The sequence below is a fragment of the Thermoplasmatales archaeon genome (assembly GCA_014361245.1).
Lineage (GTDB): Archaea > Thermoplasmatota > E2 > UBA202 > JdFR-43 > JACIWB01.
The window spans coordinates 1-47,564 of the sequence record JACIWB010000005.1 but is presented as its reverse complement, the minus strand read 5'-3'; the positions used below and the strand labels follow the sequence as shown (position 1 = coordinate 47,564).

The following is a 47,564-nucleotide window of genomic DNA, read 5'->3' as shown; positions in this document are numbered from 1 at the left end:
GAAGAAATAAAAACAAACTTGTTCTTCATTCCAAATGGTAACAAATATAAAGAAAATTGGAAAAATTTCGATGTTTTCTGCACAAACATTGAAATTGATGAATCAAATATTCTTAGTCTTGCAGATCTATATAGGAGAAGATGGAACATAGAAAATTTTTATAGAGATGCTCAAGAGAATTTTATGATAAAAACGAAGACAGAGAATCCTATTATAAGGTTTTTCTTTTTCATATTTTCTGCTATCCTTTATAATCTGTGGTACTTTATAAGAGAATTTATTTCTATAATAGCTGAAAAGTGGAAAGATTCTATTCTTGATTTAATAAAGCAAAGAAAAGTTCTATGTAATATTAATTGTGCTAAAAGAATCGATGAAAAAATCATCAAAATTTTTTAATAATTTATCTCGAAAGTTATAGGACTATCTTTCGCTAATATTTTTATAGAGAAGAAATTATTTTTTGATTTTTTGTTTTCAGAACAATTAAATTAAATTGATAAAAAATTTTTTATTTTTTTGCAAAAAATTTGATTGCAAAAATCAAAATCTAACACAACATTCGGAAATACTGGACATGACCAAAAACTTTATATATTAGAATGTTTTTATTTTGCCGAAAAATTTAAAAAGGGATGAAAATGGTTAAGAAAAAAGCTGAAATAGAGGAAATTGAAAAGTGTCCCGAATGTGGTTCAACCCATCTTGTTCAAGATTATGAGAGAGGAGAGCTTGTTTGCCAAGATTGTGGGCTGGTTGTTGATGATGCATACATTGACCAAGGGCCTGAATGGCGCGCTTTTGACCCAGAACAAAGAGAAAAGAGAGCAAGAACAGGAGCACCTCTTGATTATACAGCAGCGGATAAGGGGCTAAGCACGGTAATCGGATGGAAAAACAAGGATAGCTACGGAAAATCAATTCCAACAAGAAACAGGGCACAGCTATACAGGCTCAGGAAGTGGCAGAGAAGAATAAGAGTAGGAGGCTCTTCAGAAAGAAGTCTTGCAGCAGCTTTACAGGAACTGGATAGAATAGCAACTGATATGAACTTATCGAGAAATGTAAGAGAGGCTTCCGCAATGGTTTATAGGAGGGCTGTGGAAAAGAACCTTATAAGAGGGAGAAGCATCGAGGGGGTGACGGCGGCAGCAATATACGCCGCCTGCAGGCAGTGCGGGGTGCCGCGCACACTTGATGAGGTGGCAATGTCATCCAAAGTCGATAGGAAGGAGATAGGACGCACATATCGCTTTTTGGCGAGGGAGCTTTATCTAAAACTTATGCCAACATTTCCGCAGGATTATGTCGAGAGGTTTTGCTCTGAACTAAATCTTAGCGAGGAAGTGAAGACAAAAGCGCTTGAAATACTTCAGCAAGCTGAAGACAAGGAGCTTACTTCTGGAAGAGGGCCAACAGGTGTGGCTGCAGCAGCAATTTATATTGCATCAATACTCTGTGGGGAAAGAAGAACACAGCGGGAGGTTGCGGATGTTGCTGGTGTTACAGAAGTTACAATAAGGAATAGATATAAGGAACTTGCTGAAGAACTTGACCTTGATGTTGTTCTTTAATGAAATGGATTTCCGAAAGAAAAAAGGACCATTACTACAAAGAGGCGAAAAAGCAGGGATATAGAGCGAGAAGTGCTTTTAAACTTATTCAGATAAACAACAGATATCATATTTTAAGGAAAGGAAGCATTATAATTGATCTCGGGGCGTCACCAGGGGGATGGAGCCAGGTTGCTTCCAGATATGGAAGGGTTATAGCGATTGATATAAAAAAAATGATGCCTATTGAGGGTGTCGAATTTATTGAAGGAGATATCACCGATGAAAATACTGTTTCAAGAATAAAAGATATTGCAAGCGAGGTTGATGCAGTTATAAGTGATGCATCCCCCAACTTATCTGGAAAGTATGAAATGGACCAGGCAAGGAGTGTATGGCTATGCGAGCATGCCTTTAAAATTGCAAAAGAATTTCTAAAAGAAGGTGGAAATTTTGTTTGTAAAATCTTCGAAGGCAGTGACTTTAAAGAATTTTTAGAAGATGTTAAAAAATCCTTCAGGATGGTAAAACTTCATCGCCCGCAGGCGAGCAGAAAAGCAAGCAGTGAAGTATATATCATTGCAAAAGGGTATAGAAAATATGAAAGAGATTGAAAAAATAGCCAGTTATGGGCTCTGCAATTCATGCCTTGGAAGACAATTTGCAAAATTAAAAGACGGACTAAAAAATTATGAAAGAGGAAAAAAATTTTGCTCGCTACTTAAAATTGATGAAACTCCTCCAAAAAAATGCTGGCTTTGTTCAGGTATATCTGGGGAAATAGAAAATTATGCAAAAATTTTGATGGAAGAAATGAAAAAATATGAATTCGATAGTTTTCTGGTCGGGTGCATGATTGATGAGGAAATAATAATGAAGGAAAAAGAAATAGAAACAGATTATAGTGAAAGCATAAAAAGGGAAATAGACAGGGAGGTAGGAAAAATAATTGAAAAAATTACTGGAAAAACAGTTGATTTTGAATCTCCAGATATTGTTGGTATAATAGACACCTCATTTGATAGAGTTAAATTGGATGTAAAACCAGTTTTTATATATGGAAGATACAAAAAGCTAATCAGGGGCATTCCTCAGACAAAATGGTATTGCAGGAAATGCAGAGGAATAGGATGTAAATATTGCAATTATAAGGGGAAAATGTATGAGGAAAGTGTGGAAGAACTGATTGCTCACGAAGCATTGCATCAGTTTGAAGCAGAAGACGAAAGTTTTCATGGAGCGGGAAGAGAGGATATAGATGTATTGATGCTTGGAAATGGCAGACCCTTCATACTTGAATTAAGGAATCCAAAAAAAAGAAAAATAGATTTAAAAATTCTTGAGAAAAAAATAAATGAATATGCAAAAGGAAAAGTGGAGGTAAGCAATTTAAGATATGCCAGCAGGAACGAGATAGAAAAATTGAAAAGTGCTAAATACGAGAAAGTATATAGGGTAAAGATAAAATTCACTGGCGATGGAAAAATTAATGAAGCGGTAAATGCATTAAGGGGTAGAAAAATAGCTCAACGCACTCCAAGCAGGGTTTCCCATAGACGGGCAGAAAAAATAAGGGAAAGAAAAATAATAGATATAAAAATAATGGAAATTAAAATGAATGAAGCAGTAATTGAAGTCGTTGCAGAAGCCGGGACTTACATAAAGGAACTCATAACAGGAGATAATGGAAGGACAATACCTTCGCTTAGCGAGTTATATGGCTCAGAAATAGAAGTAGAAGAGTTGGATGTAATATACGTGGGTGATGAAAATGAGAAGATCTAGAGGATTTAGGAGCAAAACAAGAAAAAAATTGGGAAAAAAATTTAGAGAAGGAAAAATGAATGTTATAACAAGAGCAATGCAAAAATTTGAGGAGGGAGAAAAGGTTGCAATAGTGATAGATCCCTCTGTCCATTATGGAATGCCCCATCCCCGCTACCAGGGAAAAACGGGTAGCATCGCAGGGAGGCAGGGGAAGGCATATATACTAAAGATAAGAGATGGTAACAAAATAAAGCATATAATCGCTTATCCTGAACATTTGAGAAGGGTATCAGGATGAAAATTCTCCTTATTTCTGAAATAAAAGATATATTGAGCAAGATTAGCAGTAAAAGAGAACTAAATAGGGAGCAAAAAATAGCTCTTGAACACAGCGAAAAAGTATCTTCGATAAGCATTAAGGAAGGGAGGGAGCTTGTAGAAGAGCTAATGAAAATAGGAAGAATTAATGAAAAACAGGCGTGCAAAATAGCGGATTTATTGCCAGTAGAAAAAGACGAAGTAGTTGCAATATTTGCAAAAGAAACATACATGCCATCTGACGAGGAAATAAATAAAATTATTGAACTGGTTAAAAAATATAAATAGGAGGCAGAATGGAAGATTTTGTTTATATTTTGGATTATTTACCCTCAGGAAGAACTGGTTATAGGAGGATACCTGTTGCCTATGGAATAGGTGAAAAAGAATTTACATTACTTGAACTCACTCCAAAACCAGATGTCACACTCAATATAGGAGAAAGGGTCTATGTTGGAAAAGAGCTTGAGAAAAGAGATAAAATAATGAAGGTAAAAGGAAGGGTTAATTATGAAGATTTAACACCAACAGCTCAGGGAGAACTTTTTTATGTTCTTATAGATATAGTAAAGAAAAATGAAGATAGATTTGTTAAATTTTTTAATGAATCTCCTCCGATAACAACCAGATTTCATGCCCTCGAACTTATCCCGGGACTGGGTAAAAAAACAATGCTCGAAATTTTACAGGAAAGAAAGAAGGCTCCTTTCAAAAATTTTGAAGATTTATCTGCAAGGATAAAAAATCTTCATCATCCAGATAAACTAATTGCTAAAAGGGTTCTTGAAGAATTGCAGAACCCAGATGAAAAATACCGCTTATTTACCCGCCCGCCTCTAAGAAAATGAAATTCAGCCAGAATTTTTTGATAGATGAAAGTATAGCTGAAAGACAGGTAAATTATGCAAATTTGAATAAAAATGATTTTGTACTTGAAATAGGAGCGGGAAATGGAATTTTAACAAAAAAAATTGCTAAAATTGCCAAAGTTATTGCAGTTGAAATAGACGAAAGGTTTATACCAAAACTGAAAAATATAAAAAATGTTGAAGTGATAAATGAGGATGTAACAAAAATTGATTTAAATGATATATATTTCAATAAGGTAATTTCAAATATTCCATATCATATTTCTTCCGAAATAACATTTAAATTACTTGAAAAAAAATTTGAACTCGGCATACTTATGTATCAAAAGGAATTTGCTGAAAGGCTTGTTGCAAGAGAAGGAAAAAATTATTCCCGCCTCTCAGTAATGGCTTATTCAAAAGCAGACATTGAGATTCTTGAGATTGTTCCGAGAAGAGCATTCCGCCCTATCCCAAAAGTTGATTCCTGCATTGTAAAAGTTGTGCCGATTGGAAAAAGATTTGATTTGAATTATGAAATATTTGATAGGGTTGTAAGGGTTCTTTTTGCCCATAGAAGAAAAAAAATAAAGAATTCTGTTGCTGCGCTGGGCCCGCTTGCAAGGGAGGCGGCGGAAAAAACTGGTGTGGCTGACAGGAGGGTGGAGGAAATAAGCCCGGAGAAAATAGCGGAATTATGCAAATATCTGGAGGATAAAAATGAGATGGAAAAAAATATTTGATTTGACTGATGTTGATGCGATATTTATAAAAAATAATGATGAGAATTTTTTTTATTTTACAAAAGCAAAAGGGTTGCATGAGGACAGCGTTGCAATTGTTACAAAGGAAGGAGCAAAAATTATTTCCACTCCCCTTGAAAGAGAGGGAATCTTTTATCATAGCAAGGAGGAGCTTAAAAAAATTTTGAAGGATTTTTTAGATGGAAAAAAAATTGGTTTCAATGGAGAAGCTCTTAAATACAATGATTTTATCTATTTGAAGAAAAATTTTAAGGCAAATTTTATTGATATAAGCAGAAAAATTAAGGAGGTTAGGGTAATAAAGGATAAAGAAGAAATAAAAAAAATAAGAAGGGCATGCCTGCTAACCTTGAAATCTATTGAGAAGCTAAATTTTTATGGAAAAAGAGAAAAAGATGTTGCTTTTGAAATAGATTGCAAAATAAATAGAGAAGCAAAAAATGCCTTCCCAACAATAGTTGCTTTTGGAAAAAATACATCAATTCCCCATCATGTTCCTTCAAATAAATTATTTTCAAATCCAGTTATAATTGATTGTGGGGCAAAGTATGATGGCTACTGCTCGGATATTACAAGGTCTTTTTACAGCCAGAGAGAAAAAAGAGTATATGAAATAGTAAATGAAGCATTAAATATTGCAATTGATGAATTAAAGGAAGGAGTAAAAGCAAGTGAGGTATATAAAAAAGTAGAAAAATTTTTTTCAAGGTATAAATTTAAAATGATTCATGGACTGGGTCATTCCATTGGCTTAAATGTGCATGATGGCTATTCCATAAGCAAAAAATCCAATTTTTTATTTAAAGAAAACATGGTTTTTGCAATTGAGCCGGCAGTTTATACTAAAAACTTCGGAATAAGAATTGAGGAAGATGTTTTAATAAAAAAGAGGAAGGCGGAAATAATTACAGTTTATCCGAATGAAAAATAAATTCTTTTTTACTTTTTCTTTCCAAATTCATAGTAAATATGCCAGATTTGCCAATTTTTTATACCATCCCATTGGTGCAATTTCACTTTCGGAAAAACTGAATTAGCAGATAAATTTAATATTCTTTCGTATTTTTCTTTTATGAAAAATCTTGAAGAGATAACAGGTTTTATAGAAAAAAAACTGAATGAAAAGGATGATTTGCGAGAAAAGACGTTGAAGTTTTGCAGGGATATAATAAGGAACAGCAGGAAAAGCATTAAAAAGATACACTATGGAGAAATTGATGAGGCAAAAAAATATATTGAGGAAGCGAAAAAAATATTAAAGGAAATAAAAGATTCAGCAAAGGAGCATCCGGATATAATATCCTCCGGCTACACGGAAGGCGCAATGCAGGAGCTTGCGGAGGCGGAAATTTTTCTCTCAATAATTGAGGATAAAGATTTTCCTTACCCAGATGAAATAAATGTGAGCTGCTCTGCCTACCTGATGGGGCTTGCTGACGCTGTAGGAGAGCTAAAGAGAAAGGAATTTTATATGCTGAGGGAGAAAAATATAAAAGAAGTAGAGAAGTTGCTTGAAATAATAGAGGAAATAAGTGATAAAATATTTGAATTTGACTATCCTTCTGGCCTAATACCCATAAAAAAGAAGCAGGATGCAATAAGGAGGATGGTTGAAAGGATGAGAGAAGATGTAATATTATTTACGAAAAGCAGGGAACTGGAGGATAAAATTGAAGAAATATTGAAGAAATTAGATTAGTTGCTCTCGTATATTATTTCACCATTTTTTATTACTTTATTAACGAAATTCACTCCAATCTTATAGGCAATGAATGAATGGGAAGGAATATTTGTAATTATTAAATCTGCTTTTTTATCCTTTTCTATGCTTCCAATCTCCCTATCCATTTTTAATGCTTTTGCAGAATTTATTGTGGCATATTTTAAAGCGTCAATAACCTTAATTCCCATCTTATAGCAGGCAATCTGAAGGGCGAGCTGCATATTCATAACATAGCAATTTGGATTCAAATCGGTTGCAATTGCAATATCAACTCCAGATTTTTTCATATTTTCATATGAGGGAAAATGCTCATCAAGTAAAAATGGCACAAAAGGAAGCAAAACAGCCACTACTCCATTTTTTGCCATCAGTTTCAGATCATTCAACCTTGCCTTCAGCAAATGGTCTGCTGAAGATGCTTTAATTTCCCCTGCAAGCCTCCCGCATCCAATGCATGAAAACTCATCTGCATGAATTTTTGGAATCATTCCATATTTTTTTCCAGCTTGCAATATTTTTCTTGATGAATCAATGCTGAAATATCCTTTTTCGCAAAAAACATCGCAGAATTTTGCCATTTTTCTTTCTCCTATATAAGGAATTACTTCATTTAAAATATAATCAACATAATCTTTTTCATTTTCTCCCTCAGGAATTGCATGTGCAAGAAATGTTGGAATTGCATCGATTCTATCTATTCCGTTTATCACTTTAAGCAATTTTACTTCATTTTTCAAATCAAGTCCATAACCGCTTTTAATTTCCACTGTTGTTGTTCCATGCTTTATCATCTCCTCTATTCTTTTTTCTGTTTCCCTCTTTATTTTTTCCTTGCTTGCCTTTCTTGTTTCTCTCACAGTAAATAATATTCCTCCCCCTCTCTCCGCAATCTCTCTATAGCTTGCTCCTTCTAATTTCCATTCAACTTCAAAATCTCTATACCCAGCAAAAACAGCATGAGTATGACAATCCACAAAGCCCGGCATAACAAAATTATTGCAAGCATCTATAACTTCATCTGCCCTCTTTTTTTCTCCTATGCTTTTTATTTTTCCCTCCTCCATATAGATATATTTCTCCTTCCTTATGCCATATCCATCAAAAATTTCTCCTATATTCTTTATCAGCAAGCTCATAAAAGTAATTCCATCATCATAAATAAATATGTGTAATTTATTTCATATAAAATGCATGAAGAAAAACTTGTAAAAGAAATAAAAAGAACTGCTTTACAGATAAGAAAATGGGTTATAGAATCAATTTATAGGGCTGGCTCTGGGCATCCAGGCGGGAGTTTATCAATTGCTGATATAATTGCCTGCCTTTACTTTCATGAAATGAGACACAACCCAAAAAATCCTAAATGGGAGGATAGAGACAGGCTTGTTCTTTCGAAAGGGCATGCATGCCCCGCACTATATGCCGCTCTTGCTTTGTCTGGCTATTTCCCTGTCGATGAACTAAAAAATCTTCGAAAAACTGGACATTTCCTTCAGGGACATCCTTGCATGAGGAAGGTGCCAGGCGTGGATATGTCAACTGGCTCGCTCGGGCATGGATTGAGTGTTGCTGTTGGAATGGCTCTCGCCGGAAAAATTGATAAAAAGGATTACAGAGTTTTTGTTATACTTGGAGACGGGGAATTGCAGGAGGGGGAGGTATGGGAAGCAGCAAATTCTGCCTCTCATTTCAAGCTCGATAATTTAATTGCTATTCTTGATAGAAATGGCTTGCAGATAGATGGGCCAACTGAAGAAATAATGCATATTGAACCAATTGCCTGGAGATGGCGTGCTTTTGGATGGAATGTGATTGAAATAGATGGGCATAATATTGAAGAAATTTTGGATACATTTCACAATATAAAGAAAAATGGAAAGCCAACAATAATAGTAGCAAACACAATAAAAGGAAAAGGTGTGTCATTTATGGAAGGAACTCTATCATTCCATGGAAAAGCACCTTCACATGAACAATACATGAAAGCGATAAGTGAGCTTGAACAAGAGGAGCGTGAGTTAGATGTTTAAAGAAAAGAGGAATTTAAGAGATGCATACAGCTCCGCATTGATTGAATTGGGAAATAAAAATAAGGATGTAGTTGTGCTCGATGCAGATTTAGCCCTTTCAACAAAAACAAAAAGATTTGGAACAGTTTTTCCAGACCGCTTTTTTGATGTTGGAATTGCGGAAGCAAATATGATGGGAATAGCAGCTGGCCTTGCAACATGTGGAAAGATAGTTTTTGCCTCCACATTCGCGGTTTTTGCAACAGGAAGATGTTATGATGCAATCCGCCAGTCAATAGCATATCCCTGCCTAAATGTAAAAATTGTTGCGACGCATGCGGGCGTATCTGTTGGAGGAGACGGGGCAAGCCACCAAATGCTTGAGGATATTGCTTTGATGAGAGCTTTGCCAAACATGACGGTTATTGCTCCAGCTGATGCCACTGAAATGGAAGATGTTGTTCCCGAGATTGCAAACTATTATGGGCCTTGCTATGTTCGCATTGGAAGGGCTGATGCTCCTGTTATATTTGAAAAGCATGGAGAATTTAAGATAGGAAAGGGATATATTTTAAAAGACGGAGACGATGTTGCAATAATAGCAACAGGAACAATGACAGCAGAAGCAATAAAGGCGGGAGAAATTTTGAAGAAAGAAGGAATAGATGCAATGGTTGTTCATATGCCCACAATAAAGCCAATTGATAAGAAAGTTGTTGAAAAGGCAAGCAAAACAGGAAGAATAATAACCTGCGAGGAGCATACAGTAATAGGTGGGCTTGGAGATGCGATTGCGATGGCAATTCAAAGGAAGCCAACCCAGATGCATAGAATAGGAATAAATGATGTTTTTGGAGAAAGCGGAGAAGCAGAAGAATTGCTCGAAAAATACGGGCTCACTGCTGAGAATATTGCAAAAGTTGCTAGGGAAATGATTTAATCAATCCATTTTATTATGTCCGCCATCGGATTTCTTAAAGGTGTTTGCGGGATTTTATCTGGATAACCAAATGTAAGACAGGCAGAAATATGATAGCCATCTGGCACACCAATTTTTTTCATAATATCCCTGTTCATCTCAAGAAATTTTGCAAAGCCTATCCAGCAACTTCCAATACCAACGCTCCATGCATAAAGCATCATATTCTGGGCGCAGCATGCACATGATTCATCATTAAAAATCCTATCATCTGTAACTATAAATACTACTACTGGTGCATCAAAAAATATTGAGGTTTTTGATTTTGTAATTGCGAAAAGAAAAAATATCGTTGTCTCATCTTCCAGCTCCTTATATCTTTTTCTCAATTTTCTCCTATTTTTAATTATATTCCCTATTTCCCTTTTCACTTCTTCTGAAAGTTTTTTTATAAAATCTTTATTTGTAATAACTATGAATCTCCAAGGTTGCCTATTTTCTGCAGAGGGAGCATATCTTCCAGCATCTATAATTTCCTCTATTATTTCTTTCGGCAAATCCTTATTAGAATAATTCCTTACGCTTCTCCTTCCTTTTATACACGAAATTACTTCATTTTCCATAAATAGTAAAACAAAGGCAGTATTTTTCAGTTATTGCTATTTAAAACAATCTTTTCTGCTTTATCCTTTCCAATGTTTTCCAGCTTTTTCTTGTATGTGGTGGAAATTCATTGAACTTTTCAAACCATTCTCTTATGAACTCTATTGTTTTTTCATCGCTTGGATAACCGCTTCCAAGAGGTTTATTAATTATTTTTTCAAGTTCTTCAGAAATTTTCTTAATTTGCCTGTCTCTCTCAACCTTTGCAATTATTGAAGCGGCACTTACAACCGCATAATTTTCATCTGCCTTATGCTCGCAAATAACTTCACCATATTTCAAATTCTTTTTTATCATTTCCCCAAATTCTTTGCTGTCATTTCCTGCAGAATCTATAAAATAAATTCTTGCAAAATTTTTATTGGCAACACTTGCAAAAATATATGCCTCAAGCTCATTAATTGTCATTGTTTTCCTCAAATCATCTATATCACTTGCTTCTATAACCACAATTTCATGAACAAAATTATTTTTTATATAAGATGCAATTTCCTCCCTCCTTCCAGGCGTGAGTTTTTTCGAATCCTTAACCCCTGCCCTTAAAAGCTTCTCTTCATCGCTTTCCTCAATCCAAACACCCGCAACAACCATCGGCCCTATAACAGGCCCGCGCCCCGCCTCGTCTATACCACATATCATATTATCAGCTCCCCATATTTCCCCCCGCCGCCAGGAATTATTTTTATTTTTCCTTCTCTAAAAGAGGCAATTGCATCAATAATTGCTTGAGGAGATTTTTTCCTTAATTCGCTTAAATTTGCATCCAGAAGCAAATTTATTTCGCTTCCAAAGCTCAAAAGTTCTTCCCATCTTTTAATGGCAAGAGATGAATAGGGGCTTATGCGAAGTGAGGATGCTATTATCTCTACAAGAGGTATAAGATGAACATATCTCGCCCTATTTTCAGGATGAACTGGCTCATCGTAATCAGCAAGCTCATCAATTCTATCCTTTACTCCTTTTTTTATTTTTCCGCCACACCTGCACTTCCATCCCATCTTTTCTGCCTCATTTTTTTCATAAATTCTATAGCAAAAACAACAAGCGGTGCGATTATATTTACCTTTTTCAGGAGGGTAACCAGCATTTATAGCTATTTTTCCTTTAGCAATTGCATTTTTTATTTCATCCCAGCTGAACTCATTTATTTCAATTCTATTAAATTCCCTTCCCAAGCGGTGAGGTGAGGAAGAATGAGCATCTGAATTTGTTAAAAAAGGCAATGAATTTAATTCTTTTATTCTATCTGCATAGTTTGAATCAGCACTTAGCCCAAGTTCAACGAAAGATGGTTTTTTTCCATAATATTCTAATACTGAGTTAAAATAAGCATATAGAGAAGTATAGGGCGTGAAGGCATGCGCCGGCCCAACCAAAGCATTTGCTTCAAAGGAAATTTCAATAAGCTCATTTCCACCAGCAAAAATTTTTGGCCTTCCGCTGAATTCATCCTTTATATAATTTTTTACACTTTCTTTGAATTGCTCAACTGAGTCAAAGTCTGGAAAGAGCAAAAGATGATGAACCCTGTTTTTGTCTTCTACTTCGCAAGTGAGTACAAAATTTATTCCTTCCACCTCTATTTTCCCTTTTGAATAATATTTCTTTATTTCTTTCTGCCATTTTTCATGCAGGCAATCGCCGGTGCCCAAAATATTCAATCCCTTCTTTTTAGCCCCAATTGCAAGATTTTTTAAATCAATTTTTTCCGAAGACCCGCCAGAAAATGAGGAATGAATATGGAAATCAGCATTTACAAGCATATTTACTCCATCCTTCCAACTATTTTTTCAACTTCTCTTACAATTTCCCCACTATTAACAGCTTTTTCAATTTTTTCTATATCCTCATACATTGCTCTATCCTCTTTTAGCTCTTTAACATATTTTCTCACAATTTCTTTCGCCTTCATGCTTGCTGGAGATGCCTTGAGCTTGAAAAAATCCAAAGCCTGGGATGCAACTATGTATTCAATGGCTATTATTTTCCTTGTGTTTTTAATTATTTGCATGCATTTTCTTGCCCCTATGCTCCCCATTGATTGATAATCCTCCTGATTTGCTGAAGTTGGAATGTTATCAACGCTTGCTGGATAAGCCAAGCTTTTGTTTTCACTTGCAAGAGAGGCAGCTACATATTGCAATAGCATCATTCCTGAGTTTATTCCCGGCTCTTTTATAAGAAAAGGTGGTAATCCAGATAGCTTTGCATCTAAAAGGCGAAATATTCTTCTTTCAGAAAAATTTCCCATTTTTGTGAGTAAAATATTGAGTAAATCAAGTGAGATTGCTAATGCATCGCCATGAAAATTTCCTCCCGATAATGCAAAATTTTCGAATATAAGAGGGTTATCTGTAACAGAATTTATTTCTGTCCCAACAATTTTTTTCAGAAAGTTCAAGTATTCATGAAAAGCTCCAAATACTTGGGGCATGCATCTTAGCGTATAAGCATCCTGAACTTTTTCACAATTTTTATGAGAAGCAATTATTTCGCTTCCTCTTGTAAGCTTCCAGAGATTTCTGGCAACCGCCATCTGTCCTTCATATGGGCGCAGTTTGCTTATTTCCTCTCTAAAAGCTTGATCGGTGCCTTTCAAAGCTTCCAAGCTCATTACTCCTGCAATCTGGGCATTTTTTAACAAATTCTCAGCATCATGCAGGGCTAAGCAAGCAATACCAGCCATAAACTGCGTTCCATTTATCATAGCAATTCCTTCCTTAGCATCAAACTCAATTTTTTTAATTCCTAACTTTTTGAATACATTGCCTGTGCTTTCTATCTTTCCATTAAAAAAAGCAAATCCCTCACCCATCATCGCCAGCCCAAGATGAGCCAATGGCACCAAATCACCACTCGCCCCTACAGAGCCCTGCGATGGAATATATGGATAAAAATTTTTATTTAGCATTTCAGCAAGCTTCTTAACTATTTCATATCTTACACCTGAATAACCCTTTGCAAGCGAGACCAATCGCAAAAAAATTATTGCCCTTACAATTTCTTCATCAAGGGCTTCTCCAACCCCACATGAATGACTTCTTATCAAATTTTTTTGCAATTCCTTAATTTTTTCCTTACTTATTTTTATATTTTCTAATTCTCCAAAGCCAGTATTTATTCCATAAACAGCTTTATCTTTTGAAATTATATTCAATAAATTTTTTCTTCCTTTTTCCACCCTTCTCTTTGCTTCTTTACCTATCTCAACCTTATATCTTTTTCTTGCAACATTAAAAACATCTTCTATTCCAATATTTTTACCATCAATGCGAACTTTCATGCTATTAATATAATATGGATAAAATAATTTTTCTAAATAGCCAAGAAAAATAAAACAAAAACAATGAAAACAACCAACGAAAATATTAAAAGAAATAATGCATTTTTTATATTATCTGAGATAATTACTGGAAAAGGACCTATTAAAATAACTCCTCCTTTACTTTCTTTATATTCAACCTCTCCTTCAATTCTTTTAAGAGAGGAAATAAAAAACAGGAGGAAAGACAAAAACAATAAAATTATTCCGATAAAGGTGAAAATTCCATTTCCATAAACAAATGGAAATATTAAAAATAATCCAGCTTTAAGCTCACCTTCAATAAATGCAAATATAAATGCAATAATTGCAAATATAAAAAATATTAAAGGAATTTTATTTTCCATATCTTCTCTGCCTCCTCTGATAAGACTGAATTGCTTTTAAAAAATCTGTTTTTTTCAAAGCGGGCCAATAAACATCTGTAAAATATAATTCTGAATAAGCAAGCTGCCATAGCAAAAAATTTGATATTCTTTCCTCTCCAGATGTGCGCATTACCAAATCTGGGTCTGGAAAAGGAAGATGAGAGGTGTAGAGGTAGGAATAAACTGTTTCCTTATCTATTTTATCTGGTTCAATTTTTCCATTTTCAATATCTTTTGCTATTCTCTTTATTGCTTCAACAATTTCCTCCCTTCCACCATAACCAATTGCTATATTTAGATAATATTCGTTATAATTTTCAGTTTTTTTCATAATATCTATTGCAGCTTCCCTCACCTCTTTTGGCAACAAATCAACACTTCCAATAATTTTTATCCTTACCCTTTTCTCGTGTATTTTTTCATCTTGAGATAACTTCTTTAAATCTTCTTCAAAAAGTTTCATTAAATGCTCCACTTCTTCCTTTGATCTTTTAAAATTATCTGTTGAAAATGCAAAAACAGTCAATATTTTTGTTCCTATTTCATAGCACCATTCTATCACTTCTTTAAGCTTATCTTCGCCAATTTCATGCCCCTTATACGGTGGTAATCCCTCCCTCATCGCATATCTCCTGTTACCATCCATTATTATTGCTATATGTCTCGGCGTATTTTCCTTTTTTATCTCCTCAAGCATCTTTTTTTCAATTATCCTTTCCATTTCTCTATAAATTATCCTAAAAATCTTGTTGTTTTTTATTTTTCCTATAACCTGCTGAGCAAAATTTGTTTTTATTATTCTTTCTCCAATCTCATCCGCCTTATTCCTTATATCAATCATGTCTATTAATCTAATAGGAGGAAGTATAAATAAATTTTTAAATCCCTATTATGTTGCCCCTATCATCCACATCTATATTCTCTGCGGATGGCTTCAATGGCAAGCCCGGCATCGTTGTAATTTTCCCGGTAACAGGCACAAGGAAGCCCGCGCCCGCCGAGAGCCTGACCTCCTTCACCGTTATCTTGAAGTTTTTAGGCCTGCCGCGCAAAGAAGCATCATCTGACAGGCTATATGGTGTTTTTGCAATGCATACCTGCATTTCATTCAGCCCTATTTTATTTATTTTTCTGATATCATCTTCTGCTGGCAATGTATAAACAACCCTCTCTGCACCGTATATTTTTTCAGCAATTACCTCTATTTTCTCCTTTACTGACAAATCATTTTCATAAAGAAATTTGAATTTTGGCTTATTGTTATAAATTGTATCAATAACTTTCCCAGCGAGTTCAATTCCTCCCTCCCCGCCCTCTTCATACACCTCAGCTATTGCAAAGGGAATTTCTCTTTCCTCGCAAAATTTTTCAACAATTTTAATTTCTTCATCGCTGTCTCCTTTAAATTTGTTTAGAGCGACGATCATTGGCAGGCCAAAAATTTGAATATTTTCAACATGCTTCTCTAAGTTTTCAAGTCCTCTCCTAACCGCTTTAGTGCTTTTTTTCATTTTTGCATCTTCAATGCTCATTCCCCCATGCCATTTAAGAGATTTCAGCGAAACCACAATTATTGCAATATCTGGCTTTAGATTATGCCTGCAAACTATATCAAAAAATTTTTCAGCCCCCAAATCTGTTCCAAAGCCAGCTTCCGTTATGAAATAATCAGCGAGCTTCAGCCCAATTTTTGCCGAAATTAAGCTACTCGAGCCATGAGCAATATTTGCAAAAGGACCTCCATGAACAAATGCTGGCACATTTTCCGTGGTTTGAACCAAGTTTGGCATTATCGCTTCTTTAAGCAACGCCGCCATAGCTCCAACCGCTTTAAATTTTTCAGCTCTTATCGGCTCACCATCTCTGGAATAAGCAACTATTATTCTGCCTATTTTTTCCTTCATTTCCTCTATGCTCTCGCTAAGGCAAAGGATTGCCATTATTTCGGAAGCTGCTGTAATCGAAAATCTTTCCTCGCGGGGCACGCCATCCTTTGCTCCTCCTAATCCAACAACAACATTCCTCAAATTTCTATCCCCAATATCAATAACCCTCGGCCAAAGAATATATCTTGAATCTATATCCAGTGAATTTCCGTAAAAAATATGGTTGTCAATCAATGCCGAAAGAAGATTATGGGCTATGCTCACAGCATATTTATCTCCTGTAAAATGCATATTTATATCCTGCGATGGTTCTACCTTGCTCCGCCCGCCGCCAGTCCCGCCGCCCTTTGCACCCATCAGAGGGGCGATGCTTGGTTCCCTTATCGCAAGGCATACTTTTTTCCCCAGTTTTGCCAAAGCCTGGGCCAAGCCAATTGTCACTGTTGTTTTCCCTTCTCCTTCAAATGTTGGATTTATTGTTGTTACAAGAATTAGCTTTCCATTTTTTCTCCCCTTTATCCTTTTTAAAATATCCAGACTTACTTTTGCTTTGTATTTGCCGTAGAGAATTAATTCGCTTTCTCTTATTCCTATCTTTTTTGCAATTTCTTCAATTGGCTGAAGCATTGGCATAATAGCTGCACATGTTTTAAGTTTTATGAAATTTAAATTTTTATATGATTTTGTATTTACAAGCATGATGTGGGATGAAAAAATTGAGGCAATGCCACTGGAAGAATTAAAGAAGCTTCAATTAAGGAGGCTTAAAAAAGTAATAAAGTTTGTATACGAAAGGAATGAAATATATCATCGCAAGTTTGATGAGCATGGAATAAAGCCAAGTGATATAAAAAGCTTGGAAGATTTATCTAAAATACCTTTCCTCACAAAAGATGAAATGAGAAATTATTATCCTTTTGGATTGCTTTGTGTTCAGCTTGATGACTGCATTGAAGTCCATGCTTCATCTGGAACAACTGGAAAGCCAGTTGTAGATGTATATACGAAGAAAGATATTGAAATATGGGCTGATGTTATGGCACGCTCATTATGGGCTAATGGAATGAGGAGAAATGATATAATGCAGAATTCCTATGGATACGGATTATTTACAGGGGCGCATGGATTTGAAAGAGGGGCCCAGAGAATTGGGGCTCTTGTAATCCCAGTTAGCTCTGGAAATACAAAAAGGCAGATAAATATAATGAAAGATTTTGGAGTAACCTGCATTGCATGCACACCGAGCTATGCTCTCTACATGGCAGAAGTAGCAGAGGAAATGGGTCTTTGTAGCGATGACTTCAAACTTCGCCTTGGCTTTTTTGGAGCGGAGGCATGGAGCGATGAAATGAGGAGAAAAATTGAAGAGAAATGGAATATAGGGGCTTGCGAGCATTATGGATTGACTGAAATAATAGGGCCTGGAGTTGTAAGCGAGTGTGAGGAAAAGAGATTGCATATAAATGCTGACCATTTTCTGCCAGAGTTGATTGATCCAAAAACAGGCGAGAGAATAGAAGAAGGAGAAGGTGAGCTCGTTTTTACAACCCTTACTAAAGAAGCATTTCCAGCAATAAGGTTCAGGACAAGAGATATAGCAAGTTATAGCGAAGAAGCCTGCGAGTGCGGGCGCACCCTGCCAATTCAATCACGCATTAAAGGAAGGAGCGATGATATGATGAAGGTTAAAGGAGTAATAGTATTTCCATCGCAAATAGAAGAAGCAATAATAAGGGCTGGAGGAAGTGAAAATTATCAGATAGTAAAGAAGAAGGAGAAGGAGATGACAACTCTTATAGTTAGAGTTGAGGCGGAAGATGAAGGAATTGCAAAAAGAATTGAGGATGAAATTTATACAATGCTTAACCTGCATATTCCAGTTGAAATTGTAAAGCCATTTTCGCTTCCAAGAAGCGAAGGAAAAGCAAAAAGAATTGTGGAGGAATGATTTTTAAATCATCAAAACAAAATTGAATAGAATAATGAAAATAGGAATTGAGAATACTGTTGACCATGTTACAGATAAGGCTGTTGCTCTTCTATCTATTCCATAAGGAACTAGGAAGATATTGGTGCTTGTAATTGGAAGGATTGTATTTATAAGCAAAACAATAAACCATTCCAGAGGAATTATCTTGAAAGCAAGCAAGGGAGCGAGCAGAATGAATGAAACAAGAGGGGTTAATAGCAAAGTTATTACAAGAATTTCTTTAACAACTTTAAATTCATCATTTCCTGTAAAAATCTTCTTCAACTCGCCTAATTTTAAATCCTTTAACTTTATGCTCGCTCCAACATAGTATAAGCCAGAAATTATCGTGAGCGATGATAGAAAATCAATTATTGAGCCATATTGCATTGTTTTTGTTGTTAATCCGGTATAGGAATGTATCAAAACCGCTGAAATTGGAAAAACAAGCAAATACCACGGATAAATTTTTAAATAGGATGGCAGAGGATTTTTTCCCTTTCCCCTTGATAAAAAATATGGAATTATTGCAAATAGATAAATCCCTAATAAGCTCATATATATAGCAGCATAAATTGCTATTTTTTCTATCGATAGCAATGCTCCTCCAATAAATGCAGAACTGCGCCCCTGATTTACAACAATTGTTTTTAAATCATTTTTTGCCTTGCGCAGAGAAAAAAGATAAGCAATAAGATAAAGAAAAAACATGAAAATGATTGATACAAAGATGAAATCAATTTCTTCTTTGCCAAAATTTACATTAAAGAAATTTTTGAAAACAAGAATTGGAACAAAAATAAAAAGAAGAAACAATCCAAATTTTTTCATTTTTTTCTCCACTTTTTCCTCACCAAATTTTCTGGAAAGTAAAATATTTATGATTAAGCCAATAGGTATCCATATCAATGTGTAAAGTCCGCCCATATAAGGAAGAATTTTCTCAATAATTTTTTCACCTGAATGGAAAAACCTATAGTTTTAAAAACTTTTTGAGTTCATCAGCAATCCTTAGAAAAGTTAAATATGTTCTATCATCATAAAGAACAATCCTTACTTCCATTTCAACTTCATGCCCTCTAAGAAAGGATATAATTGTTTCAAGAGAAATTCTTGCCGCTTCCTCAACTGGATAGCCATATATGCCAGTGCTTATTGATGGAAATGCAATGCTCTTTATTCCATGCTCCATCGCCAGCTTTAAGCTGTTCCTGTAGCAATTGGCAAGAGTAATCTCATCCTCTGGCTTCCCTGTATAAATCGGCCCGACCGTATGAATCACATATTTTGCAAGTTTATAGCCACTTGTAATCTTTGCCTCTCCTGGCCTGCATCCCCCAAGCTTCTTGCATTCCTCCCAGAGCTCCCTGCCAGCCGCCCTGTGGATTGCGCCGCTCACCCCTCCGCCTGGAGTGAGTTGGGGGTTTGCTGCATTAACTACCGCCTCCGCCTGCTGGGCTGTTATGTCCCCTTTTACGATCTCGATGCTCGATTTTCCGATTGATATTATCATCTTTATCCAAATATTATTTTATTTGAATACTTTTCTACCTCCCTTCTATACTCCTCGGGACAGCATACCATTATAGCCCAATCTGTTATTCCCCTTGCTTGAAGTGCATTTGCCAGAGGAGTTAGTTCTCCAAGATTTTTTACTTTCCCATCGTCAATAACTTTTATATCAACTTTTCTTATCCTTGGTTCTGAAAGCAGTATATCCTTTCCAGGAATATCAACAATTATGTAGCCATCATCTATGCCAACTTTCTTTGCAATTTCTTCTTCAACATCGCTTATATTTACTTCTGCAAGAATTCCTCTTTCCTTTTCATTCAGCTCATCAAAACTTTTTGCAAAAGCTTTCTTAAATAGTTTTCTATATTTCAGCCTGCTTACAATATCTTTTTGATATTCTCCTGAATTTTTAAGCTTTTCAATTAACTCGCAATCATTAAGCAATGAAAAATCAAAATCAATTTTTTTTATTGCCTTTACAAGCATTAATTCAGCTATCCTTACAGTTTTATGAAGATAAACGGAAGAATACATCAACGCCCTTGCAACAAGCAGGCTTTCAAGAGCGCTAATGCCTTTCTTTTCAAAAACAATTTTCCCATCATATAATTTCATTGTCTGAATTAACCTATCGCTATCTATAACACCATAAGCTACACCAGTATAATAAGCATCTCTCATTAAATAATCTATTTGATCCGCATCAAGAGAACCATGAATTATTTCTGAGCTATATTCTTTTTCGCCGTTTAAAATTTCAACAATTTCTTTATTATCTATCCCATATTTTTCAAGAACTTCTGCAACATTTTTATGCTCGCTTAAAATTTTTCTGCCAAGAATAATATCTTTTCCTATATCAACATGATTTTTTCCCGTCCTTTCATGTAATATATTTTCAAGAGTATGAGAAAAAGGACCATGCCCAACATCATGCAAAAGAGATGCAATAACAATTTCTTCTTTCTCAATTCCTAATGCCTCACATATCTTCCCTGCTATAAATGCTGTTCCAAGAGAGTGTTCAAATCTCGTATGATTTGCTCCAGGATAAACAAGATATGTAAATCCAAGTTGCTTTATTCCATGCAATCTCTGCAGTTCAGCGGTTTCAAGCAATTCAAGAATAATTCCCTCTACCTTTATATTTCCGTACAGCGAATCTCTTATAAATTTTATATTCTCCATATTCCTAATCTATACTTCCTCATAAATATAAGGATTGCTGAAGCAGCTATTATTATCACAAGCTCAAATCCAGGTATTTTTTCCTTTTCCCTTATATTTATAAAGCCATAAAAAGTGCTGTTTGCCCCATCATTATCAAAAACAATCAATTTTACTGTATACGCCCCCCTGCGCTCATATCTATACTTTACTACCTTGCCCTGAGCATCTATAACACCATCCCCATCCAAATCCCAAGAATAGCTAACAATTTCACCATCCGTGTCATGGCTCATTGATGCATCAAAAGTAACTTCCTCCTTTTCTCTTGCCTCCTCCGGCGCATAGAAGGCGGCATAGGGCGGAATATTTGCAACCTCTATGCTCTTTTCTTTTGTTGCAATTTTGCCATCGTTATCTGTTATAGTGAGGATTACAAGATAACTCCCGTTGTCTGCATATTTATGAGTTATGTTTATTCCGTAACCAATATTTCCATCTCCAAATTGCCATGTAAAATTAACTATGGAACCATCCAAATCATAGCTTTTGTTTGCATTGAAAAATATCTGGTCCAAATCTGTTGGGCTTGCTGGCTCAAATTCAAAATCTGCATAAGGAGGCAAGTTTATTACCATGATTGACTTTGAAATATTTGATTTTGCTCCATCATCATCTGTAACAGTTAGGGTTATTTTATAAACACCCTTGTTCCTATACTGATGTGAAGGATTCTTTTCATGGCTGATATTTCCGTCTCCAAAACTCCAGGTATAATTTACTATTTTTCCATCAGGATCAAATGAAGCATAGTTTGGCTTGTCTGAATAGAAATAAACTTTATCGAGGATTGTAACATTATCTATTGAAAAGAAGTTTGCAACTGGAGGCACATTCAAAACAACTATTGATTTTGTTATATTATTTTCCCCTCCATCATCATCTATTATGCTTAGAGTAACATTATATGTTCCATTATCTGTGTATCTATGCTGGACAATTTCTCCATAAGCAATGCTTCCATCTCCAAATTGCCATGTATAATTGACTATGCTTCCATCTAAATCATAGCTTGAAGAGGCATTGAAAATAATATTATCTAAATCTGTTGGGTTAGGTGGCTGCCAAGTAAAGTTTGCAACAGGAGGCAAATTCAAAACTTCTATTGATTTTGTTATATTATTTTCTCCCCCATCATCATCTGTTATGCTTAGAGTAACATTATATGTTCCAGAGGAATTATAAGAATGCTCAGCAATTATGCCATAGCCGAAGCTTCCGTCTCCAAATTGCCATGTATAATTAACTATGTAGCCATCTAAATCATAGCTTGAAGAAGCATTGAAAGTAATGGTTGTTAGAGAAAATGGCTGCAATGGCTCATATGTGAAATTTGCAACTGGAGGCAAATTTAAAACTTCTATTGATTTTGTTATATTATTTTCTCCTCCATCATCATCTATTATGCTTAGAGTAACATTATATGTTCCATTATCTGTGTATCTATGCTGGACAATTTCTCCATAAGCAATGCTTCCATCTCCAAATTGCCATGTATAATTTACAATGTAGCCATCTAAATCATAGCTTGAAGAAGCATTGAAAGTGATATTATCTAAATCTGTTGGGCTAAGTGGCTCCCATGTAAAGTTTGCAACTGGAGGCAAATTTAAAACTTCTATATATTTTTCCATTGTGTCATTTTTCCCTTCATCGTCAAATACTGTTAATTTTATTTTATAAATTCCTCTTTTAGCATATGCATGTTTTGGATTCCTCTCATTGCTATAATTTTCATCCCCAAAACTCCAAAACCAAGAAACAATATCTCCGTCAAAATCAAAGGAAGCATCGATAAAGCTCACTTCTTCCAAAGAATAGGGAATTGTAGGGGAAAAATTAAATTTGCATATTGGCTTACCAGCTTCTTTTATCAACGGTAAATAATCAATGCTATTCTCATCTATTATATATGGTTCATCTCCTATCCCATCTACATTTTCATCACTGCCAGCGTAGTTGCTCCAGTAGTTGCCAACGCTTTTATTCCATATGTTTGCCCCATCATCAAATGCATTTATTCCATTTTCAATGAAGTTGTTGAAATATATAGCATTTCCAGAAGAATTTGTAAGATATACGCCATACATACTTTTTCTGAAAATATTTTTATACATCTCATTTCCTGAAGAATTTATTATTTTAATGCATATAACACAGTTATTGAAACTGCTATTTTCTATTCTATTTGAATTGCTTTCAATGTAAATTCCATTATTGTTGTTATATATGGAGCAATTTGCTATTCTTGAAACATTTTTTCCAACATATATCCCATTAAATGAATTATCATGAATTGAGCAGTTTTCCAATGTCGCATTTCTCCCATATATTTTTATTCCATAATGGCTACTGTATATCTCGCATCCCCTTATAGAAACATTCTCTCCAAAAATTTTTATTCCCGCATCTCCCCAGCAATTTCTTATAGTCAAATTATAAACGCTTATATTATTTCCCGATAAGTTAAAAACACTTTCCCCATTTCCATCAATTGTTGCATTTAGCCCCCCTATAAAAACTTTCTTATCTATTCTAACATTTTCCTCATATAATCCAGGAAAAACAAAGCACCCGCCGCCTTCTTGTAGCATCTCAATTGCATCATTTAAGTTTGAGGAATGATCAACGCCCCAGCCAGGAATTGTTTCATTAAATGAGCGGCTTACCCACACAAATTTTGGAGGATAAGAAATTTTATTCATTAGGGGGTAGAAATCATTTGCGCCGCCTTCCAGACTATATGGCTCATCTCCTATCCCATCATTATTTTCATCCCTGCCAGCGTAGTTGCTCCAGTAGTTGCCAATCGCTCTCTCATAGTCTGAATTCCATTCGTTTTTACCCATATCATATGCGGTATTGTTTATGAAGTTATTATGCCAGATGCTGTTATTTGATGAAATTATATAAATACCATAATATCCGTTATTTTCTATCGAGCAATCATATATTGTATTTTTAGATGAATTGTGGCTTATTTCTATTCCAAAATATGAATTATTGGATACAATGCTTTTTGAGATATTTACAAATGATGAATTGAAGAGGTATATTCCTTTTGTATTTCCTGATACTGAAGAATTCCAGATAGAGCAGTTGAAAGAATTTATTAGATATATTCCAAATAATCCATTTCTGAATTTGCAATCAAAAATACTCAAATTCTCTGAATTCTGAATTCTCAGGCAATTTTCGCTTCCAGAGATTTCAAAACCTCCAATCTTTAAATCTTTTGCAGATATTATAACAGCATCTCCGCTTGAAATTATTTTTGCATTTTTATCGCCAAAAATTTCCAAACTTTTATTTATGAAAACTCTTCCATAAGTCCCATTATAAACACGGCATTTTCCTCCCTCCTTAACAGCATTTATGGCTTCCTGCAGGTTATTGAAATGATCTATCCCCCAGCCAGTTGTTTGCTGATTATAATTATCATCAACCCAAACAAAAGAAGGAGGATATTCAATTTTATTAATTAAGGGAAGAAAATCTATACAATTGAGAAAATGATATGGTTCATCTCCTATCCCATCATTATTTTCATCCCTGCCAGCGTAGTTGCTCCAGTAATTGCCAACGCTTTTATTCCATATGTTTGCTCCATCATCAAACGCATTTATTCCATTATCAATAAAGTTGTTGTGATATATTGAATTGTTGTAAGAATTTTCAAGATATATTCCATATCCTATATTTCTTAAAAAGTTGCAATCCCTTATTGTATTATTGATTGATTTTTCTATCTTTATCCCTATCTTATTTTCTGAAAGATTTATAAAAGACAATGATGAGTTATTTGTTTCAAGCAATAGTATTCCGCAGAATGAATTATTTACAGAAATTTTTGAAAGGGTTATATTTGATGAATTCTCTATTTTAAAGCTTTTATTTTCTATATTAGAGATGCTTATATTCTCAAATAAACAATCCTTTGAATTTTTTAGTATTATTCCCCATCCTTTTGCTGGATTTTCTACGCTTGTATTTATAACTCTTATATTTCTACCGCTTGCATTAATTGCTATGAATGTTCCTTCTATCTTACAATTTCTTAACTCTATATTATTCGCATTTATTTCCAAACCAGTGATGTTATTTCCTATAAAGGAGCAATTATTTACGATAACATTGTCTTTTGATATTTTTATTAAAGCTTTTATGGCATTTCTTACATTCAAGTTTTCTAAAATTACATTTTCTGAAAGAATGTTTATCGCATAATCTTTTCCAATTCCATCTAAAGTTACATCTCCTATCCCAACAATCCTTATTTCCTTATTTATAAAAATATTTTTTTGATATGTTCCATTAAAAACAAATATTGTATCGCCATCATTTGCATCATTTATTGCATCTTCTATATTGTTCCATTTATGATTTGCTGGATCATTTGTAAAATCATCATCAACAAATATTATTTTTGGGTAACTGCTTCTTGCTTCATAAAATATCACAGTTAAAACTACTATTCCAACAAATACAGGCAATATTTTATTTAAACCCATCCCCTTATACATGAAGCATATAAGAGATGTTAAACTTAAACTTTTTTATTTTTTTTAGGAATAACTACCTTTTCCTCATCCCCCACTTCCTCCGCTTCGCCTATTAGGTAGAGATGGGCAGTATATGCTGCAAGATATGCATCCAATTCATGCTTACTTTTTATATTTATCCCCAATTTCTCAGCCATGCTTCTCCAGTTTTTATCATAAATCCCGATTATTTTTGCTGTTGCTGTTGGAAAAACTTCTATAACCCTGCAATTCAATTTTTTAACAAGTTTATTTGCCCTCTTGGTTAAAATTTTCATTCCTTGCATTGTGGGAGGCATCGCCCCATATTTTTTAAGCAATAAATCAGCTTTCCTTATCCTAATTTCTTCCATGAGGGGGGCATCAATCGCTACAATATCTGGTTCAAAATTTTTAAAAAAAGATAATATTTCCTCATCCTCATAAAAAATAAAAAATTCAGGTTTCTCCTTTAATATACAAACACCACTCTCATTTTTTGGAAGCGCCGCCAGATCCAGCCCAACTATCTTTTTCTCCATAATATAATCGTAATAGCTAACAAAATTAAAATTAGCTCAAAACCAGGCAAACCTTTCTTTTCTTTTGTTTCCTGCTTTTCCTCATAAACAGGAGAAAATTTATCTGGAACCCAGTCACCATACCATCTATTTCTAACATCGAGCCTTTCATATTCCGCTGAATAAGCCAAAAATTCGATTTTCTCGCCTAAACCAGCTGATTTAAAGGTTGCTACGATAGTGTCGCCATAATGAGTTAACTCACCTGAAATATAGGTTGAAATGTTTTCTCCCTTCATGCTATAGCATATTTGGGTATTATTTGAAAAAACAACATAATAGTTTCTTTCTGTTGTATTCAGGTTTATCCAATAAAAAACTTTATCCGATTTCTCTATATTTCCATAAACTTTCAGCTTTAGAATAATATTTCCATCGCTTGTTATTTCATATGATACTTCTTTTATATCAATATTCGGTTTATTTGAAGAAGAAATGCTCTTATAACTATTTAAATTTTCATCCCATTCAACATATAGCACATCATTTTCTTTATCAATAATTTTCTCAGCGGATACAACTGTTGATATTGCCAGAATTGCAAAAATTGCAAAAATTATTGCTTTCTTCACATACTTAAATTATTTTTCGCTATAAATAATTTTTTTCTCTCATGATTTTCCTTGCTTCTCCAACTAAATATAAACTTCCAATTATGCAAATAACTTCATTTTTATTTGCGATTTCTTCTGCAAAAGAAATTGCTTCCCCGACTTCTTCCTTAACAATAAAACTAACTCCATTTTTTGCGCCAACGCCTGCTATTTCGCCCGCTGGCATGGCCCGCTCGCTGCTTGATTTCGTTGCGATGTAAGCTCTTGCTTTTGGTAATCTTTTAATCATTTCTGGAATGTTCTTATCTCTCATTGCTCCAAAAATTATTATTAGCTTATTGTAATCAACAATAGATTTTGAGAAAGCTTCTATCGCAGCTGGATTGTGGCATCCATCAAGAATAAAATTGCCTATTTTTTCCATTCTTCCTGGCAAAAATGTTTTCTTTATTCCATCAATTATTTTTTCCTTATCAATACCTAACAGCTCTCCAGCTTTTATTGCTATTGCTATGTTTTCTCCCTGAAAAATCCCCTGCATTTTTGTTTCAACAGAATATTTTTCATCTGCATCAATTAAAAATTTATTTCCAATTTTTTCCCATTTAACATCTCTGCCAACTACATATAGCTCAACATTTTTTTCTTCCGCAACATTTTTTATTAATTCAAGAGCTTCTCCTTTGCATGCAGTAACAACAGGGGAATTTTTTATAATCCCTGCCTTTTCCCTTGCTATGGAAACAATATCCTTTCCAAGAAAATTTTCATGCTCAAGCGACACATTTGTAATTATGCTTATTTCTGGCTCTATAACATTCGTAGCATCCAGCCTGCCGCCGAGCCCTACTTCAAAAACTCCATAATCCACATCTCTATTTTCAAAATGCTCTATTGCAATTGCAGTGAGGGCTTCAAAATATGTAAAATTGTATCTGGTCAAATATTTATATTTTTCTATTTCATCGTTGCTTATTTCAATTCCATCTATAACTATTCTTTCATTTAATCTTTCAAGATGAGGGGATGTATATAAGCCAACCTTATGATCTTCTCTCAAAATGTTATAAATAAAATGGCAAACGCTTCCTTTTCCATTTGTTCCACCCACATGAATACATTTATATTTTGTTTTTCCTCTATCTATGATAAATTTTTCCATTCTTTCCAGACTAAGAGAAATTTTATTTTCATTTAATTTTTCGAGCCACACGATTAAAAAACCAATAATATTTATAAGCAATTCTATATTTCGGAGCATGTATTATGAAACAACAATAGAGAACACAATAAGAATTCCTCCAACTCATCTAAGCCATGACTTGGAAGAGGTTGTTGCAAAAATTGTTCAGGAAACATTTGAAGGAACAATGGATAAAGAGTATGGTTTAATACTCGTTACAAAAAATGTAAAAAGAAAGGGAGAAGGTTACATTCTTCACGGGGATGGTGGAATATATCAAAAAGTTACTTTTGATGCAATAACCTTCAAACCAGAATTGCATGAAGTAGTTGATGCGATAGTTTCAGATATTGTTGAGTTTGGAGCCTTCTGTCATATTGGCCCACTTGATGCCCTTCTGCATAAAAGCCAGATAATGAATGATAGAGTGATTATAGATGTAGATAATAAGAGGATAGAGGGGAAGGATACAAAGAATGTTTTGAAGGTAGGAGACAAGATAAGAGCAAGAATAGTTACTGTCTCACTAAATGAAATGAATCCAAGAGAAAGCAAAATTGGCTTAACCGCCCGCCAGCCCGGCCTTGGAAAGGAGGAGTGGCAGAAGCAAAAGAAGGAGGAGAAAAAATGAAGGCGTGCAGAAAATGTCATGTTCTTACAAACAAAAATATATGCCCTTTCTGCTCAGAGGCGACGAGCGATGAATGGCAGGGATATATGATAATAGTGGATGTAAATAATTCAAAAATTGCTCAGAAAGTAGGGGTCAAAGCTCCTGGAAAATATGCCCTGAAGGTTAGATGATGTATATTGTGCCAGATGAGAAAAAGGAAGAGTTGAGAAAACCATTGGGAAAAATTACAAAGAAAATAAGGAAAGAAAATTTGAAGGGAAAGATAGTGAGTGTGGGAGATATGGTAACAATGTCGCTTGAAAAAGAAGGAATAAAACCAGATATAGCAGTAGTTGATTACAGAATTGAAAGGAAAGAATATGAAAGAAAAGATTTTTCTGCGGAAAAAATTATAAAGGTTAAAAATCCTGCAAGCAAAATAACCCGTGAGTTATGGAATGCAATAGCAACTGCATACATTGAGAATAAAAAAGTATTGATAGAAGTAGATGGCGAAGAAGATCTGGCTGCTTTGCCAGCCATATATCTTGCTCCAGATAACACAACAGTTATATATGGAATGCCATCTAAGGGTATGGTTGTTGTAAATGTTGGAAGAAAGGAGCGCGATAAAGTTGAAAAATTCCTGAAAAATCTGGAGGGATAGAATGGATATAGAGATAGAAGAAAGGAAGGAAAATAAGCTGTTTAAAAGGGAAGAAATTAAATGCAATCTGAGATATGAAGGAAAAACACCTGAGAGACAAAAAATAAAGGAGGAAATAAAAAATGCTATTGGCAGAGACGGATTTGTTGTTTTGCAGTATATAAAGCAAAAATATGGAGAAAATAGGGCAAAGGTATATGCAAAGATTTATCCATCAGAGGCAGATGCAAGAAAGATAGAGCCATCATATATAATTGCAAGGAACCTTGGAATAAAGGAAGAGAAAAAGAAGAAAGAAGAAAAGAAGGAGGAGAAAAAATGAATAAAAGAGAGATATATGAAGTGAAGGATGGTAAAATAGTGAGGAAAAGGAAAGAATGCCCGAAATGCGGGCCCGGCGTTTTTATGGCGGAGCACAAAAATAGGATAAGTTGCGGTAATTGTGGTTATACTGAATTCAAAAAACAATGAAGAAAATGCTTGATTTTATTGGAATAAAAAGCATTGAAGAGCTTTTTGAAGATATACCAAAGGAAATAAGAAGGGGGCTGAACTTACCAGAGCCAAAAGAAGAGATGGAGGTTGAGGAAGAAATAAAAAAAATTTTGGAGAAAAATAAATCATTTTTTGAAGTTTTGTCCTTTCTTCCAATAATAAAGCCACATTATATTCCGCCAGCTGTGGAAGAAATAGTTAGCAGGGAAGAATTTTATACTTCCTACACACCCTACCAGCCAGAAGCATCCCAAGGACTGCTTCAAGCACTCTTTGAATATCAATCTGTTGTATGCGAACTCACTGGAATGGATGCCGCAAATATATCAATGTATGATGCCGCAACCGCTCTCGGCGAAGCCTGCCTGATGGCGGAAAGGATAAAAGGGAGAAAGAAGGTTATTATTCCTTCAAATATATTCTGGCACAAGAAGAGTGTGCTGAAAAACTATGTTAAGGGAGCGGGCATAGAAATTATTGAAAAAAAATATAATGAAGAAGGGCTTGTTGAAATTGATGGCGGACAGGCGGATGCAATATATATTGAGAATCCAAATTTTTTTGGGATAATAGATGATAGGTATAAGGAAATTCTTGAGATGAAGGAAAAAAATGATGCGTTGCTTATTGTCGGGGTTGATCCTCTTTACCTTGCAATTTTCAATCCCCCCTCATTCTATGGGGCGGATATTGTTATAGGAAATGGATATCTGGGAAATCATATGAATTTTGGGGGACCAATGCTTGGGATATTTGCCTGCAGAAAAGAATTCGTGAGACAAATGCCAGGAAAGATTATAGGAGCAAATGATGAGGAAAAATTATGTTTCAGCATGACATTGCAAACAAGGGAGCAACATATAAGGCGTGGAAAGGCAACAAGCAATATATGTTCAAACGAAGCATTGCTCTGCATATCTTTTCTTGCATATGTTTCAATTCTTGGAAGAGATGGGTTGAGGAAAATTGCAATTAAAAATATGGAGAACGCTCAATATATGGCAAAAAAACTCGAGAAAATAGGATTTAAATTACCTTTTAAAAGAAAATTCTTCAATGAATTTGTTTCAATATGCCCAATGAATGCAAAGATATTCAATTCAAAGCTTCTTGAAAAAGGGATTGAAAGCGGGCTTATAATAGATGAATATGTCAGAAATGGAATTTTATTTGGAGTTACTGAAATGCATAGCAAAAACTTGATTGATGAATGCATTGAAAAAATGAAAGAGGTTATAGAGAATGATGGCAAGATATGATGAAAAACTTCTGATAGAAATTGAGGAGCGGGAGGAGGAAAAAATTGAAGGAATTGAGAGGAAGGAACTGAACATACCAAATCTTGCAGAAAGGGAAGTTATAAGGCATTTTATTCATTTAAGTCAGATGAATTACGGAGTTGATACTGGCTTTTATCCTCTTGGCTCATGCACAATGAAATATAATCCAAGAATTCTTGAAAAAATTGCAAGAAACGAAAAAATAAATTATGTTCATCCTCTGCAGAGCGAAAAAAATATTCAGGGTTGCCTGGAGATAATTTACAAGCTTGAAAAAATGCTTTGCGAGATAACTGGAATGGATGCCTTTACCCTGCAGCCTTGCGCGGGGGCGCATGGCGAGCTCACTGGGTTGCTGATTGCAAGAGCATATTTTGAAAAGAAAGGTGAGAGAAGGAAAGAGGTTATTGTGCCAGATTCCGCCCATGGAACAAATCCAGCATCTGCTAAAATGGCGGGGTTTGATGTTATTGAAATACCTTCAAAGCAGGGAATGGTGGACATGGAAGCATTAAGAAGTGTTTTGAGTGATGATACCGCTGTTTTCATGCTCACAAATCCAAATACGCTTGGAATATTTGAAAAGAATATAGTTGAAATAGCGAGAGAGGTTAAGAAAAAAGGAGCTTTGCTTTACTATGATGGGGCAAACTTAAATGCAATAATGGGAATAACAAACCCAGCAATAATGGGATTTGATATAGTCCATCTAAACTTGCACAAAACATTTGCAACACCTCATGGAGGAGGAGGACCTGGAAGCGGGCCAGTTGGAGTGAAAAGTTTTCTTGAAAGATTTCTACCTGTTCCGAGAGTAAGGGAGAAAAATGGAAAATATTTTTTTGATTATGAAATGCCTGATTCAATAGGGAAGGTGAGTTATTTTTATGGAAATTTTTCTGTTTTGCTTAAAGCATATGCATATATAACTATGAAAGGGAAGAAACTTGAAGAAGTTAGCAAAAAAGCTGTTCTTAATTCAAATTATTTAATGGAAAAATTGAGGAAAGCTGGAGTTGAAGTGCCTTTCTACGGGCGAAGAATGCATGAATTTGTTGTTTCTACAAAAAATTTAAATATAAGAGCAATGGATGTTGCAAAGAGATTGCTTGATTATGGCTTTCATCCGCCAACAGTTTATTTCCCCCTTATTGTTGAGGAAGCAATGATGATTGAACCAACTGAAGATGCAACAAAAGAAACACTTGACAATTTCAGCAATGCAATTGAAAAAATTATAAAGGAACCATCTGAAATTCTAAAAAATGCTCCTCAAAATATGCCAGTTAAAAGAGTGGATGAAGCGAAAATTGCAAAAAAAATGATTTTAAGCTGGAAAGATTTAAAAAAGAGTTAATTTATTATTTCATTCCTAAATTAAGCCAGTAGAATTCAATCCAATCTGTTGAAGATTTGTCCTTATTATATGCAATTATTTTTAATTCATGCTTACCAAAAGAGAATCTGTCCACCTCAATTTCATATGGTGGCTCATTGAATACATGAAGTGTTTTATTGTCAAGATAAACTTCAAATTTTTCCGCCTCTGTTCTTGGAGATAAGCTTAAACAAATTTTTCCAAAAGCAAAAATTTTTTCATTTTTAAGTTCATATACCTCTTTTTCATTAAAATAAATTTTCCCTCTTTGAGGAGATAAAATTGAGAAATAGGGTTTTTCAATTTCAGCATCCGCAAGCCATGCGAGCGTGGCCGCTATCAGGCGGGATGTTTTTAATAAATAGGTGAAATTGACATTGCTTAAGTTATCTTCTGGTTGATGCATGTAAGGATTCCATTCATATTCAAAAAATGCAATTGCCTCAAACCCATATTTTGCAAATGAATGATAATCGCTTCCTCCAAATTTCCTGCTTATGTTTCCAGTTATAAGCTGAAAATTCAGATAATTTGCATTTATTTCCTTTATTTTTCCAGTTATCCAGTCAGCATCTTCAGTTGCATAAATTCTGAATTTTGAACCATTTTCTCCATCTGCATGGGCAATCATATCTGCATTCATTTCAACAATTATAAAATCATCTCTTTCATATGCATTTCTTGCATATTCATTGCTTCCTAGCAAGCCCTGCTCCTCTCCAGAGAAGGCAACAAACTTTATTGTATGATTAAATTCGAATTTGCTTATAACTTCAGCAATAGCAAGCAATGCAGCCACTCCAGCAGCATTATCATCCGCTCCGATAGTATTTTCAACGCTATCAAAATGTGCATTGAAAATGATTACTTTTTCATCTCCAGGCAAAGTTCCTTCAACATTCATTCCCTCATAATTTCTGAAACCAGAAAAATCAGTCCAGTTATAGATTGTTGCATTCAGTCCAAAAGAGGAGAATTTTTCATAGATATATTCAGCACATTTATTACAAGCATCGCTTCCAGTAACCCTTGCCCCAAATGAAATTATTGCCTCAGTATAGTTGCGAAGCATTTCTTCATTCAAAAGATATATAACTTCCTCAACTTTATTGCTCTCATTGGAAAAAGAAAGGTTTGGAAAAATTAAAACGCAAAACGCTGCTATTGCGGTAACTCGCCATAAAGTTTTTTCCATTTCCTATCAACCCAATCCTGAAGCGCCTTGATCATTTCGGGCGTGAGGTGGCGGAAGCGCCCCTGCCCCTTTATGTATTCCTCAACTGGTATTTTTTTCTTCGGCTTGTAGATGTTTGTTATCTCACCATATTCCGCTTCATATAGTGTCCACATCCCGCTTTCAACCGCTTTCCTTGCCATTTCTATGCTTTTTGAAGGATCAAACCTCCATCCAGTTGGGCATGGTGAAAGAACATGAAGGTAGCGGAAGCCACTTATTTCTTTTGCTTTCTTTGTTTTTTCAATGAAATCCTTCTGATGAGAAATGCTCATTGTTGCAACATATGGCACTTCATGAGCTCTCATTATTTCCGCCATATCCTTCTTATGCTCTAACTTTCCAAGAATTTTTCTTCCAGCAGGAGTTGTTGTAGTATCTGCTCCGTAAGGAGTTGCTCCACTTCGCTGTATGCCCGTATTCATATATGCCTCATTGTCATAGCAAACATATATAACATCCTCATTCCTTTCAGCAGCTCCAGATAAAGCCTGTATTCCAATATCGTAAGTTCCTCCATCTCCTGCAAATCCAACAGCAATCACCTTCTTCCCTTTCTTCTTGTATGCTCTTGCAATTCCAGAGAGGCATGCAGCTGTATTTTCAAATGCCTCATGCAAATATGGCACCTTCCATGCTAAATGAGGATATGTCCCACTGAAAACAAGCAGACAATTTGCTGGAGTATAAACAATTGTATCCTTCCCAAATATCTTCATCATATTCCTTACTATTGCAGGAGCGGCGCAGCCAGCGCAAGCAGTGTGGCCTGGCGTAAATAAGCTTTCTTCTGGCAGATCTTTAATATTCATATTTTCACCCCTCTTGTATTAAGCCAATATATTTCTCCTTTCCTTTTTTCCATCATTATTTCAAACATTTTCTCAACATCCTTCTTTGTTACATCCCTCCCTCCCAAACCAGCAAGGAAGTTATAAACTGGCAATGTATAGCCATAGAGAGCATTTCTTGCCTCGATGAAAAGAGGACCTCCAACACCATAGGAAATTGCTCTATCATATATTCCAATTGCTTCAGCATTTTCAGCAACTTTGCGAAGTTCTTCAGCTGGAAACGGGCGGTAGAAGCGCAACTTTAAAAGCCCTACTTTCTTTCCCTTATTTCGCAATTCATCAACAACTTCACGGGCTGTGCCTGTTACGGTTCCATTTGTAACTAGGATATAGTCTGCATCATCGCATCTATATTCTTCAACAAGGCCATAGTAATTCCTGCCAAATTTTTTATAAAATTCTTCTGTAACTTCTTTTATTGCCTTTTTTGCCCTTTCCATTGCAACATGCTGCTGATATCTTAACTCCTGTATGTATTCTGGCGGAGTAAATGTTCCTATTGCCATCGGCTTTTCTGGGTCAAGTTCTGCATATGGATTATATTTTGGAAGGAATTCAGCAACCTCATCGCTTGATGGAGCATCAACTGGCTCAACAGTATGACTTAATATAAAGGCATCAAGGCATGGCATCACTGGCAATAAAACATCCTTTCTTTCCCCTATTTTATAAGCCATTATTATCATATCAAGAACTTCTTGGTTATCCTCGCAGCTCATCTGGAGCCAGCCTGCATCGCGCTCCGGCATGCTGTCATTGTGCTCGCACCATATTCCGATGGGGGCAGCAAGGGTACGATTAACAACTGGCATTACAATCGGGAGCCTTAAAGCGGAGGCAATAAAAAGCATTTCATGCATTAATGCAAGCCCCTGCGAAGAAGTAGCGGTAAAGGTTCTTACTCCACATGCCTGAGCCGCAATGCATGCACTCATTGCTGAATGCTCTGATTCAACCATAATCAGCTCTGCATCAGTTATTCCATCGTTAACAAAATTCGAGAATTCCTCAACTATAAGAGTTTGAGGTGTTATAGGATATGCTGCTACAACATCAACATCGCAAAGCAAAGCCCCATAAGCGCTTGCATAGTCACCGGTTACAACCATTTTTTTCCTCTCAAGCTTTTTAATCATGTTCTCACCTCTCTCTGCATCGAAATTGCTTTTGCGGGGCATTCATTTGCACATATCCCGCAACCTTTGCAATAATCATAATCAACTTTTGCCTTTCCATCCTTCATTGAGATGCATCCCTCTGGACAATAAAACCAGCAGAACTGACATCCAATGCATTTTTCTTCATCTATCACTGGCAAGAAGGTTCGCCAGTCGCCCGTCTTGTTTTCCAAAAATGAGCCAATTCCAACCCTGCCAGCTGGTGTGGTTAGCGAAGAAGTTGCTCCTCCAATCGGCATTTCATCAACGCCTGGCAACCATTTTTTGCGAGGTATAAATTCTTTGCCTGATTGAGATAAGCCAACAAGAGTTTTCTCATAAGCAACTCTTGCTGCATTTGCATTCTTTTTCCCAGCTTCCTGTCCCAACTTTCCACCAAACTTTTCTATTATTGCCTTTTCTATTGCATCTATACTAACCCTACCAGTTGCCTTTGCTATAGCTCCAAGAATAGCAGTATTTGTTATTGGCCTTCCAAGGATTTCAAGAGCAATGCTTGTTGCATCAACAGTCGCACATCTTACTTCCCTTGAAAGCTTAACTTCTTCTGGCTTCCTTGCAGTGTTTATTATAACAATTCCATCCTCTTTAAGCCCTTCAAGAACATCTTCCGTTTCGACAAGCGTCTCATCCAAAACTACCACATAATCTGGCTCATAAACCTGCGTCTTTATCCTTATTTTCTTATCATCAACCCTTGTAAATGCCCTCACCGGCGCCCCCCTTCGCTCTGCTCCGAAAAAGGGGAAGCTAACTGCATAATCTCCTTCTAAAAAGGCAGCAAGGGCAAAAGCTTCTGCGGCCATCCTGGCGCCCTGCCCACCTCTTCCATGGAAGCGAATTTCATACATGAAGGGGTAATAGTGGTGGATATATTAATCTTGCGAGTAAAGTTTATCTCCATAAATTTTTTTATCCACATGTATGTGAGTGTTGTAGGAGGAGAGAATTGTAGCGAAGAAATATATGAGATGGCTGTTGAAGTAGGGCGCAGGATAGCGGAAATGGGAGCGGTGCTTATTACTGGCGGGCGAGGGGGAGTAATGGAGGCAGTTTGCAAGGGAGCAAAGGAAAAAGGAGGGATTACAATAGGAATTCTTCCTGGAAACGATAGAAGTGATGGGAATAAATATCTTGACTATGTTATATTAACTGGAATGGGATATGCAAGAAATGTTCTTGTGGTAATGAACGGGGACATTGTTATAGCAATAGATGGAAAATATGGAACTCTTTCAGAAATTGCATTGGCTTTGCAACATGGAAAGCCAGTTTATGGGCTTAAAAGCTGGGATGTTGGAATAAAAAATTTTGAAAGCGTGGATGAGCTTTTTGAGGAAATAAAGAAGATTATTTGACTTCCTCTTTTGCTTTTATTTCAATAATTCCAGCAATAATAAGAATAATTCCAGAAATGAGAAGCATTATTGCCCCAATATCAATTCCCCATTTAAGATGCAAACTTCCATAATTTGGAAGTAAAAGATTTTCATCTCCTTTTAATGGCGAGGATGATATTTTCTCCATAATTTCTTTTATATCGTCCTGATAGGGAATGCTCTGCATTGAAGGAATTCTTGAAATTAAAATTGCAACAGCTATTATTAGAATAAAAGGAACCATTAACTTTATCCCTCTCGAAATATATTTTCTACCAGCTTTTCTGCTTTCAATTATTCCAATAAAGCCAAGGATGAAAAGGAACAATCCTATTCCAATTACATATGAAAATGGTATTGGAAATGAAAAGAATTGAACTAAGCCACTATTTTTCTCCATCAGGTTTAACTTTATTCCTTCCATTCCATCTATTGAGATTATTTTTACCATACCAGGGGTTTTATATGAACCAGCTTGAATATCTACAAAAACACTATACCATGGGAATAAAAGAGAGAGAAAAGCAATAACTATTCCCAATATACAGAGAATATTTCCAATACTTTTTGCATTCATACCATCTATGGAAAGGAAGAATAATGATTTCTTTCCGGTCTTTTTATATCTGCGATAAATGGAGAATAAAATAATTAATAGGGATAAAACTGTTAGCAACATGAATATAAGAACAAAGTTATAGAAAAACCAGTCAAGTTTTAGCATTAAAGGACTGAGAGATGATAAACTTTCTCCCCATTCAACTGGTTTATTCCACATTTCTCCATTTTCTCTATAAGCTGGACCATATGGACCTCTCTTTCCCCTCAATTCATCTTCTGCACTTCCAAATTCTCCCCATCTTCCAGCAAAATCAATCCAGTTTTGCTGGCTTATATGATTTCCTTTCTCCCATAATATCACCAAATTATAATCATCTGGATAAATTATTTTTCCATTCTTGCCCACTGCATCATTTGCAAGCCCCGTTTTACCCTGATAATACATGAAATAATTTGCATGGCTTCCTCTTGCAACATATACTTTAATGTGATTTCCATCTTTTTCAACATCTTTCCATTCCGCCTTCTGCCCGCCGTTGTGCTGGCTGTACATTGCGTAGGTTGGCTGAGACGAGGGGTCAATTATTAATTGAACCATTTCCCAGTCGCCTTCATGTATGTTGAGAGGACCTTTATTGAAGGCATAGAAGAACCAGTATTGTATTACTATGTTGCTTCCAGAAGGAGTAACTCTCGCATAAACAGCGTAGCCGAGCTCTTCCATTTCATTTATGTAATCCTCTATTATTCCGTTATCATCTATGCTTCCTTTTCTGTTGTCAAGATAATAGTTTTCATCTGGATTTTTATATTTTGAAAGATTTTCAGCTGAAGGATTTGAATCAACTAAAATATTTTCTCCATCAACGCTTTTATTCAAATTCGAGTTTTTTATGTGGTATTCAACAGCAACTGGATAAACTTCTTCACCTTTCTCAAAATAAAGTATTGGAGCAAATTCTTTTGCATAGGATAATTCATCCTCGTCACTTATTCCATCCTTATCTGTATCTATTGCTCTTGCAAATGGTATAACTAAAAAAGCACATATAAATACCAAAATTATACTTAATTTCATCACCTATAAAAATAATTTTATATATAAGGATTTTCTTTGCGAAAATCGGAAAAAAGCTATATTTAAATATATAAAAAGTTTTTATTTTAATGAGATTTATTGTTGTTGCCAGCGGGGAGGAGATGAAAAAAATAGTTGATTATCTTAAAAATTATTTTCCAAATGATGAATTTTTTGAGGTATATAGCGAGAGAAAATTTTATGAAATTGTTGATAGGGAATATGATGTAGTAATAACTGATTATGAAATTCCATGGGGAAGTGGAATAAGAGTTTTAAGGGAAGTTAAAAAGAGAAAGGAATTTGTTCCTGTAATAATGGTTCTTTCAGGCATTTTCGAGGATGTTGTAATTGAGGCAATGAAGCACGGGCTAGATGACTATGTAATTAAGGATAGCTTGAGAAGGTTGCCCTTTTCGATAAAAATTGCCATGGAAAGAGTGAGCAGGATAAGGAAAGATATTGAATACAAGAAAGTGCTTCTTGATTTGCTTAAAACTCCTTTTCCAGATTTTGATTCTGCTGTAAAAAGAATAAATGAAATTGTTTCAAAAACGCTTGGTGTGGAGAGAGTTAGTTTATGGTTTTATGATGAAAATAAAAAGGAGCTTGTCTGCTATGACTTATATACTCTGAGTAAAAATTCTCATGAAAGAGGAATTGTGCTAAAAGCTGAGAATTATCCAAGATATTTTGAAGCATTTGAAAAGAGCATATTGATAGATGCAAGCGATGCAATGAAGGATGAAAGAACAAGTGAATATGCTGAATATTTGAAAGAATTTGGAATTGTATCAATGATGGACATTGCTTTAAGAAAGAATGGAAAACTTATTGGAGTTATATGCCATGAGCATAATTCTTTTAGAGAATGGAGTATTGAGGAAAAAAATTTTATTGTTTCAGTAGCTGAATTTGTAGTTAATTTGATGGAATCTTTTGAAAGAAAGAGGGCGGAGGAAAGATTAAAAGAGAAAGAAGAGATTTATAAAACAATTGCTGAAAAATCCAGCAGTGGAATATTTATTTTGCAGGATGGAGAGATAAAATTTGCAAATCGAGCTTTTATAGAGGCTGTTGGATATGATATAGATGAATTAAATAGGATTGGTTATTTATCTGTTGTTCATGAAGAAGACAGAAAAAAAGTCGAGGATGCAATAAAAGATATAATTGAAGGAAAAGCGATAAGCGTGCCGGAATTCAGATATGTTGCTAAGGATGGAAAAACATATTGGGCTGTTGGAACGGGAGGAATTATAGAATATGAAAAAAAGCCAGCTCTTCTCGGAATAATAACAGATATAACAAAAACAAGGAGGGCGGAAGAGAAATACAAGCGTTTGTTTGAAAGAACAAAGGATGCAATACTTGCAAGTACAGTTGAAGGGAAATTTATTGATGCAAATGAGGCTGCTTTAAAATTGCTCGGCTATGAAAGCAAGGAAGAGCTTTCTAAGATAGATATTGCAAAGGATTTTTACTATAATCCGGGCGAGAGAGAGAAAATTATGGAAGAAGTTGCTAAAAAAGGATATATTAAAGATTATGAAGTTGAGATAAAAAGGAAGGACGGAAAAAAATTGATTGTTCTTGAAACAAGTCACGAAGTAAGGGATGAAAAGGGAAAATTGATAGGATACGAAGGAATTATAAGAGATATAACTGAAAAGAAGGAGATGGAGGAGAGATTAAGGGAGAAGGAGGAAAGATTTTCTTATTTTTTAAACAATGCAGAAATTGGGGTATTTTGTTACATGCTTGAAAAGCCATTGGATATTTCCTTACCTGAAGAAGAAATAATAGAGGAAGCATTTAAAGCAAGATGCGTTGAATGCAATGATGCATATGCAAGAATGCTTGGGGCAAGGAAGGAGGAGATTATTGGAGCAATGGTTTCAGAATTCATGCCCGCCAGTGAGGAGAATAGAGAGTATTTAAGGCAGGCAATAAGAAATGGTTTCAAAATATATGGAGGGATTTCCCATGAAATAAACAAAGAGGGAGAGGAAAGATACTTTTCAAATTCCTTAATTGGAATTGTTAAGGACGGAAAAATTTACGGGGCTTGGGGCTTCCAGATAGATATAACTGAGGAGACGAGGGCAAAGATTGCTCTTAAAGAAAGTGAGGAAAAATTCAGGAAAATTTTTGAAAATGCAAGCGTTGGCATATACAGAACAACTCCTGATGGAAAAATATTGATTGCAAATCCTTTCCTTGCAAAAATGCTTGGTTATGAAAGCGTGGAAGAATTGATGAAAAGAGATTTAAAAAATGAGAGACATTATGAGCCGGGTTATGAAAGGAAAAAATTTATAGAGCAGATAGAAAAAGATGGATATTTTAGAGGAATATCTGCATGGAAGAGGAGAGACGGAAAAATTGTTTGGGTTAGAGAAAGTGCCATTGCGGTGAGAGATAAGGAAGGAAAAACTATTTATTATGAAGGAATTGCAGAAGATATAACGGAGTTGATGGAGAAAGAGAAGGCATTGACGGATGCAAAGGAAGAATGGGAAAAAATTTTCAATTCAATAACAGACCCCTCCCTTATACTTGCTCCCGACCATACAATTCTTGATGCAAATATTTCTGCCCTAAATCTTTTAAATAAGAGAAAAGAGGAAATTATTGGCAAAAAATGTTATGAAATTTTCCACTCCAGCAGGAAGCCAGCTGAAAAATGTCCGATGGTAGATTTGCTTATATCATCAAAGCCAGAAATAAAATCAATGGAGATGAGTGCTGTCCAAGGTGAGTTCATAGTTACAGTTTCTCCGGTTATGAGAGAAGGAAAAGTTGATAAGATTATTCACATTGCCAAGGAAATAACAAAAATAAAGGAAATGAATAAGGCACTTATTGAAAGTGAAAGAAAATATCGCACAATTGTTGAAAATAGCAGCGATGCAATTTATATTTATGCTGGAAATAAATTTTTATTTGTAAATGATAGAGTTTGCCAGCTTACTGGCTATACCAAGGAAGAATTGCTGAGCATAGATGACATATATCAGTTAATTCATCCCGATGATAGAGAAAGGGTAAGGGAATATGGAATAAAGAGGGCTAAAGGTGAGGAAGTCCCTAACTTTTATTCAGCAAAAGTTTTAACAAAGAATGGAGATGTAAGGGAATGTGAATTTCGTGTAAATGTAATTACTTATGAAGGAAAATATGCTGTGCTTGGGGTTGTAAGAGATTTGACAGAAGAAATAAAAACATTGATTGCTCTTGAAGAAAGTGAAAAGAAGTATCGCAGTGTTGTTGAAAGTGCAAGCGATGCAATTTATATTATAACTCCATCTGGATTTCAATATGTTAATCCCGCTTTTGAAAAATTAACTGGCTATAGCAAGGAAGAATTGCTGAGCAAGGATTTCAGTTTCTGGAAGCTTATATATGAAGAAGATAAAAAATTGATTAAGGAAAGAGAAATGGCAAGAATAAGAGGAAAGAAGATACCGAGCAGATATGAATTCAGAATTGTTAGAAAGGATAATAAAGTGAGGATTGTAGAAACAACAACAGTTGAAATAGGAGCTGGAGAAGAAGTAAAAGTTATGGGTATATTGAGAGATGTAAGCGAAAAAAGAGAGGCGGAGGAGGAAATAAAAAAGCTATCTGATTTGCACTATTATATAGGAAAATGTGTTAATGAAAGCGACAGGTTGGAGGATTTATGCAAAAACTTCCTTAAAAACTTGCTTGATATAATTGATATTGAATATGGAAACATATTTATTTATGAAAAAGAAAGAAATTCATTGATACCAATTGCATATCTTAATTATCCAGAAGAATTTTTGGAAAGAAATATAGTTGAGTATAGTCTGAATGATAAGAAAAGGGAAGCAGTGAAATCATTTCTAACAATGAAAAAAAGATATATAAAAAATCTCCAAAATTATAAGCCACTTTCCTACAACCTAAATTTATACAAAAAATATAAAATGAAAGAACTGCTAACCTTGCCCTTGAAAACAAAAAATGAAATTCATGGCATAATTCAGGTGATGGGAACACAAGAGAAGCCACTGACGGAAAACAAAATAAGATTGCTTGAAGCAGTGAGCGAGGAGCTGGCGGGGGGCATAGCGAAAGTGAAAGCAATTGAAAGAGTTAAGGAGGCGCTTGAAAGGGAAATGGATTTTAAAGCCAGGGCGGCGCACTATTTCTTCAATCCGCTTGTTATAGCAAAAGGATATTTAGAGCTTGCAAAAGAGGAAGATGGAAAAGATAAGATAGAGAAGGCGATTAAAGCTCTTGAAAGAATAGAAAAGGTTATTAAAAATGTAACACAGAGAGGTGAGATAGTTGAATAAAATACTTATTGTGGATGATGAGCCAGATATACATGAAATACTTAAAAGTTATTTAAGCAGAATAAGAGATGTTGAAATTATAAGTGCATTTTCTGCAACAGAAGGAATAAAGTTGTATAAAGAGTTGTTCCTAAAAGGAGAGAAACCTTCTCTTGTTATAATGGACTTAAACCTTTCTGGGAAAGATGATACAAAGATTGATAAGATTAAAATGGAAGGAATAAGGGCAACTGAAAAAATTCTTGAAATTGATCCAGAAGCAGTTATATGGGGCTATACTGCATGGTTTGGGACAAAATGGGCTGAAGAGCTCAAGAGAGTAGGAGCAAAGATAATATTTGGAAGGACAACTCCTTTCAAGGAATTTGCTAAAATGGTTGAAAAATTTATACAGGAAAAGAAATCATTTCTTATACCCTATCTTCCTTAAAAGTTCAATTCTTTCCTTTTTATCATTCTCCTTCTCCACTCCCTTGCTCTTAAATCCATCAACAACTCCAATTATTGCCCTTCCTTTTTCGCCTTCAATTTCTGTTTCATGAATTAAAATTTTTGTTGGATTTGCTGTTGCACAGTATATCCTGCATACTTCTGGAATATTTTTTATTGAATTTAGCACATTTATTGGATAGCAGTTTTTCATGAAAATTATGAAAGTATGTCCCGCTGAAATTTTCTCTGCATTTTTTACTGCAAGATTTATCATTTCTTCATCATTTCCATCATATCTTATAAGACATTTTCCAGAGGCTTCGCAAAATGCTATTCCAAATTTTGCATTTGGAACATGCATCATTGCTTCATATAAATCTTCTACACTCTTTATAAAGTGTGTTTGCCCCAAAATAAAATTTATCTCGGGTGGCTTCTCTATTTCTATTTCAATCATAAAATTGAATAAAAATTAAAATTTAATTATTTTGCTTTAGAGTTGCAAGAGTTGTTGAAGCATGTGGTGAAACAAGAATTTTTGCATCCTTACCATGATTTTTATATATATTTTCCATGATTTCATTTTCTTCTATTTTTTTCATCCTGAAATGAGATACCATTTCCTCGCTCATTTTTGTTACCATATAAATTTTGAATTTTTCGCATGCTTTAAGCATGTAATAAACCTTGTGCTTTCCCATAATGAATTTTTTAAGCAAATCTTCCTTTACTTCATTGCTATTTTTATATTTTCCGATTTCATCATAAAACTTCTTGCTTCCATGCCCCTCGCTACATTCAGCTATTAAAAATATGCTTCCCCCTTCCTTTACAACATCAACAACGGTTTGAATCGCTTTCATTGCCTGATAAAGATTTATATCATGCGGATGCCCATCAGCTGCAATTATTGCGGCATCAGCTTTGCCATCAACTTCCACTTTATACATTTTATCAACCATCTTTGCTCCTTCCCTTAAAACTTTTTTATGCTCCCCAGAAAATGCCCCAACTATTTCATGCCTGCTGTTCATAACTACATTGAAGCAGAAATCTACTCCCGCAATATCTGCTGCATTTTCCATATCATCGCTAACAGGATTTCCATCCAGCATACCAAATCTTGAATTTTCATGAAACATCCTCTTATGATTTATTTCAATTGTTTTCTCAGAAGCCACACCTGGCAAAACACTTTTTCTTCCCCCTCCATATCCAGCAAAGTAATGGTATTCTATATCCCCGAGTAAAATTTTAACATCAGCTTTCATAAAGTCCTTATTTAGAAGCAATGGAGTCCCAAATTTTGTCTCCCCAACATCAACAAAATCAGCATTCTGGCTGTGGCTTACCCATTCATAATTATTTGCTATATCTCCAAGCAGTTCATATGCTTCCTTTTCATTAACCGCTTCATGCGTTCCTGTCGCAAAAATTATCTTTATTTCTCCTTTAATTTCATCCAGCAAATACGGAAGAATTTTTTTTGTGGGACAGGGGCGAGTTTTGTCATCAACAACAATCGCTATTTTACCCGTGAATTTCTTAAGAGTTTCAAAATCCAGCCCTTTTTCTATTATCTCGCCTTCATTTTCTGCTCTTATTTCTCTTGCCTCAACAACCTTAATAATATTTTTATCTGGAATATCAATTCCAAGCTTACCCTTCCCATAAGGAAACAAAACTTCCATAAGGATAAAAAAGAAATATATTAAATTTGTTTCTATGCCTTGCCGCCGGCTGCTCCTTTACCCCTCTCCTTTGATTTTAGCCTGAGTCTGGTTGAACCACATTTCCTGCATCTCTCCGCCTTTAAAGGATTTTTTGCATTGCATTTCATACATACGAGCTTGTTAAGCAATCTTGCTTCTGCTTCAGGGAAATTTGCCATGATGATAAACAAAACTATTTATAAAAGTTTGCTTGTAAAAAAATTAGCGAACCACAGACAAAGAGGATGAAGAGTATAAAAAGAGTAACAGAAAATTTTAAAAATTTTTTGGATTAAACAAGCATGGAGGAGAGAATATTTGAGAGAATAGGCACTCATTCGCATGTAAAAGGGCTTGGTCTCGAAAACATGAAGGCAGTGGATGGAGCGGACGGACTTGTCGGACAAAAGGAGGCAAGAGAGGCAGCTGGTATAATTGTCGAAATGGTAAAAAATGGAAAATTTGCTGGAAGGGCTGTGCTGCTTGCGGGTCCGCCTGGCACAGGCAAGACGGCGATTGCTCTTGGGATTGCAAAAGAACTTGGAAAGGATGTGCCTTTTGTCTCGATTTCTGGTTCTGAGATATATTCACTGGAAATGAAAAAGACGGAGTTTTTGATGCAGGCAATGAGGAAAGCAATAGGTGTGAGAGTTCATGAAATGAGAAAGATATATGAAGGAGAGGTAACATTTATTGATATTCAAAAAGTCCAGCATCCTTATAATCCTTACCAGCAGATTCCAAAATCAGCGATAATAAAGCTTCGAACCAAAGATGAGGAAAAGCAGTTTAAAGTAGATGAGCTATTTGCAAATAATCTTATACAGCAGGGAGTGGAGACAGGGGACATTATTCAGATTGATGCTGATAGCGGGAGAATTGTAAAAATAGGTAAAACAAAAAAGGAAGATGTTGACTTATCATTAAAGGAAGCTGTTGAAATTCCAGAGGGAAGCATAGCAAAGGAAAAGGAATTTGTTTATGTTGTATCTTTATATGATTTGGATGTTGCATCCACCAGAAGAGGCTTCTTTTCCCTGTTTTTTGGTGGAAAGGAAGAAATAACAAATGAAACAAGGCAGGAAGTGGATGAGACAGTTAAGGAATGGGTTGATTCAGGAAAAGCTGAAATAATTCCTGGCGTGCTTTTTATAGATGAGGTCCATATGCTTGATATAGAGACATTTGCATTTTTAAACAGAGCAATGGAATCGGAGCTTGCCCCTATAATAATTCTTGCATCCAATAGAGGAATTTCAAGAATAAGAGGAACTGACTTAAAATCCCCTCATGGAATTCCTGTTGATTTAATAGATAGATTGCTTATAATAACGACAAAAAATTATAGCAGGGAAGAAATTAAAAAAATACTGGAAATAAGAATTGAAGAGGAGAAGGTAAATATTGAAAAGGAAGCCCTTGAATATCTGACCGAAACAGGAAGCAGAGCATCGCTTCGCTATGCACTGCAACTCATAACCCCTTCTTCATATATCGCAAGCAACAAAAAGAGAGATAGAATATGTATTGAAGATATAAAAGAGGCGGAGAGATTATTTGTTGATGTTAAAAGATCAATAAAATATTTAAAAGAATATGAAGAAATTATGCTAGGTGAATAATTATAGTTCAGCTTCGAAATCCTCTATCCTGTATTGGAATTCATTATCGCTCTTTATATCCCCTCTTGCCTTCAATATTTCCCTTGTAAGTAGCCAGTAGGTTAATGCAAGAGATTTTCTTCCTTTATTATTCACGGGGATAACAAGATCAACAAAACTTGTTTCATTGTTGGTATCACAAAGTGCTACGATTGGTAATCCAACCTTTATTGCTTCATTCATTGCCTGCTTATCTCCTATTGGATCATTCAAAAGAAGTATATCCACTTCTTTATAATCTTCTGAATTCGGATTTGTAAATGTGCCTGGCGGAAATCTCCCGGGCATTGCCTCAAAACCACATATATCTGAAAGCATTTTTATTGGTTTGTGTGCATATACCCTTATAGCAACGACCGCAACTTTCTTTGGGTCATATCTTGCAAGCAATTTAGCGGCATATCTTATTCTTTTATCTGTCTCCTCTATATCTATTAGATATAGACCGTCATTTCTTACCCTTGCAATAAATGGTCTCATATGCTCTGTTTTTTGCTGGGTGCCTATTTCCACGCCACATGAAATATATGTTTCCTCTGGAATGAGTAATTTTTTCTCTTCCATGCTATCACCTTATACTACAGGTCCTTTTATAAGTTTTCCTTTTCTCCTTACAGTTATTGGAATAACTCCTTTCTCAAATTCCATAAGAGCAAGTTGGAGGGGGTCTATAACATCATCCGATATTTTTATAAGTAGGGGTGCGCCCATCGCTATCTGCAATGCCCTTGCTCCTATTATTCTTGCTTTTTCGAATCTTGTATACTTCAAGTTCTCCCTTTTAAAATTCGTGAGTTGGAATATATTATCTATTTAAAAATTTTACCTTTTTTAAATTGACACCGTCAACTTAAGAAAAATATAAAGTGAAAATGGTTTGAGGAAAAGATTGGAAAATAAAGGCACTGACTATTCTTCTATATTTTGCTGGACTATCCTACAGAAAAACCAGCAAAATTCTGAGAGATTTTGAAATATTTTCATATGAAGCAGTAAGAAAATGGTATCACAAATGCAAGGATTTT

The 47,564-nt window shown here is 35.1% G+C and carries 49 protein-coding genes; 24 read left to right on the top strand and 25 right to left on the bottom strand.

The genetic code is table 11. The annotated features are described in order from the left end of the window. The first annotated feature begins 18 nt into the window (after positions 1 to 18). The 10 genes from H5T45_01895 (at position 19) to H5T45_01850 (ending at position 6,949) form a co-directional block, all read left to right on the top strand. Complete coding sequence (locus H5T45_01895) at positions 19 to 399, top strand: transposase (protein MBC7128469.1); 381 nt, start codon at positions 19 to 21, stop codon at positions 397 to 399. Between the two features lie 242 nt (positions 400 to 641). After that, positions 642 to 1,574: a transcription initiation factor IIB gene (locus tag H5T45_01890; GenBank protein MBC7128468.1), complete on the top strand. Its 933-nt coding sequence runs from the start codon at positions 642 to 644 to the stop codon at positions 1,572 to 1,574. Beyond that, positions 1,574 to 2,167 (top strand): RlmE family RNA methyltransferase, encoded by a 594-nt coding sequence (locus tag H5T45_01885; GenBank protein MBC7128467.1) that lies wholly within the window; start codon positions 1,574 to 1,576, stop codon positions 2,165 to 2,167. The genes H5T45_01890 and H5T45_01885 overlap by 1 nt, the downstream gene beginning before the upstream one ends. After that, positions 2,154 to 3,338, top strand: coding sequence for a tRNA pseudouridine(54/55) synthase Pus10 (locus H5T45_01880; GenBank protein ID MBC7128466.1), 1,185 nt, complete (start codon positions 2,154 to 2,156; stop codon positions 3,336 to 3,338). The genes H5T45_01885 and H5T45_01880 overlap by 14 nt, the downstream gene beginning before the upstream one ends. After that, entirely contained in the window at positions 3,325 to 3,618 is a 294-nt protein-coding gene (locus H5T45_01875) for a 50S ribosomal protein L21e (GenBank protein MBC7128465.1), read from the top strand. The genes H5T45_01880 and H5T45_01875 overlap by 14 nt, the downstream gene beginning before the upstream one ends. Next, a complete protein-coding gene (locus tag H5T45_01870) occupies positions 3,615 to 3,926 on the top strand; it encodes an RNA polymerase (protein ID MBC7128464.1) in 312 nt (103 codons plus the stop codon). The genes H5T45_01875 and H5T45_01870 overlap by 4 nt, the downstream gene beginning before the upstream one ends. A gap of 8 nt (positions 3,927 to 3,934) precedes the next feature. After that, positions 3,935 to 4,486, top strand: coding sequence for a DUF655 domain-containing protein (locus tag H5T45_01865; protein MBC7128463.1), 552 nt, complete (start codon positions 3,935 to 3,937; stop codon positions 4,484 to 4,486). Next, entirely contained in the window at positions 4,483 to 5,229 is a 747-nt protein-coding gene (gene rsmA / locus H5T45_01860) for a ribosomal RNA small subunit methyltransferase A (protein MBC7128462.1), read from the top strand. The genes H5T45_01865 and rsmA overlap by 4 nt, the downstream gene beginning before the upstream one ends. Next, on the top strand, positions 5,207 to 6,181 hold the full coding sequence (locus H5T45_01855) for an aminopeptidase P family protein (protein ID MBC7128461.1): 975 nt from the start codon (positions 5,207 to 5,209) through the stop codon (positions 6,179 to 6,181). Before rsmA ends, H5T45_01855 begins: the two co-directional genes overlap by 23 nt. A 141-nt stretch (positions 6,182 to 6,322) precedes the next feature. Then, positions 6,323 to 6,949, top strand: coding sequence for an RNA-binding protein (locus tag H5T45_01850; protein MBC7128460.1), 627 nt, complete (start codon positions 6,323 to 6,325; stop codon positions 6,947 to 6,949). Here H5T45_01850 and H5T45_01845 read toward each other — a convergent pair. After that, positions 6,946 to 8,109 carry an imidazolonepropionase gene (locus H5T45_01845; protein MBC7128459.1) on the bottom strand — a complete coding sequence of 388 codons (1,164 nt, stop codon included), beginning with the start codon at positions 8,107 to 8,109 and terminating at the stop codon, positions 6,946 to 6,948. The genes H5T45_01850 and H5T45_01845 overlap by 4 nt on opposite strands. A 51-nt stretch (positions 8,110 to 8,160) precedes the next feature. Here H5T45_01845 and H5T45_01840 point away from each other — a divergent pair, with 51 nt between their 5' ends. Both H5T45_01840 and H5T45_01835 read left to right on the top strand, forming a co-directional pair. Then, positions 8,161 to 9,003 (top strand): transketolase, encoded by an 843-nt coding sequence (locus H5T45_01840; protein MBC7128458.1) that lies wholly within the window; start codon positions 8,161 to 8,163, stop codon positions 9,001 to 9,003. Further along, positions 8,996 to 9,922, top strand: a complete 927-nt coding sequence (locus tag H5T45_01835) for a transketolase family protein (protein ID MBC7128457.1) — start codon at positions 8,996 to 8,998, stop codon at positions 9,920 to 9,922. Before H5T45_01840 ends, H5T45_01835 begins: the two co-directional genes overlap by 8 nt. Here H5T45_01835 and H5T45_01830 read toward each other — a convergent pair. The 7 genes from H5T45_01830 to H5T45_01800 form a co-directional block, all read right to left on the bottom strand. Next, positions 9,919 to 10,524 (bottom strand): nitroreductase family protein, encoded by a 606-nt coding sequence (locus H5T45_01830; protein MBC7128456.1) that lies wholly within the window; start codon positions 10,522 to 10,524, stop codon positions 9,919 to 9,921. The genes H5T45_01835 and H5T45_01830 overlap by 4 nt on opposite strands. 40 nt (positions 10,525 to 10,564) lie before the next feature. After that, on the bottom strand, positions 10,565 to 11,203 hold the full coding sequence (locus H5T45_01825) for a ribonuclease HII (protein ID MBC7128455.1): 639 nt from the start codon (positions 11,201 to 11,203) through the stop codon (positions 10,565 to 10,567). Then, positions 11,200 to 12,327, bottom strand: a complete 1,128-nt coding sequence (locus H5T45_01820; protein MBC7128454.1) for a TIGR00375 family protein — start codon at positions 12,325 to 12,327, stop codon at positions 11,200 to 11,202. The genes H5T45_01825 and H5T45_01820 overlap by 4 nt, the downstream gene beginning before the upstream one ends. Before the next feature lie 2 nt (positions 12,328 to 12,329). After that, positions 12,330 to 13,847 (bottom strand): histidine ammonia-lyase, encoded by a 1,518-nt coding sequence (gene hutH / locus H5T45_01815; protein ID MBC7128453.1) that lies wholly within the window; start codon positions 13,845 to 13,847, stop codon positions 12,330 to 12,332. A gap of 32 nt (positions 13,848 to 13,879) precedes the next feature. Beyond that, positions 13,880 to 14,233, bottom strand: coding sequence for a DUF131 domain-containing protein (locus H5T45_01810; GenBank protein MBC7128452.1), 354 nt, complete (start codon positions 14,231 to 14,233; stop codon positions 13,880 to 13,882). Next, positions 14,223 to 14,975, bottom strand: coding sequence for a di-trans,poly-cis-decaprenylcistransferase (uppS, locus tag H5T45_01805; GenBank protein MBC7128451.1), 753 nt, complete (start codon positions 14,973 to 14,975; stop codon positions 14,223 to 14,225). The genes H5T45_01810 and uppS overlap by 11 nt, the downstream gene beginning before the upstream one ends. Positions 14,976 to 15,132: 157 nt before the next feature. Beyond that, positions 15,133 to 16,773, bottom strand: coding sequence for a formate--tetrahydrofolate ligase (locus H5T45_01800; GenBank protein MBC7128450.1), 1,641 nt, complete (start codon positions 16,771 to 16,773; stop codon positions 15,133 to 15,135). Between the two features lie 64 nt (positions 16,774 to 16,837). Here H5T45_01800 and H5T45_01795 point away from each other — a divergent pair, with 64 nt between their 5' ends. Then, complete coding sequence (locus H5T45_01795) at positions 16,838 to 18,088, top strand: phenylacetate--CoA ligase (protein MBC7128449.1); 1,251 nt, start codon at positions 16,838 to 16,840, stop codon at positions 18,086 to 18,088. 3 nt (positions 18,089 to 18,091) lie between these two features. Here the strand turns inward: H5T45_01795 and H5T45_01790 are convergent, their stop codons facing one another. The 7 genes from H5T45_01790 to H5T45_01760 form a co-directional block, all read right to left on the bottom strand. After that, positions 18,092 to 18,940 (bottom strand): hypothetical protein, encoded by an 849-nt coding sequence (locus H5T45_01790; GenBank protein MBC7128448.1) that lies wholly within the window; start codon positions 18,938 to 18,940, stop codon positions 18,092 to 18,094. 142 nt (positions 18,941 to 19,082) lie between these two features. After that, positions 19,083 to 19,622, bottom strand: a complete 540-nt coding sequence (locus H5T45_01785; GenBank protein MBC7128447.1) for a macro domain-containing protein — start codon at positions 19,620 to 19,622, stop codon at positions 19,083 to 19,085. 2 nt (positions 19,623 to 19,624) lie between these two features. Further along, positions 19,625 to 20,812, bottom strand: coding sequence for an HD domain-containing protein (locus tag H5T45_01780; GenBank protein MBC7128446.1), 1,188 nt, complete (start codon positions 20,810 to 20,812; stop codon positions 19,625 to 19,627). Then, positions 20,800 to 25,374, bottom strand: coding sequence for a PKD domain-containing protein (locus H5T45_01775; protein MBC7128445.1), 4,575 nt, complete (start codon positions 25,372 to 25,374; stop codon positions 20,800 to 20,802). The genes H5T45_01780 and H5T45_01775 overlap by 13 nt, the downstream gene beginning before the upstream one ends. Positions 25,375 to 25,397: 23 nt before the next feature. Beyond that, on the bottom strand, positions 25,398 to 25,913 hold the full coding sequence (locus tag H5T45_01770; GenBank protein MBC7128444.1) for a DUF429 domain-containing protein: 516 nt from the start codon (positions 25,911 to 25,913) through the stop codon (positions 25,398 to 25,400). Further along, complete coding sequence (locus tag H5T45_01765) at positions 25,898 to 26,524, bottom strand: hypothetical protein (GenBank protein ID MBC7128443.1); 627 nt, start codon at positions 26,522 to 26,524, stop codon at positions 25,898 to 25,900. The genes H5T45_01770 and H5T45_01765 overlap by 16 nt, the downstream gene beginning before the upstream one ends. Before the next feature lie 19 nt (positions 26,525 to 26,543). Next, positions 26,544 to 27,767, bottom strand: a complete 1,224-nt coding sequence (locus H5T45_01760) for a bifunctional folylpolyglutamate synthase/dihydrofolate synthase (GenBank protein ID MBC7128442.1) — start codon at positions 27,765 to 27,767, stop codon at positions 26,544 to 26,546. Between H5T45_01760 and H5T45_01755 the strand changes: the two genes are divergently transcribed. The 7 genes from H5T45_01755 to gcvPB are packed head-to-tail and all read left to right on the top strand — an operon-like array spanning position 27,766 to position 32,101. After that, a complete protein-coding gene (locus tag H5T45_01755) occupies positions 27,766 to 28,320 on the top strand; it encodes a DNA-directed RNA polymerase (GenBank protein MBC7128441.1) in 555 nt (184 codons plus the stop codon). The genes H5T45_01760 and H5T45_01755 overlap by 2 nt on opposite strands. Further along, a complete protein-coding gene (locus tag H5T45_01750; GenBank protein MBC7128440.1) occupies positions 28,317 to 28,493 on the top strand; it encodes a transcription elongation factor Spt4 in 177 nt (58 codons plus the stop codon). Before H5T45_01755 ends, H5T45_01750 begins: the two co-directional genes overlap by 4 nt. Next, positions 28,493 to 28,969: a DUF359 domain-containing protein gene (locus H5T45_01745; GenBank protein MBC7128439.1), complete on the top strand. Its 477-nt coding sequence runs from the start codon at positions 28,493 to 28,495 to the stop codon at positions 28,967 to 28,969. Before H5T45_01750 ends, H5T45_01745 begins: the two co-directional genes overlap by 1 nt. 1 nt (position 28,970) lies before the next feature. Beyond that, the gene (locus tag H5T45_01740) at positions 28,971 to 29,291 is read left to right on the top strand and encodes a hypothetical protein (protein MBC7128438.1); all 321 of its coding nucleotides are present in this window, start codon (positions 28,971 to 28,973) and stop codon (positions 29,289 to 29,291) included. After that, positions 29,288 to 29,440: a 30S ribosomal protein S27ae gene (locus tag H5T45_01735; protein ID MBC7128437.1), complete on the top strand. Its 153-nt coding sequence runs from the start codon at positions 29,288 to 29,290 to the stop codon at positions 29,438 to 29,440. The genes H5T45_01740 and H5T45_01735 overlap by 4 nt, the downstream gene beginning before the upstream one ends. Then, positions 29,425 to 30,723, top strand: coding sequence for an aminomethyl-transferring glycine dehydrogenase subunit GcvPA (gene gcvPA, locus H5T45_01730; GenBank protein MBC7128436.1), 1,299 nt, complete (start codon positions 29,425 to 29,427; stop codon positions 30,721 to 30,723). Before H5T45_01735 ends, gcvPA begins: the two co-directional genes overlap by 16 nt. After that, on the top strand, positions 30,710 to 32,101 hold the full coding sequence (gcvPB, locus tag H5T45_01725) for an aminomethyl-transferring glycine dehydrogenase subunit GcvPB (protein MBC7128435.1): 1,392 nt from the start codon (positions 30,710 to 30,712) through the stop codon (positions 32,099 to 32,101). Before gcvPA ends, gcvPB begins: the two co-directional genes overlap by 14 nt. A gap of 4 nt (positions 32,102 to 32,105) precedes the next feature. Here gcvPB and H5T45_01720 read toward each other — a convergent pair whose 3' ends face one another. The 4 genes from H5T45_01720 to H5T45_01705 are packed head-to-tail and all read right to left on the bottom strand — an operon-like array spanning position 32,106 to position 36,239. After that, complete coding sequence (locus H5T45_01720; GenBank protein MBC7128434.1) at positions 32,106 to 33,317, bottom strand: M20/M25/M40 family metallo-hydrolase; 1,212 nt, start codon at positions 33,315 to 33,317, stop codon at positions 32,106 to 32,108. Beyond that, a complete protein-coding gene (locus H5T45_01715; GenBank protein ID MBC7128433.1) occupies positions 33,284 to 34,168 on the bottom strand; it encodes a pyruvate synthase subunit beta in 885 nt (294 codons plus the stop codon). Before H5T45_01715 ends, H5T45_01720 begins: the two co-directional genes overlap by 34 nt. Further along, the gene (porA, locus tag H5T45_01710; protein ID MBC7128432.1) at positions 34,165 to 35,319 is read right to left on the bottom strand and encodes a pyruvate ferredoxin oxidoreductase; all 1,155 of its coding nucleotides are present in this window, start codon (positions 35,317 to 35,319) and stop codon (positions 34,165 to 34,167) included. The genes H5T45_01715 and porA overlap by 4 nt, the downstream gene beginning before the upstream one ends. A gap of 23 nt (positions 35,320 to 35,342) precedes the next feature. Further along, a complete protein-coding gene (locus tag H5T45_01705) occupies positions 35,343 to 36,239 on the bottom strand; it encodes a pyruvate ferredoxin oxidoreductase subunit gamma (GenBank protein MBC7128431.1) in 897 nt (298 codons plus the stop codon). A gap of 69 nt (positions 36,240 to 36,308) precedes the next feature. Here H5T45_01705 and H5T45_01700 point away from each other — a divergent pair, with 69 nt between their 5' ends. Then, positions 36,309 to 36,746: a TIGR00725 family protein gene (locus H5T45_01700; GenBank protein MBC7128430.1), complete on the top strand. Its 438-nt coding sequence runs from the start codon at positions 36,309 to 36,311 to the stop codon at positions 36,744 to 36,746. Here the strand turns inward: H5T45_01700 and H5T45_01695 are convergent. After that, entirely contained in the window at positions 36,739 to 38,406 is a 1,668-nt protein-coding gene (locus H5T45_01695; GenBank protein MBC7128429.1) for a Vps62-related protein, read from the bottom strand. The genes H5T45_01700 and H5T45_01695 overlap by 8 nt on opposite strands. An 89-nt stretch (positions 38,407 to 38,495) precedes the next feature. On the opposite strand from H5T45_01695, the gene H5T45_01690 reads away from it, so the two are divergent. Both H5T45_01690 and H5T45_01685 read left to right on the top strand, forming a co-directional pair. Next, positions 38,496 to 42,734 (top strand): MEKHLA domain-containing protein, encoded by a 4,239-nt coding sequence (locus H5T45_01690; protein ID MBC7128428.1) that lies wholly within the window; start codon positions 38,496 to 38,498, stop codon positions 42,732 to 42,734. Next, on the top strand, positions 42,727 to 43,164 hold the full coding sequence (locus H5T45_01685) for a response regulator (GenBank protein MBC7128427.1): 438 nt from the start codon (positions 42,727 to 42,729) through the stop codon (positions 43,162 to 43,164). Before H5T45_01690 ends, H5T45_01685 begins: the two co-directional genes overlap by 8 nt. Here the strand turns inward: H5T45_01685 and H5T45_01680 are convergent. From H5T45_01680 to H5T45_01670, 3 genes are read right to left on the bottom strand one after another with little or no spacing between them, the layout of a single operon-like run. Then, the gene (locus H5T45_01680; GenBank protein MBC7128426.1) at positions 43,138 to 43,623 is read right to left on the bottom strand and encodes an adenosine-specific kinase; all 486 of its coding nucleotides are present in this window, start codon (positions 43,621 to 43,623) and stop codon (positions 43,138 to 43,140) included. The genes H5T45_01685 and H5T45_01680 overlap by 27 nt on opposite strands. A gap of 22 nt (positions 43,624 to 43,645) precedes the next feature. Then, entirely contained in the window at positions 43,646 to 44,857 is a 1,212-nt protein-coding gene (gene larA / locus H5T45_01675; GenBank protein ID MBC7128425.1) for a nickel-dependent lactate racemase, read from the bottom strand. Positions 44,858 to 44,889: 32 nt separating this feature from the next. After that, entirely contained in the window at positions 44,890 to 45,057 is a 168-nt protein-coding gene (locus tag H5T45_01670) for a 50S ribosomal protein L40e (protein MBC7128424.1), read from the bottom strand. Between the two features lie 123 nt (positions 45,058 to 45,180). Between H5T45_01670 and H5T45_01665 the strand changes: the two genes are divergently transcribed. Beyond that, complete coding sequence (locus tag H5T45_01665) at positions 45,181 to 46,500, top strand: RuvB-like helicase (protein ID MBC7128423.1); 1,320 nt, start codon at positions 45,181 to 45,183, stop codon at positions 46,498 to 46,500. On the opposite strand, the gene H5T45_01660 is transcribed toward H5T45_01665, so the two are convergent. Together H5T45_01660 and H5T45_01655 are read right to left on the bottom strand one after the other, a co-directional pair. Then, on the bottom strand, positions 46,501 to 47,103 hold the full coding sequence (locus H5T45_01660) for a 30S ribosomal protein S2 (GenBank protein ID MBC7128422.1): 603 nt from the start codon (positions 47,101 to 47,103) through the stop codon (positions 46,501 to 46,503). 9 nt (positions 47,104 to 47,112) lie between these two features. Continuing rightward, entirely contained in the window at positions 47,113 to 47,310 is a 198-nt protein-coding gene (locus H5T45_01655) for a DNA-directed RNA polymerase subunit K (GenBank protein ID MBC7128421.1), read from the bottom strand. Positions 47,311 to 47,564 lie beyond the last annotated feature (254 nt).

Coding starts and splice junctions, on each gene's coding strand:
- H5T45_01890 (MBC7128468.1), top strand. CDS start 642: ATGGTTAAGAAAAAAGCTGAAATAGAGGAAATTGAAAAGTGTCCCGAA.
- H5T45_01885 (MBC7128467.1), top strand. CDS start 1,574: ATGAAATGGATTTCCGAAAGAAAAAAGGACCATTACTACAAAGAGGCG.
- H5T45_01880 (MBC7128466.1), top strand. CDS start 2,154: ATGAAAGAGATTGAAAAAATAGCCAGTTATGGGCTCTGCAATTCATGC.
- H5T45_01875 (MBC7128465.1), top strand. CDS start 3,325: ATGAGAAGATCTAGAGGATTTAGGAGCAAAACAAGAAAAAAATTGGGA.
- H5T45_01870 (MBC7128464.1), top strand. CDS start 3,615: ATGAAAATTCTCCTTATTTCTGAAATAAAAGATATATTGAGCAAGATT.
- H5T45_01865 (MBC7128463.1), top strand. CDS start 3,935: ATGGAAGATTTTGTTTATATTTTGGATTATTTACCCTCAGGAAGAACT.
- rsmA (MBC7128462.1), top strand. CDS start 4,483: ATGAAATTCAGCCAGAATTTTTTGATAGATGAAAGTATAGCTGAAAGA.
- H5T45_01855 (MBC7128461.1), top strand. CDS start 5,207: ATGAGATGGAAAAAAATATTTGATTTGACTGATGTTGATGCGATATTT.
- H5T45_01850 (MBC7128460.1), top strand. CDS start 6,323: ATGAAAAATCTTGAAGAGATAACAGGTTTTATAGAAAAAAAACTGAAT.
- H5T45_01845 (MBC7128459.1), bottom strand. CDS start 8,109: ATGAGCTTGCTGATAAAGAATATAGGAGAAATTTTTGATGGATATGGC.
- H5T45_01840 (MBC7128458.1), top strand. CDS start 8,161: ATGCATGAAGAAAAACTTGTAAAAGAAATAAAAAGAACTGCTTTACAG.
- H5T45_01835 (MBC7128457.1), top strand. CDS start 8,996: ATGTTTAAAGAAAAGAGGAATTTAAGAGATGCATACAGCTCCGCATTG.
- H5T45_01830 (MBC7128456.1), bottom strand. CDS start 10,524: ATGGAAAATGAAGTAATTTCGTGTATAAAAGGAAGGAGAAGCGTAAGG.
- H5T45_01825 (MBC7128455.1), bottom strand. CDS start 11,203: ATGATATGTGGTATAGACGAGGCGGGGCGCGGGCCTGTTATAGGGCCG.
- H5T45_01820 (MBC7128454.1), bottom strand. CDS start 12,327: ATGCTTGTAAATGCTGATTTCCATATTCATTCCTCATTTTCTGGCGGG.
- hutH (MBC7128453.1), bottom strand. CDS start 13,847: ATGAAAGTTCGCATTGATGGTAAAAATATTGGAATAGAAGATGTTTTT.
- H5T45_01810 (MBC7128452.1), bottom strand. CDS start 14,233: ATGGAAAATAAAATTCCTTTAATATTTTTTATATTTGCAATTATTGCA.
- uppS (MBC7128451.1), bottom strand. CDS start 14,975: ATGGAAAGGATAATTGAAAAAAAGATGCTTGAGGAGATAAAAAAGGAA.
- H5T45_01800 (MBC7128450.1), bottom strand. CDS start 16,773: ATGCCAATGCTTCAGCCAATTGAAGAAATTGCAAAAAAGATAGGAATA.
- H5T45_01795 (MBC7128449.1), top strand. CDS start 16,838: ATGATGTGGGATGAAAAAATTGAGGCAATGCCACTGGAAGAATTAAAG.
- H5T45_01790 (MBC7128448.1), bottom strand. CDS start 18,940: ATGAAAAAATTTGGATTGTTTCTTCTTTTTATTTTTGTTCCAATTCTT.
- H5T45_01785 (MBC7128447.1), bottom strand. CDS start 19,622: ATGATAATATCAATCGGAAAATCGAGCATCGAGATCGTAAAAGGGGAC.
- H5T45_01780 (MBC7128446.1), bottom strand. CDS start 20,812: ATGGAGAATATAAAATTTATAAGAGATTCGCTGTACGGAAATATAAAG.
- H5T45_01775 (MBC7128445.1), bottom strand. CDS start 25,374: ATGTATAAGGGGATGGGTTTAAATAAAATATTGCCTGTATTTGTTGGA.
- H5T45_01770 (MBC7128444.1), bottom strand. CDS start 25,913: ATGGAGAAAAAGATAGTTGGGCTGGATCTGGCGGCGCTTCCAAAAAAT.
- H5T45_01755 (MBC7128441.1), top strand. CDS start 27,766: ATGTATTATGAAACAACAATAGAGAACACAATAAGAATTCCTCCAACT.
- H5T45_01760 (MBC7128442.1), bottom strand. CDS start 27,767: ATGCTCCGAAATATAGAATTGCTTATAAATATTATTGGTTTTTTAATC.
- H5T45_01750 (MBC7128440.1), top strand. CDS start 28,317: ATGAAGGCGTGCAGAAAATGTCATGTTCTTACAAACAAAAATATATGC.
- H5T45_01745 (MBC7128439.1), top strand. CDS start 28,493: ATGTATATTGTGCCAGATGAGAAAAAGGAAGAGTTGAGAAAACCATTG.
- H5T45_01740 (MBC7128438.1), top strand. CDS start 28,971: ATGGATATAGAGATAGAAGAAAGGAAGGAAAATAAGCTGTTTAAAAGG.
- H5T45_01735 (MBC7128437.1), top strand. CDS start 29,288: ATGAATAAAAGAGAGATATATGAAGTGAAGGATGGTAAAATAGTGAGG.
- gcvPB (MBC7128435.1), top strand. CDS start 30,710: ATGGCAAGATATGATGAAAAACTTCTGATAGAAATTGAGGAGCGGGAG.
- H5T45_01720 (MBC7128434.1), bottom strand. CDS start 33,317: ATGGAAAAAACTTTATGGCGAGTTACCGCAATAGCAGCGTTTTGCGTT.
- H5T45_01715 (MBC7128433.1), bottom strand. CDS start 34,168: ATGAATATTAAAGATCTGCCAGAAGAAAGCTTATTTACGCCAGGCCAC.
- porA (MBC7128432.1), bottom strand. CDS start 35,319: ATGGTTGTAACCGGTGACTATGCAAGCGCTTATGGGGCTTTGCTTTGC.
- H5T45_01705 (MBC7128431.1), bottom strand. CDS start 36,239: ATGTATGAAATTCGCTTCCATGGAAGAGGTGGGCAGGGCGCCAGGATG.
- H5T45_01700 (MBC7128430.1), top strand. CDS start 36,309: ATGTATGTGAGTGTTGTAGGAGGAGAGAATTGTAGCGAAGAAATATAT.
- H5T45_01695 (MBC7128429.1), bottom strand. CDS start 38,406: ATGAAATTAAGTATAATTTTGGTATTTATATGTGCTTTTTTAGTTATA.
- H5T45_01690 (MBC7128428.1), top strand. CDS start 38,496: ATGAGATTTATTGTTGTTGCCAGCGGGGAGGAGATGAAAAAAATAGTT.
- H5T45_01680 (MBC7128426.1), bottom strand. CDS start 43,623: ATGATTGAAATAGAAATAGAGAAGCCACCCGAGATAAATTTTATTTTG.
- larA (MBC7128425.1), bottom strand. CDS start 44,857: ATGGAAGTTTTGTTTCCTTATGGGAAGGGTAAGCTTGGAATTGATATT.
- H5T45_01670 (MBC7128424.1), bottom strand. CDS start 45,057: ATGGCAAATTTCCCTGAAGCAGAAGCAAGATTGCTTAACAAGCTCGTA.
- H5T45_01665 (MBC7128423.1), top strand. CDS start 45,181: ATGGAGGAGAGAATATTTGAGAGAATAGGCACTCATTCGCATGTAAAA.
- H5T45_01660 (MBC7128422.1), bottom strand. CDS start 47,103: ATGGAAGAGAAAAAATTACTCATTCCAGAGGAAACATATATTTCATGT.